Source organism: Arthrobacter sp. TJ-265 (genome assembly GCF_058269135.1).
The window spans coordinates 114,494-172,164 of sequence record NZ_JBZCND010000002.1 but is presented as its reverse complement, the minus strand read 5'-3'; the positions used below and the strand labels follow the sequence as shown (position 1 = coordinate 172,164).

General features: G+C 68.1%; 32 protein-coding genes and 1 tRNA gene (2 of these 33 running past the window's edge). 25 read left to right on the top strand and 8 right to left on the bottom strand.

Annotated elements, in window-relative coordinates:
* The 3 genes in view from AC4D2E_RS09355 to AC4D2E_RS09345 are tightly spaced (at most 48 nt apart) and all read right to left on the bottom strand, a layout consistent with a single transcriptional unit that may run on beyond the window.
* Positions 1 to 1,252 carry the 5' portion of a transglutaminase TgpA family protein gene (locus AC4D2E_RS09355; RefSeq protein WP_490952430.1) on the bottom strand. It extends 1,205 nt beyond the left edge of the window, so 1,252 of the gene's 2,457 nt are visible here — the first part of the coding sequence; the start codon lies at positions 1,250 to 1,252; the stop codon falls past the left edge of the window.
* Positions 1,249 to 2,784: a DUF58 domain-containing protein gene (locus AC4D2E_RS09350; protein WP_490952429.1), complete on the bottom strand. Its 1,536-nt coding sequence runs from the start codon at positions 2,782 to 2,784 to the stop codon at positions 1,249 to 1,251. Before AC4D2E_RS09350 ends, AC4D2E_RS09355 begins: the two co-directional genes overlap by 4 nt.
* Before the next feature lie 48 nt (positions 2,785 to 2,832).
* A complete protein-coding gene (locus AC4D2E_RS09345; protein ID WP_490952428.1) occupies positions 2,833 to 3,852 on the bottom strand; it encodes an AAA family ATPase in 1,020 nt (339 codons plus the stop codon).
* Between the two features lie 187 nt (positions 3,853 to 4,039).
* On the opposite strand from AC4D2E_RS09345, the gene AC4D2E_RS09340 reads away from it, so the two are divergent.
* The 8 genes from AC4D2E_RS09340 (at position 4,040) to AC4D2E_RS09305 (ending at position 15,448) form a co-directional block, all read left to right on the top strand.
* A complete protein-coding gene (locus tag AC4D2E_RS09340) occupies positions 4,040 to 4,999 on the top strand; it encodes a TatD family hydrolase (protein ID WP_104168407.1) in 960 nt (319 codons plus the stop codon).
* Between the two features lie 365 nt (positions 5,000 to 5,364).
* Positions 5,365 to 6,258, top strand: a complete 894-nt coding sequence (gene rsmA / locus AC4D2E_RS09335; protein WP_104168406.1) for a 16S rRNA (adenine(1518)-N(6)/adenine(1519)-N(6))-dimethyltransferase RsmA — start codon at positions 5,365 to 5,367, stop codon at positions 6,256 to 6,258.
* A gap of 104 nt (positions 6,259 to 6,362) precedes the next feature.
* A complete protein-coding gene (locus AC4D2E_RS09330) occupies positions 6,363 to 7,334 on the top strand; it encodes a 4-(cytidine 5'-diphospho)-2-C-methyl-D-erythritol kinase (RefSeq protein WP_104168405.1) in 972 nt (323 codons plus the stop codon).
* Between the two features lie 36 nt (positions 7,335 to 7,370).
* Positions 7,371 to 9,191: an ABC-F family ATP-binding cassette domain-containing protein gene (locus tag AC4D2E_RS09325; protein ID WP_490952427.1), complete on the top strand. Its 1,821-nt coding sequence runs from the start codon at positions 7,371 to 7,373 to the stop codon at positions 9,189 to 9,191.
* Between the two features lie 528 nt (positions 9,192 to 9,719).
* Positions 9,720 to 11,063, top strand: a complete 1,344-nt coding sequence (locus AC4D2E_RS09320) for a glycosyltransferase (RefSeq protein ID WP_258069958.1) — start codon at positions 9,720 to 9,722, stop codon at positions 11,061 to 11,063.
* Complete coding sequence (locus tag AC4D2E_RS09315) at positions 11,060 to 12,901, top strand: right-handed parallel beta-helix repeat-containing protein (protein WP_490952426.1); 1,842 nt, start codon at positions 11,060 to 11,062, stop codon at positions 12,899 to 12,901. Before AC4D2E_RS09320 ends, AC4D2E_RS09315 begins: the two co-directional genes overlap by 4 nt.
* Positions 12,898 to 13,983, top strand: coding sequence for a right-handed parallel beta-helix repeat-containing protein (locus AC4D2E_RS09310; protein ID WP_490952425.1), 1,086 nt, complete (start codon positions 12,898 to 12,900; stop codon positions 13,981 to 13,983). The genes AC4D2E_RS09315 and AC4D2E_RS09310 overlap by 4 nt, the downstream gene beginning before the upstream one ends.
* Positions 13,984 to 14,038: 55 nt before the next feature.
* Entirely contained in the window at positions 14,039 to 15,448 is a 1,410-nt protein-coding gene (locus AC4D2E_RS09305) for a UDP-glucose dehydrogenase family protein (RefSeq protein WP_490952424.1), read from the top strand.
* A 64-nt stretch (positions 15,449 to 15,512) separates the two neighbouring features.
* Here the strand turns inward: AC4D2E_RS09305 and AC4D2E_RS09300 are convergent, their stop codons facing one another.
* A complete protein-coding gene (locus tag AC4D2E_RS09300) occupies positions 15,513 to 16,856 on the bottom strand; it encodes a right-handed parallel beta-helix repeat-containing protein (protein WP_490952423.1) in 1,344 nt (447 codons plus the stop codon).
* A gap of 275 nt (positions 16,857 to 17,131) precedes the next feature.
* On the opposite strand from AC4D2E_RS09300, the gene AC4D2E_RS09295 reads away from it, so the two are divergent.
* The 5 genes from AC4D2E_RS09295 (at position 17,132) to AC4D2E_RS09275 (ending at position 26,302) form a co-directional block, all read left to right on the top strand.
* Positions 17,132 to 19,141, top strand: coding sequence for an Hsp70 family protein (locus AC4D2E_RS09295; RefSeq protein WP_490952422.1), 2,010 nt, complete (start codon positions 17,132 to 17,134; stop codon positions 19,139 to 19,141).
* Between the two features lie 2 nt (positions 19,142 to 19,143).
* Positions 19,144 to 21,360, top strand: coding sequence for a LuxR C-terminal-related transcriptional regulator (locus AC4D2E_RS09290; protein WP_490952421.1), 2,217 nt, complete (start codon positions 19,144 to 19,146; stop codon positions 21,358 to 21,360).
* 114 nt (positions 21,361 to 21,474) lie between these two features.
* On the top strand, positions 21,475 to 22,782 hold the full coding sequence (locus tag AC4D2E_RS09285) for an IniB N-terminal domain-containing protein (protein ID WP_490952420.1): 1,308 nt from the start codon (positions 21,475 to 21,477) through the stop codon (positions 22,780 to 22,782).
* Between the two features lie 89 nt (positions 22,783 to 22,871).
* Positions 22,872 to 24,764, top strand: coding sequence for a dynamin family protein (locus tag AC4D2E_RS09280; RefSeq protein WP_490952419.1), 1,893 nt, complete (start codon positions 22,872 to 22,874; stop codon positions 24,762 to 24,764).
* Positions 24,761 to 26,302 carry a dynamin family protein gene (locus AC4D2E_RS09275; RefSeq protein WP_490952418.1) on the top strand — a complete coding sequence of 514 codons (1,542 nt, stop codon included), beginning with the start codon at positions 24,761 to 24,763 and terminating at the stop codon, positions 26,300 to 26,302. Before AC4D2E_RS09280 ends, AC4D2E_RS09275 begins: the two co-directional genes overlap by 4 nt.
* On the opposite strand, the gene AC4D2E_RS09270 is transcribed toward AC4D2E_RS09275, so the two are convergent.
* Positions 26,277 to 26,807 carry a hypothetical protein gene (locus AC4D2E_RS09270; protein WP_490952417.1) on the bottom strand — a complete coding sequence of 177 codons (531 nt, stop codon included), beginning with the start codon at positions 26,805 to 26,807 and terminating at the stop codon, positions 26,277 to 26,279. The two genes, AC4D2E_RS09275 and AC4D2E_RS09270, sit on opposite strands and share 26 nt — an antisense overlap.
* 142 nt (positions 26,808 to 26,949) lie before the next feature.
* On the opposite strand from AC4D2E_RS09270, the gene AC4D2E_RS09265 reads away from it, so the two are divergent.
* The 7 genes from AC4D2E_RS09265 to AC4D2E_RS09235 all read left to right on the top strand — a co-directional run bounded on the left by AC4D2E_RS09265 (position 26,950) and on the right by AC4D2E_RS09235 (position 36,362).
* Positions 26,950 to 27,084, top strand: coding sequence for a hypothetical protein (locus AC4D2E_RS09265; protein ID WP_258069957.1), 135 nt, complete (start codon positions 26,950 to 26,952; stop codon positions 27,082 to 27,084).
* A gap of 129 nt (positions 27,085 to 27,213) precedes the next feature.
* Positions 27,214 to 27,285: transfer RNA gene (locus AC4D2E_RS09260), tRNA-Gln, on the top strand.
* Positions 27,286 to 27,358: 73 nt separating this feature from the next.
* Positions 27,359 to 28,885 (top strand): bifunctional UDP-N-acetylglucosamine diphosphorylase/glucosamine-1-phosphate N-acetyltransferase GlmU, encoded by a 1,527-nt coding sequence (glmU, locus tag AC4D2E_RS09255; RefSeq protein WP_490910743.1) that lies wholly within the window; start codon positions 27,359 to 27,361, stop codon positions 28,883 to 28,885.
* Positions 28,882 to 29,862: a ribose-phosphate diphosphokinase gene (locus tag AC4D2E_RS09250; protein WP_104121083.1), complete on the top strand. Its 981-nt coding sequence runs from the start codon at positions 28,882 to 28,884 to the stop codon at positions 29,860 to 29,862. Before glmU ends, AC4D2E_RS09250 begins: the two co-directional genes overlap by 4 nt.
* A gap of 196 nt (positions 29,863 to 30,058) precedes the next feature.
* Entirely contained in the window at positions 30,059 to 32,764 is a 2,706-nt protein-coding gene (locus AC4D2E_RS09245; protein WP_490952416.1) for a helix-turn-helix transcriptional regulator, read from the top strand.
* Positions 32,761 to 35,466, top strand: a complete 2,706-nt coding sequence (locus tag AC4D2E_RS09240; protein WP_490952415.1) for a helix-turn-helix transcriptional regulator — start codon at positions 32,761 to 32,763, stop codon at positions 35,464 to 35,466. The genes AC4D2E_RS09245 and AC4D2E_RS09240 overlap by 4 nt, the downstream gene beginning before the upstream one ends.
* Before the next feature lie 353 nt (positions 35,467 to 35,819).
* Entirely contained in the window at positions 35,820 to 36,362 is a 543-nt protein-coding gene (locus tag AC4D2E_RS09235) for an LPXTG cell wall anchor domain-containing protein (RefSeq protein WP_490952414.1), read from the top strand.
* Positions 36,363 to 36,667: 305 nt separating this feature from the next.
* On the opposite strand, the gene AC4D2E_RS09230 is transcribed toward AC4D2E_RS09235, so the two are convergent.
* From AC4D2E_RS09230 to AC4D2E_RS09220, 3 genes are all read right to left on the bottom strand, one after another.
* Positions 36,668 to 38,359, bottom strand: a complete 1,692-nt coding sequence (locus AC4D2E_RS09230) for a DUF4012 domain-containing protein (RefSeq protein WP_490952413.1) — start codon at positions 38,357 to 38,359, stop codon at positions 36,668 to 36,670.
* 250 nt (positions 38,360 to 38,609) lie between these two features.
* The gene (locus AC4D2E_RS09225; protein ID WP_490952412.1) at positions 38,610 to 40,022 is read right to left on the bottom strand and encodes a sugar transferase; all 1,413 of its coding nucleotides are present in this window, start codon (positions 40,020 to 40,022) and stop codon (positions 38,610 to 38,612) included.
* A 59-nt stretch (positions 40,023 to 40,081) separates the two neighbouring features.
* Positions 40,082 to 41,557 carry a tyrosine-protein kinase domain-containing protein gene (locus AC4D2E_RS09220; RefSeq protein ID WP_490952707.1) on the bottom strand — a complete coding sequence of 492 codons (1,476 nt, stop codon included), beginning with the start codon at positions 41,555 to 41,557 and terminating at the stop codon, positions 40,082 to 40,084.
* A gap of 652 nt (positions 41,558 to 42,209) precedes the next feature.
* Here AC4D2E_RS09220 and AC4D2E_RS09215 point away from each other — a divergent pair.
* From AC4D2E_RS09215 to AC4D2E_RS09195, 5 genes are all read left to right on the top strand, one after another.
* Complete coding sequence (locus AC4D2E_RS09215; RefSeq protein ID WP_490952411.1) at positions 42,210 to 43,247, top strand: hypothetical protein; 1,038 nt, start codon at positions 42,210 to 42,212, stop codon at positions 43,245 to 43,247.
* Complete coding sequence (locus AC4D2E_RS09210) at positions 43,244 to 44,299, top strand: glycosyltransferase (RefSeq protein ID WP_490952410.1); 1,056 nt, start codon at positions 43,244 to 43,246, stop codon at positions 44,297 to 44,299. The genes AC4D2E_RS09215 and AC4D2E_RS09210 overlap by 4 nt, the downstream gene beginning before the upstream one ends.
* A gap of 1 nt (position 44,300) precedes the next feature.
* Entirely contained in the window at positions 44,301 to 45,395 is a 1,095-nt protein-coding gene (locus AC4D2E_RS09205; protein WP_490952409.1) for a glycosyltransferase family 4 protein, read from the top strand.
* Between the two features lie 129 nt (positions 45,396 to 45,524).
* Positions 45,525 to 46,706: a hypothetical protein gene (locus AC4D2E_RS09200; RefSeq protein ID WP_490952408.1), complete on the top strand. Its 1,182-nt coding sequence runs from the start codon at positions 45,525 to 45,527 to the stop codon at positions 46,704 to 46,706.
* Between the two features lie 670 nt (positions 46,707 to 47,376).
* Positions 47,377 to 57,671, top strand: the 5' portion of a protein-coding gene (locus tag AC4D2E_RS09195) for a PA14 domain-containing protein (RefSeq protein WP_490952407.1). Its footprint extends 559 nt past the window's final position; the window shows 10,295 of its 10,854 coding nt (coding positions 1-10,295); it begins with the start codon at positions 47,377 to 47,379; the stop codon falls past the right edge of the window.

Here is a 57,671-nt window from a genome sequence, read left to right as displayed (position 1 = left end):
TCACGCCGAGCCCCTCGCGCGTCAGGTCCGCGGCGCGGCTCTGCACCAGGTAGTCCTGGCGTGCCGTCGATCCGCCGTCGGTGGCGAGGATGGAGAGGTTCGCCGGATCCCAGGCCCACGCCCCGGCCAGGTTCGCCACGCCCGTCGGCGCGTAGGGGGCCACGAGCCAGGGGCTCGCATAGCTCTGCGTGCTGACGCGCGTGAACACGGTGTCGCTCGCGGGTGGGTTCTCGGGCGTGCCCGCCTCCGCCCCGATCTCGGCCACGCCCGTCTCGCGGTCGTTGATCCGCTGGTCGGGCTCCCAGCGCCTGCCGCTGAAGTCCTCGAGGGTGACCGCGCGGAGGTACAGGGGGGCGTCCGAGTTGGTGGAGTAGGTGATCCGGCCGAAGCCGGTGGGGTTGCGGAGGTCGTTGCCGAGGGTCACCGCGGGGTTCAGCCCGGTGGCGGTGCCCCACACGTTGAGCCGGGAGCCCTGCGGGAAGGCCCCGGAGTTGAACCCCGGGATGGTGAGCGGCAGGGCCATCGTCACGGCGAGGGCTGCCGCGCCGATGATCGCGCTCCGGCCCGCGAAGCCGGCGGAGGCGCGCGCACCGCCGGAGGCGAGGCGGTCCTCCCGCCGCTGCGCGAGCGCCAGGAGCAGCAGGAACGCCAGGACGGTGGCCACGAAGGCGGGCATCCCCACGCCGTCGGGCTTCACGACGGCGGGGGTGATCAGGATCGCGAAGAGCCCGAGTCCGCTGGCCGCCGGCATGCAGATGGTCGTGGAGACGAGGTCGATGACGATGGCGATGAGACCCAGGGCGGCGCACAGGACCAGCACGAGGCCCGCTCCGGGCAGCACGGGCGCCACCTGCGAGACGACGGTCTCCTCCGCCTGGGCGAGGAGGCGCTGCAGTTCGAGCGGGGTTCCCGGCCCCGGGATGACGCCGAGGATGCTCTGCCGCGGGAAGAACCGCGCCGTGAGCGCCCCGACGAGCGCGAGGAGGCCGACCAGCGCGGTGAGTGCGCCGTTCAGGCGCAGGGTCCGGGTGAGCGCCATGGCGAGGAGCACGGGGACGAGCGTCTGGAGCACGGGAAGGAGCCACGTCCACGGCTCGACGACGCCGTTGAGGCTCGTGGAGGCGGCGAGCACGGCGAGCAGCACGCTCCCCGTGACGACCCAGTGCCAGGGATCGCTCGGAGGCGCCGCCGGCGCCGGTCGCGCCGCCGGGGGAGCCGGCGACGACGCCGCACGGGGGAGGGTGGAGGTCATCCCCGCCCCCCGGGCACGGGGGCGCGTGAGGAACGCCCGGACGACGTCGCCGCGGCGGCCGGGGAGGCGTGGGCGGACGTCCGGCCGACGGCGTGTTCGAGGCCGGCCCAGACGACCGGCAGCTTCGCCGCGGGCGAGGCCGCCGTGGCATGCCAGCCGGCATCCCGCAGGATGGCGAGCTGGGGCTGCGACTCGGCGGGACGGTCGGTGGCGAGGATGGCGTAGGCCGGCGACCCGTAGTCGGACGCCGAGGCCAGGGCCCGTGCGTCCTCCGTGGTGATCAGGCCGAGGACGGCGATCAGCGGCCCGCGGTGCCGGTTCGCGGCGAGCCGGTCCAGGAGGTCGTCGCCGAAGGCGGCGTGCGGGGTCCTCGCGTGCGGGGTCTTCGGGGGAGCCTCGGAGGCGGGCCGGCGTCCACGGCGCACCGCGCTGCGCGCCGCCTCACCGGCCCGCACGGCGGTGCTGCCCGAGTGTTCGACGTGGCCCTGCGTGCGGTGCCCGGCCTCGGGCGCGAGTTCGAGCGCCGCGAGCCCCTCGGCGATGCCCTCGACGGCGCCCTGCCCGTGGTGCTCCTCCTCGGCCGGGAACGCCGCCGAGGGCGAGTGCAGGAGGGCGGGCGCCCCCTGCTGGTCCAGGAACCGCAGCGCGTAGTTGCGTTCGAGCAGGTGCGCGCTGATCGACATGGCGGCCGTGACGGCCCACTCGAAGGTCGGCGACGTGGACAGCGCGCTGTCGGCGGCGTCTCCGCCGAAGACCGCGCTGAGACCGGTGCTGAAGCTGTGGTGCCGCTGGTCCAGCAGCAGGGTGGCCTGCGGCGTGGTCACCGATTCCTCCTGCCGCACCATGAGCTCGCTGTGACGTGCCGTCGCGGCCCAGTGCACGCGCCGCAGCGAATCGCCGTACCGGTACTCGCGGGTCATGACGTCGTCGTCGCTCGGGTTGGCCTGGCGCCGGGTCGCGGCCATGCCGTCGTTGCCGCGGGATCCGGCGAGCGCCGAGACGAGCAGCTCGACCGGCGCGGGGGTGACGACCAGCGGGTCCGCCGTGCCGAGGACGTGGCGCGATCTCCCGAGGCCGAACGGATCCGTGAACTCGGCGGTGACGGGCCCGATCTCGTAGACGCCTCGCGAGGTGGAGCGGATCCGGTACTCGTAGAGGGAGACGCCGTCGCGGGTGGGTCTGCGCGAGGGGTAGCTGAACCGGGGTGCCTGGCCGAATCGCGCGGGGAGCTGCTCCTCCATGGCGATGCTCGCCCCGCCCGCGACGCTGGCCGTCAGGGAGAGCGTGACGGTCGTCGTGGAGCCGATCTCCATGGTCTGCGGCTGGAACCGGCGGCCCACCGTGAACCGCGGTTTGACGAGCCGGAGGACGACGACGGAGGCCAGCGGCAGGGCGAGCAGCAGGATCCCCACGTACAGGAGGTCCCGGCGCCCGAGGACCTGCGCGAAGAGCAGGGCGACCACGGCGGTCAGGACGAACCCCCAGCCGCGCACGGTGAGGAGGCCCGAGGGGAGCTTCTCGATGAGGTTCATCAGGGGCCGCCGGACGCTAGGAGGTGGGGGTGTCGGGACGGGGGAGTGTCATCGTCGGGGCGCCTCCCGGGCCACGGGGACGCGGGAGAGCACGTCCGCCACGATGCTCGACGCCGTCTCCCCGGCGCTCGTGGCCTTGCGGTCGAGCAGCAGACGGTGGGCGAGGACGGCGTCGGCGATCGCCGCGATGTCATCGGGGAGCACGAAGTCGCGTCCCTCCAGGGCGGCGCCGGCCTTCGCTGCCCGCAGCAACTGCAGCAGCGACCGCGGGCTCGCGCCGAGCCTCAGCCGGGGGTGCTCCCGGGTGGCGCGGCCGATGGCCACCGTGTAGTCCTTCACCGCCGGCGAGACGTACACCCCGCGGACCTGCCGCATCATCCCGGCGATGTCCTCCACGCTCGCCACCGGGCGGATGGCCGCGAGCGGTGACACGGACTGGTGGGTCTCCAGCATGTCGGCCTCCGCGCGGGCGTCGGGGTAGCCCATGGAGATCCGGGCCATGAAGCGGTCGCGCTGCGCCTCGGGGAGGGGGTAGGTACCCTCCATCTCGATCGGGTTCTGCGTCGCGACCACCATGAACGGGTCGCCGAGCAGGTGCGTGTGCCCGTCCACGGTCACCTGGTGCTCCTCCATGCATTCGAGGAGGGAGGACTGCGTCTTGGCGGAGGCGCGGTTGATCTCGTCGCCGATGACGATGTTCGCGAAGACCGGGCCGGGCCGGAACTCGAACCGACGGGAGTCCTGGTTGTAGATGGACACCCCGGTGACGTCCGAGGGCAGCAGGTCCGGGGTGAACTGGATGCGGTTCACGGTGCAGTCGATCGTCCGGGCGAGGGTCTTCGCGAGCAGGGTCTTCCCGACCCCCGGCACGTCCTCGAGGAGCAGGTGGCCCTGGGCCAGGAGGACCGTGAGGGCGAGGCGCGCGGCCTCGGGCTTGCCGTCGATCACCGTCTGGATGGAGTCGAGGATGCGCGTGGCGATGGCGTAGAAGCCCGCGGCGTCCGGGTCCGGCGTCGTCACGAGCCGTGGGTCCGCAGCCACCTCGGCGATGTTGTGCTGGACGTCCATGGCTATCCTCCATGCGTGCGGCTGCCGCGCCGAGCGGCGCCGGAGGGCCGGGATCGCTCGACACGCAGGGAATGGCAGCGGCCGTTCCGGCGCTGGGCAGGACTGGCCGAGCTGAATGATTCAACAGGTTACTAGCTCAACCTGCTTCCCGGGCAAATAGTTCCGTACCACAACTAGGCTGGGCACCATGTGTACCAGCGTGCTGCCCGTCCCCCACCCCTACGCGGTGGGGCAGACGCCTCCCGCCTACCGCGAACCGGAGGAGGCCGGGACGTCCGACGGCGCCGGGGACGGCGCCGCGGCCCGACGCCGCCGCAGGGGTGAGTACCTGCCGCTGCCGGAGCCGCTGCCGGTGCCCGTGATCGACAACCACACGCACTTCGACTTCCGGGAGGGGGCGGTGGAGGTCACCATCGGCGAGGCCCTCGACGCCGCAGCGGCCGCCGGGGTGCGGGGCGCCGTCCAGGTCGGAACGGACCTGGCGTCCTCGCGCTTCACCGCCGCCGTCGTCGAGCAGGACCGGCGGCTCCTCGGGGCGGTCGCCCTGCACCCCAACGAGGCACCCCTGCTGGCCGCCGCGGGGACGCTCGACGACGCCCTCACGGAGATCGAGCAGCTCGCCGCCGGGCCCCGCATCCGCGCGCTCGGCGAGACGGGCCTCGACTACTTCCGCACCGGTGAGGACGGCCGGGGCAGCCAGCTGGCGTCCTTCCGCAGCCACCTCGACATCGCCCGACGGCTGGGCAGGGCGCTGCAGATCCACGACCGCGAGGCGCACGACGACGTCGTGGCCACGCTGCTCTCCGACACCGCGCCGGACCGCGTGGTGCTGCACTGCTTCTCGGGCGACGCCGAGCTCGCCCGGACCTGCAACGAGCACGGCTGGTACATGTCCTTCGCGGGCACCGTGACGTTCAAGAATGCCGCGAACCTGCGCGAAGCCCTCCTCGTGGCCGATCCCGCGCTCGTCCTGACGGAGACGGACGCGCCCTTCCTCACCCCGCATCCCTACCGCGGCCGGCCCAACGCCTCCTACGCCGTGCCGTACACCGTGCGCGCCATGGCGGGAATCCTCGACACCGACCTCGACGCCCTGTGCGCGCGGCTGACGGCGAACACCGAAGCCGTCTACGGCAGCTGGGACTGACCGGGAGCGGGCCGCCCCGTAGCCGAGCGCAGAAGAACGGGTGGTACCCGGACGGCACCCGAGTGTCCGCCCGGACGGCACCCGAGTGTCCGCCCGGACCACTCGGGTGGTCGGCACGCGTGCCCGGCCCCGGGCGCCTCCGTAGTGTTCAGCGGGAGGCAGAGCTGTCCGCCGTGTCGCACCGGCGCAGGTGATGCCTTCCCGCCGCCCTTCTCTTGAGACCGGAAGCCGGCGGCAAACCGGTGGTCTCCCTCCCCAGCCGGGAGATCGCCCCGCGGGTCGGCGGCGCCCGGAGCCCTTCTTGAGACCAGGGGTTCCACCAAGCGTCGCCGACTCCGGCACACCCGGACCGATACGATGGCAGGGTGACCACGTCCCCCGCCGCCGGCCCGCCGGCACCCCTCCTCGGAGCAGCGGACATCCGCCGCCTGGCAGCAGAGGTGGACATCCGGCCCACCAAGACCCTCGGGCAGAACTTCGTGATCGACGGCAACACCATCCGCAGGATCGTCGCCGCTGCGAACCTCGGCCCCGCCGAGATCGTGCTCGAGGTGGGTCCGGGCCTCGGGTCCCTCACCCTCGGCCTGCTCGACGCCGCGGAGCGCGTCGTCGCCGTCGAGATCGATCCCGTCCTCGCCGGGAAGCTGCCGGACACGATCGCCCAGTGGCGGCCCGACCGGGCGGCGGCCCTCGACGTCGTTCTCGAGGACGCCCTGCGCGTGACCTCCCTGCCGTACGCCCCGACCTCCCTCGTGGCCAATCTGCCCTACAACGTCGCCGTCCCCGTGGTCCTGAACCTGCTCGAGCGCTTCCCGTCCCTCCGCCACGGCCTCGTCATGGTGCAGGACGAGGTGGCGGACCGGCTGGCCGCGCCTCCCGGGTCGAAGACCTACGGCGTCCCGTCCGTGAAGGCCGCCTGGTACTCGAGCATGGCCAAGGCCGGGGTGATCGGCATGAACGTGTTCTGGCCGGCGCCGAAGATCGCCTCGGGCCTCGTCCGCTTCACCCGCCGGGAACCACCCGCGACGACGGCGACACGCGAGCAGGTGTTCGCCGTCATCGATGCCGCCTTCGCTCAGCGCCGCAAGACGCTGCGTGCGGCGCTCGCGGGCTGGGCCGGCAGCCCGGTCCTGGCGGAGCAGGCCCTCCGGGCGGCCGGGGTGGACCCGACCGCCCGCGGCGAGGTCCTCGACATCACGGCGTTCGCGCGCATCGCGGAGGCCCGCGCGGACGCCCCGGGCGCCGCGCCCGCGCACTGACGCCGCAGGCAGGTCACAGGCAGGCCGCGGGACACATCGCGGGACAGGTCGCAGGAGAAGTTCCAGGAGGATCCGCGGAAGACGGGTGGGTTAGGTTGGTGGGTATGGCCTCGGGCAGAACAGTCGACATGCGCTCCGGCGCCCGGTCCGTGCGCGTCAGGGCCCCGGGGAAGATCAACGTCTCCCTCGCGGTGGGCCCGCCCCGGGAGGACGGCTACCACGGGATCGCCAGCGTCTTCCTCGCGGTGTCCCTGTACGAGGAGGTCACGGCCACGGAGACGGCCGGCGACGGCATCAGCGTGAGCGTCAACAACGAGGGCACCCTGAACCTCCCCGCCGCGTCCATCCCGCTGGACCGCACCAACCTCGCGGTGCGCGCCGCGGAACTCCTCGCCGAGGTCAGCCCGGGGCGCACCGGCGTGCACCTCGACATCACCAAGCGCGTGCCCATCGCGGGCGGCATGGGCGGCGGTTCGGCGGACGCCGCCGCGGCCCTGCTCGCCTGCGACGCCCTGTGGGGCAGCGGCTTCTCCCGGGACGAGCTGGCGAAGATCGCCGTCGACCTCGGCGCCGACGTGCCGTTCGCGCTCGTCGGCGGGACCGCCGTCGGGCTCGGGGTCGGGGACCGCCTGACCCCGGCCATCTCGAAGACCCCCCTGCACTGGGTGCTCGTGACCTCCGACTACGGCCTCTCCACGCCCGAGGTGTACCGCACGCTGGACAGGATCCGCCTGCGTGAGGGCCTGGCCCCGGATCCGCAGCCGGCCATCGACCCCGCGATCCTCGGGGCCATGCGGGCCGGCGACGCCCTCCGCCTCGCCCCGCTGCTGCACAACGACCTCCAGCGTGCCTCGATCGAGCTCGCCCCGGGGCTGGGCGATATCCTTGAAACGGGGGAGGCCGCTGGTGCGCTCGCCGGGATCGTGTCCGGATCGGGTCCTACCATCGCCTTCCTCACCCAGAGTTCCGGCCACGCGGCCGAACTGGAGTCGCTCCTCGGGGCCGAGGGGCTGCAGGCGATGACCGTCCACGGTCCGGCCCACGGGGCGCGGATCGCCACAGAATCCGCGGCCTGACCGCGCACCACCGTTCCAACCGAAAGCAGTATCTCCTTGGCACACCTTCTCGGCGCCGAAAGCCTCAGCGTCGCCTTCGTCACCCGCACCATCCTGGACAACGTGTCCCTCGGCCTCGAGGCCGGCGACCGCATCGGGGTGGTGGGCCGCAACGGCGACGGCAAGTCCACCCTCATGCGGCTCCTCGCACAGCGCAGCACCCCGGATTCCGGCCGGGTGACCAAGCGGCGTGACGTCTCCGTGGGCTACCTCGACCAGTCGGACGTGCTCGACGGCGACCTCGAGGTGGGGCGCGCGATCGTCGGCGACCAGGCGGACCACGAGTGGGCGTCCAACCCGAAGATCCGCGACGTCATGGGCGGCCTCGTCTCCGAGGTGGACTGGCACGCGAAGGTGTCCTCCCTCTCCGGCGGGCAGAAGCGCCGTGTGGCCCTCGCGAAGCTGCTGATCGCCGACGACGACGTCATCATGCTCGACGAGCCCACCAACCACCTCGACGTCGAGGGTGTCGCCTGGCTGGCGCGGCATCTCCAGCAGCGCTGGCGCCCCACCGAGGGCGGCATGCTCGTGGTCACCCACGACCGCTGGTTCCTGGACGAGGTCTGCAACCACACGTGGGAGGTCCACGACGCCGTCGTGGACGACTTCGACGGCGGCTACGCGGCCTACATCCTCGCGCGCGCCGAGCGGGACCGCATGGCGTCCGTCGTCGAATCCAAGCGCGTGCAGCTCGTCAAGAAGGAACTCGCCTGGCTGCGCCGCGGCGCCCCCGCCCGCACCGCGAAGCCGAAGTTCCGCATCGAGGCCGCGAACGAGCTCATCGCCGACGTCCCCGAGCCCCGCGACTCCCTGGCCCTCAGCAAGATGGCCATGTCCCGGCTCGGCAAGGACGTCCTGGACCTCGAGGACGTCAGCCTGACGATCGACGACGGCGACGGTGCCGAGCGGACGCTGTTCGACAAGATCACGCTGCGGCTCGCGCCCGGCCAGCGGCTCGGGCTCGTGGGCGTCAACGGGTCCGGCAAGACGACGCTGCTGCGGCTCCTGAACGGCGAGCTGCAGCCCACCGCGGGGAAGCTCAAGCGGGGCAAGACGGTCCAGACCGCCGTGCTCTCGCAGGAGGTCAGGGAGCTCGACGACGTCAGCGACAGCCGCGTCATCGAGGTCATCGAGGCGGAGAAGCGCGTCTTCGCCGTCGGCGGCAAGGAGGTCTCCGCGAGCCAGCTCGTGGAGCAGCTCGGGTTCACCAACGAGAAGCAGTGGACGAGGGTCAGCGAGCTCTCCGGCGGCGAGCGCCGTCGCCTGCAGCTGCTCCGGCTGCTCGTGGGTGAGCCGAACGTACTGATGCTCGACGAGCCCACCAACGACCTCGACACCGACACCCTGTCCGCCATCGAGGACGTGCTCGACGGCTGGCCGGGCACCCTCGTGGTGGTCTCCCACGACCGCTACCTCCTCGAGCGCGTCACCGACACCCAGATGGCGCTGCTCGGTGACGGGAAGCTCCGCGACCTGCCCGGCGGCGTGGACCAGTACCTCGAGCTGCGGAATGCCGCCGGCCCGCTCACGGCCACCGGGAACGCCGCGTCCCCGGCCGTCAGCGGCGGGTCTGCCGGCAGCACGTCCGAGGCCGAGCTGCGGCAGGCCCGCAAGGACCTGACACGCATCGAGCGGCAGATCAGCAAGGTGGACGCGCAGAAGGACAAGACCCAGAAGCAGATGAACGACGCCGGCGCACGGCCCGACGCCGACTTCGAGCACATCGCGGGCCTGAACGCCCGGTTGCAGGAGCTGCAGGCGGAGATCGGGGACCTCGAAGTGCAGTGGATGGAAACCGCAGAGATCATCGGCGAATAGTCCAGTACAGGGGTCGGGTTTCATCGCGGTGATGTGCCCCACGTCGCGGAACCCCCGAGGAGCATCCTGGACGAGGCGCATAGGGGCGGCCCTCCAGAAAACAGGTAGTGGCGCGTAACGGCCACGTAACCGGGGCGACGTCGGCCTGCAACACGACGCCCCTACGGACCACGTAGGGCCGTGCGCCCTCTCCCGCCCGTTGTGGCGCCGGGAAGGGCGCACGGCCCTTTTCGATGCGCCGGAACGGCCTCCCGGAACGGCTGGCGGGTGCACCGAGGACGCCTCCGCGGCGCTCAGGTAGTCCCTCTCAGCCGAGTAGCTGTGCATCCTGTCACAGGTGGTTGCGCGGAAATAGACAGGTATCCGGCTTCCTTGCGGTCTGCCCTAGGGTCGAATCAGAAGGTGGCTGACGATCGTTCCGCTACCACCCGCGCCCGCCGCGCCGCAGCCCGCCTGCAACGCTGCCTGGCGACCCAAGCCCACTGATGTGCATCCCACCCAGTCGCTCCCGCCTGCCCAAGGACTCCTTTGCATCCTCTTCCGCTTGCCGCCACCGCCGGCACATCCCTCGATGTCGGCCTCAGCATCCTCGGCTCCCAGTGGTCGGCCTGGACCTCAGGCCTCGACTGGGCGGGCGCCGGCGCGTTCTGGGCCGAGGTCTCGCCGTACTTCCCCGTGGCCGTCGCAGGCACGATCGTCTGGGCCCTCTGGCTGTACCGGTTCATCCTGTCGCGCCGGGCGAAGCCGATCGTCACAGACCACCGCACCACCACCTCCGTGGTGGTCCCGTCCTTCCACGAGGACCCGGAGATCCTGATGAGCGCGCTCGAGTCCTGGCGAGCCCAGGGCCCGGACGAGATCATCATCGTCCTCGACGTCAAGGACCTCGACGCCTACGCCCGCATCGAGGCCCTCCAGGACCCGACGATCAAACCGATCCTCTTCCACCACGTGGGCAAGCGGTCCGCGCTCGGCGTCGGGATCCGCCTCGCGCAGTACGAGGTCCTGGTCCTCACCGACTCGGACACCTGGTGGCAGCCCGAGCTGCTGCGCAACGTCCAGATGCCCTTCATCGATCCGCTCGTCGGCGCGGTGGGGACGCACCAGACCGTCTACATGCGGGAGACGAGCGTCTGGCGGCGTGTCGCCGACTGGCTCGTCAACCTGCGCTACCTCGACTACGTGCCGGCGATGGGTGCCGCCGGTGCCGTGCCGTGCATCTCCGGCCGCACCGCGGTGTACCGCCGGTCCGCCGTCCTGCCGGTCCTCGAGCACCTCGAGAACGAGTACTTCCTCGGCAAGCGCTGCATCTCCGGCGACGACGGCCGCCTGACCTGGCTCGTCCTGGCCTCCGGGTACAAGACCGTGCACCAGTCCACGGCACGCGCCCTCTCGATGTTCCCGGCGAGCTTCAGCGCCTTCGTCAAGCAGCGCGTGCGGTGGAGCCGCAACTCCTACCGCTGCTACCTCACGGCCATCGGTACCGGCTGGCTCTGGCGTACACCCTTCATCACGAAGGTCACCGTCCTGCAGATCCTGCTCACCCCGGTGACCATGGGCCTGACCATGTTCTACCTCATCTTCAACCGGCTGGACTTCACCGTGCTCGGCATCGCCGCAGCCCTGTGCTGGCTGCTCCTGGGCCGCGGCATCCGCGGGATCTCCCACCTGCGCCGCCATCCGCGGGACATCCTCATCCTCCCGGTGCTCGCCTTCGCGGTGATCCTCGTGGCACTGCCCATCAAGCTGTACGCCTTCGCGACCATGAACAAGCAGGGCTGGCTGACCCGGCACGCGGACCAGATCGGCGGCGACGGCCAGGACGCCGTGAGCCTCGAGACCACGTCCGACACCCGGGAGGCGGTCGCATGACCGGCCGGAAACCGATCCTCCTCGGCCTCCTCGCGCTCCTGGTCGTCGCCCTCGCGGGCGCCGGCTTCCTCGCCGCGGGCAACGTCTGGGACAGATCCGAGGCGGACGCCGTCGGACGCAACGAGATCGCCGCCAACGGCAACGTCCAGGGCGAGCTGTACACGGGGGATCCCCGCAGCGAGGCCCGCATCGTGAAGAGCGAGGAGGAGCGCCTCGTCTACGTGCGCACCATCGCCTCCGCCGCCCGCTGGCGCGTCGACGGGCTCGAGGGCCCGTACCGGCTCAACACCGGGGCCACGAACACGCTCGTCCTCCCGGCACGCACCGAGCCGTACACCACGGCCGACCTCCTCGGGCTCGCCCCGGACACCTTCACCGAGCAGGCGCCGTCCACGTTCCTGCTGACCGAGAACATCGTGGTGCTGCCCGGCGCCACCCTGTCCCTCAGCGGGGACGACGGCGTGACCGTGCGCATGCGCAGCGACGAGGACGCCTTCGTCTCGATCGTCGCCCTCGGCGGCTCGCTCACCATGGCCGGGACCGAGCAGTCCGACGTCACGGTCACGAGCTGGGACGGCACCGGTGCGGACACCGACACCTCCGACGGCCGCGCCTACGTCCGCGCCATCGGCGGGCATGCCTCGTTCTCGTACGCCACGGTGTCCTCGCTGGGCTTCTGGAGCGGAAACACGGGCGGCCTCGCACTGACCGGCACCGACACGCCCGGGACGTTCCAGGAGGCCCCGGCCGCCGAAGAACCCGTGGCCCCGGCCGGCGCCCGCCTGCTGCCCGAAGCGGACCTGCAGTCGCTCGCCGACCAGACGGAGCTCGACTACAGCGTCGTCACCGCCGGCATCGACCACCTGACCGTCACGGACAACGCGTTCGGGCTCTTCATCACCAATGCCCGCGACGTCGCGATCCGCGACACCGCGATCAGCGGCAGCCTCGTGGACGGACTGGTCCTGCACCGCTCCGTCACGGACGCCACCATCACCGGGACGACGTCCTCGGACAACGCGGTGGACGGCATCGCCGTCGGACGCTCCAGCGCCCGCGTGGAACTGCAGGACATCACCGCGAGCGGCAACGGCCGCAACGGGCTCTCGCTCGACGGCCAGCCGCTCGCGGACGGCCCCAACGCCGTCGGGACCGCCGTGGTCACCTACGGCAGCAACCGCGTGGTCCGGAGCACGGTCGCGGACAACGGCCGCTACGGCATCGAACTCAGCGGCGGCCACAACCTCCGAATCACGGGCAACACCATCCGCGGCAACGAGGTCGGCATCGTCGTGAACTACGCAGCAGAAGGAGTCGGCATCATCGACAACGAGATCCGCGACCAGCGGCAGCAGGGCATCGCCGTCCGGGACACGGGCGCCCAGGCCGACATCCGCGGCAACACGATCTCCGGCACCCCCACCGGCGTATACGTCCGCGACGCCTCGGCGGCCGTCACCGGCAACATCCTGAGTTCCATCTCGAGCCACGGCGTGACCCTCGTGGGCAGCCTGCCGGACACCCGGGTCACCGGCAACGACGTCAGCGGGGACGGCACCATCCCGATCTGGGACGAGACCTCCACGGGAGCGCTGGTCGAGGAGAACGACGTCCTCAATTGGCACCCCGCCACCACCGTCCAGAGCGTCGTGAACTCCGTCTTCCAGCCGCTGACCCTCATCTGGCTGCTGCTCGGCGCCCTCCTCGTGGCCACCGCGTTCACCCGCAAGCGGCACCTGCGCGTCCGCACCATCCGCAACCCCTACGAGGAGCGGGTGCCGCTGACGGCGCTCAGCCGCGGAATCGTGCGTATCGACGACCTCCGGGACGCCCGATGACGCGCCGCGGACGAATCGTCGCACTCCTCCTCGCCGTCGTGGCCATCGCGGTGGCCGCCGTCGTCGTGGTCGTCGGCCTGAACCGGGAAGACGGCGACGGCGCGGCGCGGGATCGTGAGGACACCCAGCCCGAGACGCAACCCGAGACGAGCCAGGACGCCGCCCCCGCGCCCGCCCCGGTGGAGACGCCGGCGGAGTGCCCCGAACCGACGGTTCCCGTGGCCAACGCGACCGAGCTCGAGAACGCGCTCGACGCCGCGGAGCCGGGGGACGTCATCGCCCTCGCCCCGGGCGTCTACACGGGCAACTTCACGGCCTCGGCCACCGGGACGGCCGAGCAGCCCATCATGCTCTGCGGTTCCACGGAGAGCATCCTGGACGGCGGTACCACCGAGGACGGCTACATCCTCCACCTGGAGGACTCCGCCCACTGGGTGCTGCAGGGCTTCACGGTCCGCAACGGCCAGAAGGGGGTCATGGTGGACCAGAGCACCGACACCCTGATCACCGGCCTCACCGTCACCACCATCGGCGACGAGGCCATCCACCTGCGGAAGTTCAGCACGGACAACCGCGTCATCGGGAACACCATCAGCGACACCGGCCTGCGCAAGCCCAAGTTCGGCGAGGGCGTCTACATCGGCACGGCCGAGAGCAACTGGTGCGACATCAGCAACTGCGAGCCCGACCGTTCCGACCGCAACGAGGTCGCCGGGAACACCATCTCCGGGACCACCTCGGAGAGCGTCGACATCAAGGAGGGGACCGCCGACGGCGTCCTGCGCGCCAATACCTTCGACGGCTCCGCCCTCGTGGAGGCCGATTCCTGGGTGGACGTGAAGGGCCGCGGCTGGCTGATCGACGGCAACACCGGCGCCAACTCGCCGCAGGACGGCTTCCAGACCCACGAGATCGTGGACGGCTGGGGCACCGAGAATGTCTTCCGCGACAACGAGGCCCAGGTCAACGGACCCGGCCTCGGCTACTCGCTGAAGCCCGTGCGCGACAACGTCGTCGAATGCAGCAACACGGCCTCCGACGCCGGAGAAGGCCTGTCGAATGAACCCTGCACCTCCGGCTGACCCACCGACCGCGTTCCCCACCCCAGCTTCTCCCCACTCCAGAAAAGGACCGACCATGAGCTCTTCCCCCGAGAACCACGAGCCCGCACCGCGGGTGACCGTCATCGGCACCGGCTACCTGGGAGCAACCCACGCCGTGTGCATGGCCATCATGGGCTTCGACGTCCTCGGCGTCGACGTGGACCAGCGCAAGATCGACATGCTGACCGCCGGCAAGGTGCCGTTCTTCGAGCCGGGCCTGCCCGAGAAGCTCGAGGAGGCCCTCGCCTCTGGCCGCCTGCGCTTCAGCACGGACTTCGACGAGGCCGCCGCCTTCGGCGACGTGCACTTCATCTGCGTCGGCACCCCCCAGGCCGCCGACTCCGCCGCCGCCGACCTGCGCTACGTGGAGTCCGCGTTCACCGCCCTGGCCACGCGGATCGACCGCAAGGCCCTGCTGGTGGGGAAGTCGACCGTCCCGATCGGCACGGCCGCCCGCATCACGGAGATGGTGCAGTCCATCTCCCCGCTCGGCGCGGAACTGGAGCTCGCCTGGAACCCCGAGTTCCTCCGCGAGGGGTTCGCCGTGCAGGACACCCTGTACCCCGACCGCCTCGTCTTTGGCGTCGAATCCGCGTGGGCCGAGCAGCAGCTCCGCACCGTCTTCAAGCCGATCCTCGACCTCGACACCCCGGTGATCGTCGCCGACCTCGCGACTTCCGAGCTGGTGAAGGTCGCCGCGAACTCCTTCCTCGCCACGAAGATCTCGTTCATCAACGCCATGGCGGAGATCTGCGAGGCCACCGGGGCCGACGTCAACCACCTCGCCAAGGCGCTCAGCCTCGACGACCGCATCGGCGGCCGGTTCCTCAAGCCCGGCCTCGGCTTCGGCGGAGGCTGCCTTCCCAAGGACATCCGGGCCTTCAAGTACCGCGCCGAGGAGCTCGGCGTCGGGCAGGCGGTCAGCTTCCTCGGTGAGGTGGACTCGATCAACAACCGCCGCCGTGTGCGGACCGTGGATCTCATCCGCGAGCTGGCCGGCGGCAACCTCGACGGCGTGCGGGTCGCCGCACTGGGTGCCGCGTTCAAGCCCAACTCCGACGACGTCCGTGACGCCCCGGCGCTCGACGTCGCCCGCCTGCTCTACCTCGAGGGTGCGATCGTCAGCGTGTACGACCCGGAGGCGAACGAGAACGCCCACCGCCGTTACCCCGACCTCAACTACGTGGGCTCCATGGCAGAGGCCGTGGACCAGGCCGACGTCGTCGCCCTCCTCACGGAGTGGTCCGAGTTCCGGAACGCGGATCCTGACGCGCTCGGCGCCCTCGTGAACCACCGCCGCATCGTGGACGGGCGCCACGCCCTGGACGCCAACGACTACACGTCGAAGGGCTGGCAGTACCGCGCGCTCGGCCGTCCCGCCGAGGCCGGCACGGTCGCGCTGGCCTCGGACGTCCGCGACGAGACGCCCACGCTCGTCGGCTAGCACGCACGACGGAAGGGGCCGGGTGGGAGCGGACTCCCACCCGGCCCCTTCCGTGTCCGGCGGACTAGCGGCAGGCGATGTTGCTCAGCCCGCGGGCCGCCCCGCTCGGCTTGCACGCGATGACCGTCCTGAGGGCTGCCGACTGCACCCAGACCTCGTACCCCGGGACCCCGCCCTGCACCGTGTTGCCCGCGAAGGAGTTGCCCGTGCCCCACCCGGCGAGGACCGAGTGCACCTGGAAGGCGTCCAGTTTCGTCCCGAAGCCCGTGTTGCCCTCGATCCGGTAGCCGTTGCCCTTGACGTCCACCCAGGAGTCCGCGAAGTTGGCGCCGGATCCACCGGCATTGGTGAACGTGTTGCCGATGATCACCCCGCCCGTGGTGCCCTCCTTCACGTCGATACCCTCCGCGGACGTGTTCGTGATGCGGTTGTTCCTCACCTCGATGCGGTCGGAACGGTCGGCCACGCCCCTGGACCAGTTGCTCCTCGCACTGCCCAGGTAGATGCCTTCGCCGTACCCGGGCTGCTTGAGGCCGGTGTCGTGGATGAAGGAGTTGCGGATGGCGCCGTCGGAGCTCCCCGACCGGAAGTGCACCGCCTCGGCGCCGATGGTGCCCACGTCGACGCCGTCGATGATCGTGTTCCTCGACCCGTCCAGCACGATCCCCTTGGCCGAGGAGGCTACGGCCACCCCCGTGATGCGCCAGTGCGAACCCGTGACGTGCAGGCCGTAACCGGAGGACGTGGACCCGCTGGACAGCACGGCGCCGCGGGAGCCGCGCAGGGTGATCGGGGACGCCGCCGTGCCCGACGCCGACGCCTTGAAGGCCCCGATGTAGCGGCCGTCCCGCAGTTCGATGACCTGCCCGGGCCGTGCGTTCGCGAGGGCGGTCTTGAGCCCGGCTGCCGTCGAGACCTGCACGACGTTCGCGGGTGCGGGCGTCGAGGTCGGCTTGGGCGTCGGTTTGGGCGTCGATTTCGAGGTCGGCCTCGGCGCGGGCGCCGGCGCGGGCTTCAGTGCCGGGGTGGCGGCGGGCGCCGGGGCCGCGGGTCGGGGGGTGGCCACGGAGAAGGACACGGTGCTCTCCTGTCGACCGGCGGGCGATTCCCACCGGACCTCGAGCTTATGCGTTCCGGCCCCGACGGCCACGGGCCACGCGTAGGGAGCGGTGGTGTCCTGGCCGAGGTAGGTTCCGTCCACCTTGAACTTCACCTTGGACCCGGCGGGTGCCTCGACGGAGGCGAGGAAGGCGCCGTCGCGCTGGACGGTCCCGGCGAGAGCCTGCCCGTCGGCGCGGACGGTCGGGGGAGCGGCGGACGCGGGGGAGGCGATGAGCGAGACGGCGACGGCGGCGACGGCGGCGGCCGCCATGCGGCGGCACGCAGGCAGGCTGGAGGAGGAGAACATGTGCTGCTTTCTGGAGAGACCTTCCCGCTGATGCGGGCCAGTTCGTCAGAGGCTAGCCACACTCGCGAGCCGGTCCTAGGAGTCCCGCGCCGGCCTTGCAAGAAACAGTGGAACCTGAGGAAATGCTTGCCGATCCTTGCGTCCGATGGATGCCGGCGGCCAAGTAATGGATTCCCCAAGACGAGTAGCGGGTGCGCGAAGTTACTCTCGTCTTGCCGTGTGCCGTCCTGTTAGCTGGGCTCGAGTGGTCAAGGATGAGCACGACATGGGGAGCTATGAGTTACGGTCTCAGCGTCGACGTAGGTACCAGCTACACTGCAGCCGCCACCCTCCGGACGGACGGTGATGGTCCCGGCGTGCCGCAGATCCTCTCCCTCGGCAGCCGCGCGGCGGCCATTCCCACCGTCGTGTTCCTCGGTGCGGACGGCACCCGGCTGGTCGGCGATGCCGCCGAGCGCAGGGGCGCCGCGCAGCCCGACCGCGTCGCCCGGGAGTTCAAACGGCGCATGGGTGACGACATCCCCCTCATGGTCGGCGGCGAACAGGTCCTCCCGCAGCAGCTCGTCGCCGCCGTCGTCAGCTGGGTCGTGGGTGTCGCCACCGAGAGGGAGGGCGGAGCGCCCGACGTCGTCACCCTCACGCACCCCGTGGGCTGGGGCGAGCACCGCACCTCCCTGCTGCGGCAGGCCCTGGCCGAAGCCGGCATCGGCGACGTCGTCCTGCTGACCGAGCCCGAGGCGGCAGCGCTCTCGTACGCCGCGCGGGAGCAGGTCCCCGCAGGCAGTACCCTCGCCGTGTACGACCTGGGTGGTGGGACCTTCGATGCGACGGTGCTCCGGAAGACCGATGCCGACACGTTCGCGGTCCTCGGCACCCCCCAGGGCCTGGAGCGGCTCGGCGGAGCGGACTTCGACCAGGAGATCTTCGATCACGTCCTCGAGAGCTCGGACGTCCCGCTGGCCGGACCGGAGCACGACCCGGCGCTCCTCGCCGCGCTGACCCGCCTCCGGAAGGAGTGCACGGAGGCCAAGGAGGCCCTGTCCTCCGACTCCGAGGCCACCGTGTCCGTGATGATGCCCGGTGCGCATTCGCAGGTCCGCATCGTCCGGTCGGAATTCGAGGCGATGATCGGACCGGCGCTCGGTGACACGCTCACCACCCTCCGCTCCGCTCTCGAGAGTGCGGGGGTGAGGGGGCAGGATCTCGCCGCGATCCTGCTGATCGGCGGATCGTCGCGCATCCCGCTGGTGGCCCAGCTGCTGTCCGAGGAGTTCGACCGGCCCCTGGCCATCGACGTCGACCCCAAGGCCTCCGTCGCCCTCGGCGCGGCCTTCGCCACGTCGGCCCTGGACGATGCGCCGGGGGACGGGCCCGCCGCGGCGCCGGGTCACGTGACCGGCGTGCCCCTGGAGCGTGCGGCGGCCCCGACCGTCAACGCGGCCGGCTTCGCACGGCCCGCCCCGCACAGCGCCCCGCTGCCCACGCACGGGCCGGCAGCCCAGCTACCGACCAGGCGGTTCGGGGTACGGGTCGCGGCCATCGCCGCGGCCGTGGCGCTGCTGGGTATCGCGACGGCGTCCGCGACGAATTCCCCGAACCCGTTCTCTGCGCTCTCGGCCCTGTCCGGCGACCAGCGGGCCGAGGCCGCCGAAGGAGCCGCCCCCACGGCAGAGGCAGGGGGCGTGACCGCCACCCCGGACGGGACGGACGGGGGCATCGGGCCCCTGCTGGAGCCGGGCGACGCCGGGACCTTCCTGGACAGGACGGAGGCGATGGCGGGAACGGCGCCCGACGGTGCCGGGCAGGCAACCCCGTCGGGTACCGCCACGGAGAAGAGTGCCGGCGCCTCCTCCGATCCGACGAAGCAGGCGACCCCGACACCCGGCACCCCGACGAAGGCTGCGTCGAAGGATCCCAAGCCCGCGGGCGACACGAAGCCCACGCCGCCGCGCACCAGCACGCCGTCCCCGTCCGCACCGGAACCCGGCGCCGGCCCGGTCGGTCCGACGCCGCCTGCTCCTTCCCCCTCACCGACGCCCGCGCCTCCCGTCACCGAGGCGCCACCGGTGACCCCGCCCACCACCCCGCCGGTTCCCGATCCCGTGACGCCGCCGCCGGCCCCGGATCCTACGCAGCCACCGGCGGACCCCGCACCCACCGACCCGCCTCCCGCCGATCCGGACCCCCAGCCCACCACGCCCGAAGCGCCGGCGCCCGCGGATCCGCCTCCCACCGATCCGCCCGCCGATCCCGCCACGCCGTCGTCCCTCACGTCGGAGTCGTGACCGTGACCGCCCACGACGTGGAGACAGGGACGCCCCCGCTCCACGGCCGGCCGCTGGACGCGGCGACCTACGAGGTGGTCCTCGCGCTGTGCATCGGCTTCTCGATCCCCGGACTCGTCCCTCCGCTGCTGTACAACGAAGGTGTGCCCGCCGAGCAGCTGGCCGCCGAGGCGAGGGCCGCCGGCCTCGTGCAGCCCGACGGCCGCCCGACGCCCGAGCTCCGGGCGTCCATGCTGCGCGACGCCGACGCCTACCAGGTGCGCCGGCTGCAGCGCGCCCTCGTGGATCTCTACTGCTCCGAATCGCTCCCCCTCGGCCCGCTTGCGCGCCGGCTGGCCGCGGACGGCCTCGTCGACGACCGCGTGGCCGGGGTGCTGGCCGAGGAGGGCACTGCGCTGCTGGGCACCGATCCCGCAGCGGCCCTCGACCTGCTGGAACGCGCGGTCGCCGCCGGAGCTGACGCCACGGGCACCGGTCCGCGCCGGGCGGAGGCAGCGCTCGGTGCCGGCGACCTCGACGCCGCCTCCCGCATCCTCGACACCTACTTCGGGCACGGGGATGCCGACGCCGAACCGGTCCTTGCCGATGCCGCGCGGGCCGTGCGGGTCGCCTCCGCGCTGTGGGCCCACCGGGGCATGATGTCCCGAGCGGCCGACGTGCACCGCTGGGCGGCGGGAGCAGGATCGACCGGGGTGGATCCCCTCGGGGCGCTGGCACTGCTCGCCACGGGGGATGCGACGGGCGCCCGGGCGATGGTCTCGGGCGGGGGCCCGGCGGCGTCGCCGTCGCTGGCGGACGTCGCGCACCTCCTGCTCGCGGAGGGTGCCCTGCAGTCCCTCGGCCCCGACCCCTCCAGTGCCGTGCCCATCCTCATCCGCTCGTCCGACACCCTCAACGCCACGGGGAGGGTGTCCCCGTCGCCGGAACTGCCCGCCTGCCTCGCGGCGACCGTCGCGCTCCTCGCCGGGAACCACCAGACCGCGCTCGCCGTCATTCAGGCGGCGCTCGCGGGCGGGCAGGGCGGCCGGGTGTCGCACCCCCGGCTCTGCTTCCTGGGCGGCTGGGCCGCCATGCTTCTGGATCAGCCCGCCCTGGCACGGGACTTCTGCGACGAGGCCCGCGCACAGGATCAGCGCCTCACGCCGCGGGACCACCTCCTGCTGCAGGCGCTCGAGGTGGGACTGGCCCGGCGTGCCGGGGACAGTGCGGCACTCGTCCAGGCGTGGCAGCGTGCCCGCGAGGCGCTGCTGCACGTCTCCGTGGATCTCTTCACCCTCCTCCCGTTCACCGAACTGGTCATCGCAGCAGCCCGGCTCCGCGACTCCGACGCACTCCGGACCCACCTCGACGAGGCATGGGTGCTGCTCTCGCAGCTCGGGGATCCGCCGCTGTGGTCCGTCCCCCTGCACTGGTCCGCCGCCCAGGCTGCGCTCCTGCTCGAACGCCCCGGCGACCTCGCCCCGCATGCTGCGGCGCTGGTCCATCAGCCCTCCGCCTACCCTCTGGCGGCCACTTTCGCGCTCGCCGGCAAGGCCTGGGTCTCCGTCCTCGCCGGACGCTTCGAGACCGGCGCCGTCGAGGTGGCAGCGCAGGGCCTCGCCGCCGCGGGGTTCGCCTGGGAGGGTGCGCGCCTGGCCGGCCACGCAGCGGCACGGGCGGACGACCGCCGGGACATGACACGACTGCTCTCCTGCGCGCGCGACCTACGGCCCGCGCGTGAGCGGACCCCGCGTCCCGACGTCGGGCCCTCCCCGGCAGCCCCTGTCCCGCCGGGGGACCGGACCCCGAGGCCTGCCCGGACGGCACTCCCGCACGGATCCGCCGGCACCGGTGCCGCGACGCACGGTGCCGCGATGCACGGTGCCGCGATGCACGGTGCCGCGACGCCGGGGGTCGACGCCGGGACGCGGGGTCCCGCAGCACGGAGGGCAGGAGGGCCGGCACTCAGCGGCCGCGAACGGGAGATCGCGCAGCTGGTGCTGGAGGGACGGACCTACCGCGAGATCAGCGAGGAGATCTTCATCTCCCCGCGGACCGTGGAGCACCATGTGGCGCGCATCCGGCGCCGTTTCGGCGCTTCGTCGCGCTCTGACCTGCTGGCACGGCTCCGGGTGACGCTCGGGACCACCTCCGCGGAGACCTCCACCGCCGAGCATCCACTGCCGGGCCGGGTCCCGAACCCGGTGGGTTCCCCTAATCGGGGCCGGCGGAACCCCTAACGCGCCCCGGGGATCAGGGGTGGAACTACCGATGTCCCGCCCGCCCCCCACTCCTACGTTGGACACAAGCCAGCAGAGCCGCCGGCGGATCCGACCTCACCGAAGGAACATCTCATGACTACTCTCGCTTCAGAGCTCCTCGACTTCCTGATGAACCTCTTCAACGACGAGGAAGCGGCCCGCGAATTCATCAGCGATCCCGAAGCCGTCCTGGCCAGCGCCGGCCTCGGCGACGTGTGCAGCGACGACGTCGACGCCGTCCTGCCCGTGGTCCTGGACTACGCCCCGGTCAGCTTCGACCGCACGTACGACACCGGCGGGAACTCCTCCGGCGATGTGAGCCCGGGTGCTCCCGGCCGGGACGGCGACGACGGCAGGGACGGCTGGCCAGGCGACGACGGCAAGGACGGCTGGGACGGTGCTCCCGGACGGGACGGGAAGGACGGCGACGACGGCAAGGACGGCGACGACGGGAAGGACGGCGACGACGGGAAGGACGGCGACGACGGGAAGGACGGTGATCACGGCCACGGCCACGATCATGACCACGACCATGACCACGATCACGACGACAGCGATCACGGCCACGCGATCCAGCAGCTGTTGCACATCGTCAACAACTACTCGTACACCACGTCCGTGGATGACCGCGACACCATCACCGACCAGTCCGTGAACCAGAACATCTGGGCCGACGGCGACGTCACCCAGTGGTTCGAGAACGAGGCCATCGTCGCCTCCGGTGACCGGGCGGTCGCGGCGGACGGCGATGCCAAGGTCGATAACTCGGTCGACAACTCGGTCGACAACTCCGAAGACCACTCCACCAACGTCCACGCCGGCGGCTCCTCGAATGTCGCCATCGGCAACACCAACGACTCCTACAACGACAACTCGGACAACTCGATCGAGGACTCGTACAACGACAACTCGGACAACTCGGACCGCTCCGACAACTCGATCGAGGACTCGTACAACGACAACTCCGACAACTCGGTGGACACCGACACCGACATCGACACGGATATCGACGTCGACATCGAGGACTCCCTCAACACCGACAACTCCGACCGCTCGGACAACTCGATCGAGGACTCGTACAACGACAACTCGGACAACACCGACGTCGAGGTGGAGATCGAGGACTCGTTCACGGCGGAGGAGACGACGACGATCACGGACAACTCCCTGACGGACTCGTACAACGACAACTCGGACACCACCGAGGTCGACGTGGAGATCGAGGACTCCTTCACGACGGACGAGTCGATCAACACCGACGTCGTGATCGAGGACTCGTTCACCGCGACCGACAACTCGACGGATCAGTTCACGTCCATCGACGACTCCGCGTTCTTCGTCGACAACGAGGTGGATGTCGAGATCGAGTCCGAGATCGAGGTCGAGGATTCCTCGCTCTGATCGCAGCACGACCGGGGCAGGCCCAACGGGGAGCTGTTCCCGTTGGGCCTGCCCGTGGTCTCATAGAACAACTCACCGGGGAGTGTCACATGGATGATCTGATTCCGCTCGTGAAGAGCGGCCTGGGGCTGGTCGCCTCCGGCGACCGCGCCGACCTGCGCCGGCGGCTGGAGCAGACACTGGGACGCCTGGCCACCCCGGACATCCGTGTGATCGTGGTGGGAGAGTTCAAGCAGGGCAAGAGCAAGCTCATCAACGCTCTCGTGAACGCCCCGGTGTGCCCCGTCGATGACGACATCGCCACCTCCGTGCCCACGGTGGTGGGCTACGGCGATCCCGCCAGTGCGGCGGTGCTGATGCCCCGCGAGGACGGCGGCCCGGACCGCGGGGCCGTCGAGCGCCGCGAGATCGCCCTCGAGGACATCGCCCGTTTCGTCTCCGAACGGGGCAACCCGTCCAACCGGCAGGGCCTCGCCTCGGCGGAGGTCCGCCTCCCGCGACGGCTGCTGGCCGACGGGCTCTCGATCATCGATTCCCCGGGGGTGGGAGGCCTCGAATCCGCCCACGCCCTGACCACCCTCACCGCCCTGCCCACGGCGGACGCCATGCTCCTCGTCTCGGATGCCTCCCAGGAGTACACCGAGCCGGAGCTGCGCTTCCTCCGGCAGGCCGCCCGGATCGTCCCGAACGTCGGCTGCGTGCTCTCCAAGACGGACCTGTATCCGCAGTGGCGGGCCGTCGCGGACCTCGACCGCGGCCACCTCTCCGAGGCGGGGATCCCGGCCCCGCTGATCCCGGTGTCCTCCGACCTCCGCCTGTTCGCGTCGCAGACCAAGGACGTGGAGCTGAACCGCGAGTCGGGGTTCCCGGAACTCATCGGCTACCTCCGCAACGAGGTGGTGGGCAAGGCGCAGGTCCTGCGCCGGAAGTCGGTGGCCCAGGACCTGCTGTCCACGGCCGATCACCTGCGCCTCTCGGTGACGGCGGAACTGCAGGCACTCCGGAACCCCGAGGGCGTGCCCCTCCTCCTCGCCGACCTGGAAGAGGCCAAGGAGCGGGCGGACCAGCAGCGGAAGCGGTCCTCGCGCTGGCAGACCACCCTCAACGACGGCGCGTCGGATCTCATCAGCGACATGGAGCACGATCTCCGCGATCGGCTCCGGTCCATCCAGCGGGAAGCCGAGGCCGCCATCGACGACGGCGATCCCGGGCTCATCTGGGACCAGTTCGCCGAGTGGCTCGAGCAGCGCGTGGCCTCTGCGGTGTCGGACACCTTCGTGTGGACCAACGAGCGCTCACAGTGGCTCGCCGAGCAGGTGGCCGAGTTGTTCGCGCTCGACGAGGTACCCCTGCCGCTGCTGGAGGTCTCCAGCACGGACGGCGTCCTCGCCCCCGTGGAGGAGGTGCCGTACCTCGACCCCGGGCATGTGAGCGTCGCGGGCAAGGTCCTCATCGGCATGCGGGGGTCCTACGGCGGTGTGCTGATGTTCGGCCTGCTCACCGGCATCATCGGTATGGCCCTCATCAATCCGCTCTCGGTGGGCGCCGGGCTCCTGCTCGGCCGCAAGGCGTACCGCGAGGACAAGGACGCACGGCTCAAGCGCCGCCAGGGTGAGGCGAAGTCCCTGGTGCGGCGCCAGATGGACGACGTCGTGTTCCAGGTGGGGAAGCAGCTCAAGGACCGGCTGCGGCTCGTCCAGCGTGAGATCCGCGACCACTTCGGTGCCATCGCCGAGGAGCACCACCGCTCCCTGGCGGACTCCGTCGCGGCGGCGCAGCGGACGGCGTCGACCTTCCGGCAGGAACGCGAGGCGCGCATCACCGAGCTGGAGGCCCAGCTCGCGGCGATCGACCGCCTGCACGCGCAGGCAGGGCGCCTCCTCCCGGAGCCCGCGCAGACCGCGCGGACCACGGAACCCACGGAGCCCGCGCAGCCCGACACCGGATCCACCGGCGCCGTGGCGGCGGGAGCGCACGCGTGAGGGACAGCGGCGCCGTCGAAGCCCTCCTCGCGGACGCCCTCCAGGTCTACGACGACGATCCCGCGGTACGGGCCGAACTCGAGGGGTATGCGCGTCGGCTGCGCGAACCGCTGCGCGTCGCCGTCGCCGGCATGGTCAAGGCCGGCAAGTCCACGCTCCTCAATGCGATCATCGGCGAGGAGATCGCCCCTACCGGCACCGGGGAGTGCACCCGCATCATCACCTGGTACCGCTACGCGGCGACGCCCCGGATCACCTTGCACCCCGTGGACGGCGAGCCGCGGCTGCTGCCTCTCACCAGGGTGGACGGGCGGCTGGTGTTCGATCTCGGTGGGCAGCGGGCCGAGGACGTGGCGCGCCTCGTGGTCGACTGGCCGGCCGAGAACCTGCGCGCCATGACCCTGATCGACACCCCGGGCATCGCCTCGCTCTCCACGGACGTCTCGGAGCGCAGCACACGGTTCCTCACTCCGGAGGACGCCCCGTCCGAGGCCGACGCCGTCATCTACCTGATGCGGCACCTCCACGCTTCGGACCTGCTGTTCCTCGAGGCGTTCCACGACACCAGCGCTGCCCGGTCGGGCACCATCAACGCGCTCGCCGTCCTCTCCCGCGCGGACGAGGTGGGGGCGGGGCGGCTCGATTCGCTGATCGCCGCCTCCCGCATCGCCGACCGCTACCGGGCCGATCCGTCCCTCAGGTCCCTGGTCCTCGACGTGCTCCCCATGGCGGGACTGCTCGCCCAGAGCGCGCGGACCCTCCGGCAGGCGGAGTACCAGGGGTTCGTGGCGCTGGCGGCGCTCGGGAGGACCGACCGCGAGCGCACCCTGATCTCCGCCGACCGCTTCGTCGCGGGTAGCGCCGCTCTCGGCCTCTCGACGGAGGACGCCGCGCGCCTGCTGGACCGGTTCGGGATGTTCGGGCTCCGGCTGGGCGCCGCCCTGGTGCGCGGCGGCACCGGCAGTGCGACGGCGCTGGCCCACGAGCTGGCACGGCGCAGCGGGCTCGACCAACTGATGACGCTCATGACGCGGCAGTTCCACGCGCGGGCCACGGCCCTGCGGGTCCGGACGGCCCTGACCGGACTCGAGGTGATCCTCGCCACGCACCCCCGGGACGCCACCGCGCGGCTGCACGCGGGAGTTGAGAGGATCACCGCCACCGCCCACGAGATGAACGAGCTGAGACTGCTGTCCGCCCTGCGTGCCGGCCGTGTCCCGCTGCCCGCGCCGGCAGTGGCCGACGCCGAGCGCCTCGTCGGAGGCTCCGGCACGGCCGCCGCGGACCGGCTCGGGCTGGAGCCGGCCGCCGATCACGGGGAGGTGCGGGCCGCCGCGCTCGGACAGTTGCACCGGTGGCGTGTGCTGGCCGAGAACCCGCTGACCAGCCGGGGGGCCCAGGAGGCGTGCCAGATCGTGGTGCGCACCTGCGAGGAACTGGTGGTCCGTGCAGGCCCGGCACCCCGGGAGGGCGAGCGGGAACCGGCGGGCGAGCCGGAACCGGGCGAGGTCGTCAGCGCGGGGGGCGCGCGTCCCTGAACCACCGCGCCGCCGGCGGGAGCAGGCAGAGGAGGAAGGCGAGGGCGGCGAGGGCCAACTGGACACCCGCCAGATGCACGGTGGGCTGGAATCCCGCCGAGTCCTCACCGAGGAAGGCGACCACCAGCAGGACCGCACCCACGTTGAGCGCGAGCATCACGAGGAGTGCCCAGCGCACGCCACCGCGGCCGCGCACCAGAGGGCGCGCGAGGAGGGCTTCGGCCACCAGCACCACCGCGAACAGCGCGAGCGTGCCCCAGAACGCGATCGCCGCGACCTGGTCCAGCCGCGCCGCGTCCGCCCCGGCGTCGATGCCCGCGGCGGTCTCCCGGAGACGGGCCAGATGCGCGTCTCGGTCCAGGTAGGCGAACACGAGAGCCGCCACGCCGACGACGCCGCCCGCGAGCCACAGTGCGCCCATGTACCGGACCAGCGGGGGAGGAGCGGCCACCCTGAGCGAGGGAGGCGGAACGGCGTTGGACATCTCTGGCCGGGGAGGACGCATGGTCGTAATCTAGCCCCGCCGCGCGGGGGCTTCAACGGTCGACGGCCGGCGGGCCTGCCGGCAGGCGGGCAAGTGGTCGGTAGCGGCAGTCGAGTATCCGGCAGGATGTCGGCCCGGTGGCGCCGGCTCCTACCGTTGGTGCATGACCAATACACCGTCCCCGTCGCCGGACCATGGACGCCGTCGCGCCGGGGAGGGCACGCAGCGCAGCTGGACGGTCATCGGGACCCTCGTCGTGGTGTTCGTCGTCGCCGTCGTCCTGTTCCTGCTGCTCTGACCCGGCAGCCTGTCCCGCCCCGGCAGCGTGCCGGGGCGGTCTGCCGTGCACGTCATGGCAAAGTCCCGCGGGCATGGCAAACTAGATAACCGTGCGCACATGCCCCGGCCCACCCGGGGTGCGTCGCGGTCCGCCCTGGTGTAATGGCAGCACCCCAGCCTTTGGAGCTGTGGAGTATAGGTTCGAATCCTATGGGCGGAACGGGGGAGGCGCTGGCCAGGGATCAGCCAGTCCGCCGCACACGCCGGTCACCTACAGGTAGGAGCGCTTCTTCGTGAGCACACAGGACGAAACCACGCACCTGGAGGGCGCCGGCGTACCAGCTGCCGTCATCGTTCTCGCCGCCGGCGCAGGGACCCGCATGAAGTCGCGGACCCCCAAGATCCTGCACCGTATCGGCGGGATCTCCATGATCGGGCACGCACTGCGGGCCGCCCGCGCCATCGGGCCGCGGGAGCTCGCCGTCGTCGTCCGCCATGAGCGGGACCGCGTGGCGGAGCACGTGGGCAGCGTGGACCCGGAAGCCGTCCTGATCGACCAGGACGAGCTGCCGGGCACCGGGCGCGCCGTGCAGGTGGCGCTCGAGGGCCTCGACGCCCGCTCCGGGAGCCCCCTGAGCGGCACCGTCGTGGTGACCTACGGTGACGTCCCGCTGCTCACCACCCAGACCCTGCGGGAGCTCGTGGCCATCCACCACGGCGAGGCCAACGCCGTGTCCGTCCTCACCGCGGTCCTCGAGGACCCCACGGGCTACGGGCGCATCCAGCGCCACGAGGACGGCACCGTGCTCGCGATCGTCGAGCACAAGGACGCCTCGCCCGAGCAGCGGGCCATCCGCGAGGTCAACTCCGGCATCTATGCCTTCGACGCCGACGTCCTGCGGCGCGCCCTCACGCTGGTCGACGCATCCAACGCGCAGGGCGAGATGTACCTGACGGACGTCCTCGCCATCGCCCGCGCCGACGGCGGGCGCGTCGCCGCCGTGGTGCAGGAGGACCGCTGGCAGGTGGAGGGCGCCAATGACCGCGTACAGCTCGCCGCGCTCGGCGCCGAACTCAACCGCCGCGTCGTCGAGCAGTGGATGCTGGCGGGTGTCACGGTCGTGGACCCGTCCACCACCTGGATCGATTCCACCGTGGTCCTCGAGGAGGATGTCACCATCCTGCCCGGTACGCAGCTCCACGGGGAGACCTCCGTGGCGCGCGACGCCGTGGTGGGTCCGGACACCACGCTGACCGACGTCGTGATCGGCGAAGGCTCACACGTGGTCCGCACGCACGGCAGCGGCGCGCGCATCGGCGCCGGCGCGAGCGTGGGCCCCTTCACCTACCTGCGCCCCGGCACGGTCCTCGGTGAGGACGGCAAGATCGGGGCGTTCTACGAGACGAAGAACGTGACGATCGGCCGCGGCTCCAAGCTGTCCCACCTCGGGTACGCCGGCGACGCCGAGATCGGCGAGTACACGAACATCGGCTGCGGCAACATCACCGCCAACTACGACGGCGTGAACAAGCACCGCACGGTCATCGGCTCCCACGTCCGCACCAGTTCCAACACGGTCTTCGTGGCCCCGGTGAGCATGGGCGACGGCGCCTACACCGGCGCCGGCGCCGTGGTCCGCGCGGACGTCCCGGCAGGCTCGCTCGCCGTGACCGTCGCGGCCCAGCGGAACATCCCCGGCTGGGTGGCTGCGAAGCGGCCCGGCACCGCCTCCGCCGCCGCCGCGGGTGCCGCCGCGGACGCGCCCTCCCCCGGAACCCCCACGAGTACCCCCACCGAAGAGAAGAGCACCCAGGCATGAGCGAGATCACCGCACACGGCGAGAAGAAGCTGGTCCTGGCCTCGGGGCGCGCGCACCCGGAGCTGGCGGAGGAGATCGCCTCCTGGCTGGGCACCGAGCTGCTGCCGGTCTCCGCCTACGACTTCGCAAACGGCGAGATCTACGTGCGGTCGGGGGAGAGCGTGCGCGGAACGGACGTCTTCGTGATCCAGGCGCACCCGGCCCCGCTGAACAACTGGCTCATGGAACAGCTCATCATGATCGATTCCCTGAAGCGGGCCTCGGCCAAGCGCATCACCGTGGTCTCGCCGTTCTACCCCTACGCCCGCCAGGACAAGAAGGGCCGCGGCCGTGAGCCCATCTCGGCCCGCCTCGTCGCGGACCTCTACAAGACGGCCGGCGCCAACCGGCTCATGTCCGTGGACCTGCACACCTCGCAGATCCAGGGCTTCTTCGACGGCCCCGTGGACCACCTCATGGCCATTCCGCTGCTGGCGGACTACATCCGCTCGCGCGTCGACGCCGACAACGTCACCGTCGTCTCCCCGGACACCGGCCGCGTCCGGGTGGCCGAGCAGTGGGCCGAGCGCCTGGGCGGCGCGCCCCTCGCCTTCGTGCACAAGAGCCGTGACCTGACCGTCCCCAACCAGGCCGTCTCCAAGCAGGTGGTGGGCCAGGTGGAGGGCCGCACCTGCGTGCTGATCGACGACATGATCGACACCGGCGGCACCATCTCCGGCGCCGTGCAGGTGCTCAAGAACGCCGGCGCAAAGGACGTCATCATCGCGGCCACGCATGCGGTATTCTCGGAGCCGGCGTCACGCCGGCTCGCCGAATCCGGTGCCCGCGAGGTCGTGGTCACCAACACACTGCCCATCCCCTCGGAGAAGCGGTTCCCGCAGCTGACGGTGCTGTCCATCGCCCCGCTGATCGCCCGGGCCATCCGTGAGGTGTTCGACGACGGCTCGGTCACCAGCCTGTTCGACGGCAACTCCTGAGCCACGTCCGGGCCGGTAGGCGACTAGTTGACATTACAAGTAGTTTTTTGACCGATTTGAAGTAGTCTCGCCAGAGTCTGCGGGCGGAGAATCGAGTAGGTGGAGCGCAACTCCCGTAGGTGCTACTCGTGTAGCTCGTCGTGACTCTACTTAGGCTCGGAGGCGATCGACCCCCTCGAACCTAGGATGTGGTCTGATGGCTGCGAACGGCCAGGGCGTGTCACTTGCTCGATCCATCCCACCCGATGGTCCCGCAGCAGGCGCCGGACGGGGGTCTGCTCCGGACGATGCCCCCTCCTTCGTCGGTCGCGCGGATGTCCTCCTGGCCGTCGAGGAAGCCCTGACCGCCCCCGGGTCGGTCGGCGCCGTCCTCGTGGGCGCAGCGGGCGTCGGCAAGACCGCCGTCGTGCAGCAGGTGCTCTCATCCAGTGCGGAGAGCCTGTACGTCCTCCGTATCCGGGGGTCCAGGAGGTTCCGGGACCAGTCCTACCGACCCGTCAACTTCCTCCTCTCGGAGCTCGAGGCGGACGTAGTCGAGCGCCCCGTGATGGTGCTCCGCGCCGTCGCGAACTTCCTGAACCAGCAGGCGCGCGGGCGCCGCGTGGTCCTCGCCGTGGACAACGTCGAGTACCTGGATCCGTCCTCGGCGGCCCTCATCGGGCAGCTCGTACTCGGCGGGACCGCCAGTGTGCTGCTGACGGCCCAGGACTTCGCCGCCGCGGACCCCCAGTTCGCCGGCCTCTGGCGGGACGGCTCCCTGCGCCGCTTCGACCTCGCGCCGTTCGATGCCCTCGAGTCACGGGCCTTCGCGGCTGCCGAGCTGCAGGGAGCGGTGAGCGCCGAGGCCGCGGCGCTGCTGTACCGCATGAGCGGCGGCAACGCGCGGTTCCTGCAGGCCTCCATCCGGGCGGTCCGCGGACGCAGCGTGGTGCGGCATGGGGAGACCTGGGTCCTCCTGCCGGGCAGCACCCCCGTGCCCTCCGAGATCGCCGAAGCGGTCCAGCTCATCCTCGAGGAACTGCCACCCGGGCAGCAGGAGATCGCCCATGTCCTCGCGCTGGCCGGGCGGCTGCCCCTCCCCGTCACGCAGTCCATCACCGGCAGCGCGGACCTGGATGCCCTCCAGACCGCCGGCCTGCTCGCGGTACGCCACGGCGAGCAGGAGCGCGTGGAGTTCCAGGACCCCGTGGTCAGCGCGGGCGCCGCCGCGTCCCTGTCCGCTCAGCGCGCTGGCGAGCTGTACGAGCGGTGGGTCGGGGGCGCCACCCTCGGGGACCAGCTCGATCTGGAGCGACATGCGGAGTGGCTGCTGAAGGCCCAGCGGCCCGTCCCGGCCGAACTCTCCCTCGCCGCCGCGCGCTCGGCGAACCGTGCCGGCCGGCACTCCATCGCCGCCGCGTACACCGAACTCGGCGATGCCTACCGCTCGTCGGTCGCTGCCGCCGTCGAGCGCATCCGTGCCCTCACCTTCACCGGGCGCTTCCAGGACGCAGGCAACGCGATGCTGCTCGCCGCTCCACTGCTCGACGACGCGCCGGCCGCGGAGGCCGTGCCACTGCTGATCACCGGCGTCTTCCTGCGTCACCGCCTCGGGCTGGGCGGCGTGGAGGACGCCTTGAACGAGGCCGGGGAGCGGCTCGAGGCCGACGCCGGCGTCGAGCCGCAGGACCGCGCCCGGCTCCAGGCCGACATCGTCATCGCCCGCGCGGAGGTCGCGTCCCTGCAGGGCCGGTTCGGTGACGCGCGGGACCTGGTGCTGTCCCTGCGTTCCGGCGGCGTCCCGTTGGGCCGGGACCAGGGCATCGCCGCCGACGTCCTGCTGACCGAGGCGTGGGCCATGCTGGAGAACCAGCTGGAGGCGCTCCAGCTCGCCGATGCCCTCGCGGACCGCGTGCAGGAGCCCGAGGTCGCCTCCCGTACCCGGGAACTGGCCTATCTGCGCCTGATCGCCATCTACAGCGCGACCGGCTCCTGGGAGCAGGGCGCACGCAAGCTCCGCCTGACGAACGGTGACAGCGGTGCCGTGCTGCACAGTTCCGCCGTGCAGCTGGCCCTGGGACTCGTCCGCGGCCGGTACGGCACGCCGCAGGACGCGCTGGCGGTCCTGACGCCGGCCTTCGATCAGCTGCGGGTCGGCGACCCGCAGCGCGTGCTCCCCCTCGCGGCCACGGCCATCGCCTACTGCCATTCGGTGGGGGACAACATCAAGGCCGCGATCCCCCTTCTGGTGCACGCGGAACCCTCCGCGGGCGATCCCTGGCTGGTGCGCCGGATCGCCTCCCAGTTGCAGCTGCTCAGTGTGGGGCTGCGGGAGGCGAAGCCGGACGCCGCCCGGCAACTGCAGGCCCTGGGACGCAGCGACAGGGAACGCGGTGCATCGCTCTTCGCACTGTCCGCGTTCACGAGCGCGGTCCGGCTCGGCAGCAGCGGAGTCCTCACGGAGCTTTCCGAGGTCGCCGCCCGCGTGCAGGGCCCCTACGCCCACCTGTGCGAGACCTTCGCGAAAGGGGTGAGCAACCGCGACGCCGAAGTGCTGCTGCAGGCCATGGATCTCGCCGCAGCGGGAGGGGATCAGAATTTCGGACGGGATGCCGCCCGTTCGGCCCTCCATGCGGCGCGGGCACTGGGGGACAAGTCGATGGTGCGAGAGGTCCAGCAGCGGGCGCGCCGCGTCCTGGGCGACCCCGACGCCAACGGCCCCACCTCCCAGCTCGACTGCCTCACTCCGCGGGAGGCGGAGATCGCCCAGCTGGCGGTCGGCGGCCTGATGAACCGGGAGATCGCCGACGCCATGTGCGTGTCCGTACGGACCATCGAGGGGCACCTGTACCAGATCTACTCGAAGCTGCACGTGTCCTCCCGCTCCCAGCTCGCTGAGCTGTTCCCGGCACCCCTCGGATGAGCGTCGACGGCCGGCGAGTACCTCTCGTGGGGGTCGAGGCACCCATCGCTGCCATCGCCCAGACGCTGTCCCACCCCAATCTGCACGGGGCACTCGTGGTGGGTGGGTTCGGGACGGGCAAGAGCGCGATCGCCCGGCGCCTCGTGACCGCCGGGGACCCGCACCAGACGCGGTTCTTCCTCGTCAGGGCCGCGGAGAACCTCGCGGCGGTGCCGTACGGAGCGCTCGGCCCATACCTCTCCCACGCGACACCCGAGGCCCTCGATTCCTCCCTTTCCGCGCTCCGTGCCCTTGTCGCCTACTTCAGGGCGGCATCCGAAGGACGGAACGCGGTGGTGGTCGTCGACGATGCCCAGTACATCGATGACGACAGCAGCCACATCCTCACCCAGCTGGTGATCTCCCGCATCATCAAGGTGGTCCTCTTCGCCGACGGCCTGCCGCCGCGGGCCGGAGACCTGTTCTCCCTCTACACGGACGGTTTCATCAGCAGGGTGGACCTCCCCGGCCTCGCCGAGGCGGACGCCGTCGCGTTGTGCGAGGCGATCCAGGGCGGGCGGCTGTCCCAGGGGGCAGGCCACTACCTTTCCCGGCAGAGCGCGGGGAATCCCCTGATGCTGCGCGCGCTCCTGGACCACGCCGCCACCACCGGCGAGCTCGTGGAGCACGACGGCGTGTGGTGCCTGTCCGGCCGGTTCCATCCTCCCGCTGCACCCCTGATGGACCTCGCGAAGACCCTGCTGCAGGAACTCACGGAGCAGGAGCGGACCGCCTATGAGGTGGTGGCGCTCAGCGGTGGCGTCCCGCAGGCGCGCCTGGCGGCGATCAAGGAGGACGCAGTGGCCCAGCAGCTCGTGCGCCGCGGGCTCCTGCGCACCCTCGGCTCATCCACGAGCATGCTCAGGGTGGCCCACCCCATGATGGCGCGCGTGGTCCGGGCGCTCGTTCCCGCTGGACGTAGCGCGGACCTTCGTCGCCGCGTCTTCGACGACGAGGTGGTGCCGCCCCCCGTGGACGAGGGCATGTTCGACTACCTCGACTGGGCCCTCGACTGCGGTGTTCCCGTGCCGCCTGCCGTCCTCCTGACGGCGGCTCGCACCGCGGCGCACGTCTCCAGTCCGGAGTCCGCCCTGCGGTTCGCGAGCGCTGCGCGTACGGCGGGGGAGGAGTCCGCCGGGGTGGTGGAGGAGGCGCGGGTACGGGTCGGCCTTGGAGAGTACGCGGTGGCCGTGGAACTGCTCGAGCAGGTCCCGGTGGATGCGGCTCGGCCCGTCGTCGCTGCGGACGCCGCCGTCCTCAAGGCACTGGCCTGCGTCCAGCGCGGTGATGACCCGAGCCGCATCCATGCCATTGCCGACGCGTGCGCGGAACGGCTGGCCAGGGTGTCAGAGCAGGGGTCGACAGCGCGGGCAGCGCCGGCAGAGCAGTCGGAGCAGGCAGCGTATGCCCTGCGACTGCTCCACCTGCTCGGGTGGATTCTCGAGGGTGACTTCGCGACCGCCCGCGCGGAGGCGGACGCCCTCCCTGCCCTCGCTCCTGCGGGGGTGGAGTCCGAATCCCCCCTGGCGGTGCTCCTGCTGCTCTTCCGCGGCGAGGTCGATGCAGCGCTCGGCCACTCCGACACGGCGCTGGCAGGGATCCGCGCAGCGCTCGATGCCGTGGACCGTTCCGGTGGAGACCTCGAGCACCTGCGTCCGCGCGTCGTGGCGAGGTACGTCAGCGCACTGATCCACGCCGGTGAGTTCGCCACCGCACGAGAGTCGCTCGAGGAGTACCGGCGGCGGCCCGTGGTGAGTTTCGAGTACGTCGGTGGTCCGTTGGCGGCGCTCGAGGCCGTCCTCGAAGCGCGCCGCGGGAAGTTCCGCACCGCACTGCACCTCCTCGAGCCGGCGCTGGCGTCCCTCCGGCAGGTGGACTCCGAAATGCTGCTGCCCTACGCGCTCGGCGTCGCCGCGTGGGCTGCGCACTCTCTGGGGGAGCATGGAGCCGCGGCGGCCTTCCAGGAGGAGTTCGACGGCGTGGCGTCGCTCGGCAGCCGCCCGCTGCTCCTCCGCGGGCGGGCGTTCCTCGCTGCGGCGGGCATCGGTGGGCCCGACGGCTGGGGAGACCTCAGCGGGCTCCGGGCACTGGCGGAGACTGCGCAGGAGACGGGCTTCCGCTCGTGCGAGAAGGACATGCTGGAACTCCTCGCGGTCCTCGGCGACACCGAGAGGACCTGGCGCCTCGCGGAACTCGCCGACCAGCTCGAGGGCTCGGAGGCGCAGGTCTTCTCCCGGTACGCGCATGCGCTGGCGGACCACGACGCCAACGCCCTGCTTGCGGCGGCAGACCACGCGGAGAGATTGCAGAAGATCCCGCTCGCAGCCGAGGCGTCGGTGCGGGCCATGCACCTCTTCGAGGAGCAGGGGGATGGAAGGGCCCGGCGCATGGCGCTGCGGACCGTACGCCACCGCCAGTCCCTGCTCGAAGGTGTACTGCCCCACGAGGAGGGGGACCTGCGTGCCTCCCATGAGCTGACATCCAGGGAACGCGAGATTGCGAGGCTCGCCGCGGACGGGGCATCCAACCGCTCCATCGCGGAGGAGCTCGTCCTGTCGACCCGGACGGTGGAAGGGCACCTCTACCGCATCTACGGGAAGCTCGGCATCACCACCCGGGAGGAACTCGAGGGTGAGATGCGGGCGTACGACGACGAGCATTGACCTGCGCCACCGTGCGCAGAGGCGGACGGCTGGGTGTGAGTAGTCCGACGATGAATTTCAGGTACTCGAGCCGACAAACTGAAGTAGTGCGTACTGGTGAGCGGTTCGGTTGATCTGCGTAGGGTTGCATTTGTTGAACCGATGAAGCTTCAACGGCAGGGCTTCGGCCCTTACTCGCAGAAAGAGCGGGTCCCGGATCGGGGCCAGCGGCAAAGGAGTCTTCCTGAGACCAAGACTCCGTCCCCAGCTGCCGCTGGCCTCTTCCAAGGAGTGAACCTTAGGCATTTGGGGAACAAAGTCGGCAGTCTCGTCCGTCAGTCTTATCTCATTCTTATCTCTTATGGGGAGCCATCATGCGCAAAATCGCCTCCGTCCTGGCAATTGCCGGAACAATCACTCTCCTGGGAGCAAGTGCGGGGACGGCCGCTCCCCCGACCGACTCCTACGTCTCCGCTGCCACGGGCGCTGTCAGCGACGCCGCCATCGCGCCGGGCGGAATCGTGGTCTTCGCCGGCCCCGCCGGAGTTTTCACCGACAGCGAGCAGATCGACATCACCGTGACGTCCGCCGACGGGTCCTCGTTCCCCGGCGGTAGCACCACGGCTCGTCCGGATGGCACCTTCGCCGTCTCCGTGACCATCGCAGAGGAGGGCTCCTATACGCTGACCGCCACCGGCCGCACCTCGAAGAAGACCGTGACGGCGATGGTGAATGTCGATGACGATAACGCTGCAACCGGCACCACGGCCGGCACCACCACCGCGTCCGCAGCGGGTGGCCTGGCCATCACCGGCGTCGACTCGGCCATGCTCCTTTGGGGCGCCGCGGGCATCGGGGCGCTCGGCCTGGGTGCCGGCAGCATCGTGGTGGCTCGTCGGCGTTCCGCCGAGACGTGACCCGCGTACCGCTGAACACCTCGAGAGCCGGGCCGGAGCATATGCTTCGGCCCGGCTTTTTTGGTGTCCGTCGTTCGAAATAAAAACTGCCGGTCAATTCGAGCAGAAACTGACGCACAAATACTCGCTCACTATGGCTCCCTGCCGAATGAGTCGAACCAGCCGGAGGACTACTTGAAACGAGAGGGACTTTCTCTCGCCAATTCGCAGCGGAGCGTTCAGAGGAGAAGGGGTCCGTCCTTCTGATAGGACGATGTGACGCAGTGTCGATCTCGCGCAGCCGGTCAACTGCCTCGTCGTCCGGATCAGCCGCAGGGCTCCCGGCCCTCGGCCGGCAGGAGGACGTCGGCAGGATTCTGCACGGTGGGGGTCACATCCACCATGGGTTCGGTTTCCTGCACCACTTTGGAGAAGTCCATCTCCAGGGTGGCTGATTCTCCCGGGCCGAGTTCCGAAGTGAGGATGCCGACCGGCCGGTTGCCGTGCGCGAAGGATCCGATCGGCGCATCCTCTCCATTGATCCTCGCCTGCTGCAGGATCGCCTGTGCTGGGCCGTAACTCACAGTATTGGTCCTTACACGTCCAGGGTCGACGCCGAAAAGTCCATCGCCGGTGACGTACGCCGGCAAGCTCGTCGCCGCGTCCGCAGGGGCCATGTTGGTCAGTGTCACCTTGACGGTGTACAGGGAGTACCCGTCCCCCGGGCAGCTCTTCACGAGCTGCACGGTCCGACGCACGTAGTAGTCCATCTTCGCGCCCGTGCCGTCATTGAAATACACCCCGAACGCCGCCCCGCCGACCGTGGGGCCGACGGCTGCGCCCGCCAGGTTGGTCTGGGCGAGGACGGCCTGCTCCTCGGAGGTCGCGGACCACACGTACAGGCGGCCCTGCTCGGCGCTCATCACCACGGCGTCGATGAGCTGTGTACTGTCTCCCTGCACGTTCGTGAGGGCACTGAACACCTTGCTTGCCACGGCGGCGAAGTACTCGTCCTGCAGCGCCGGCTCCTCGATCTCGGCATACACATCCGAGAGGAGGGTGGGCACCACGTTGGTGGAATCGAGCGCCGTAGGCAGCTCGGTCTGCGAAAGCAAGGCCTCGACGGCGGGATCCTCGAACTCGCCGAGTTCCACCGGGCCCGTGGCCCGGAGGATGTTCGCCAGCACTAGGGGGTCCAGGGCTATCACTCCGTCGATCTGGGAGCCCGGGCGACGGACCTCCCACATCTGCTCCGCCGTGGATGCCGCCGTGGGGAAGTCGGGAGTCAGATTCACGCTCTGCATGAACGTACCCATGCGGTAGGAGTAGATCAGTTCCTGCTCGGGGGCTACCGGAACTGCCGGGTCGAACCGTCCCAACTCGCCGGCGCTGCCTTGGTCGGTCAGGGAGATCCGTCCGTTCTCGACGGTGAGGACAACCAACGCACCGGGGATCCCGCCGGTTGCGCGGACCTCAGCGTTGTTCTGCACCAGCACCAGGTAGTCACGGGGCTCCTCGGCGCCCAGCATGGAGGGCAGCAACTGAGCGGCGTGGGACGCCCCGTTGATGGGCCCACGCGCGTCGCCGAGTGCTTCGACAGCATCCTTCAATGGGCCGGCAATTTGTGGCAGGAGCCCGGAGCGGTCGATCCCCTCGAGCCGGTCGTAGGATAGTTCGACGGTGGTGGCTGCCGCGGAAAGGGTTGGTGCGATTTCGGCGAGGGGAGCGGTGTCGATCCGCCCGTCCACAGGGGTCAGGGCCTTCCAGTCCAGCGCAGCGAATGTGTCGGTCATGGGCACAACGGCGCGGTTCACCACGTCATCCGCGGAGACGGTCACCTCGGAGATTGCGCTGAAGTTCTGGCCGACGAACGGTAGGAACCCGGCGGCTTTCCACAGCGGGTCCGCGCTGGCCACGCGGGCCGCGGTCGTGTGCTCTCTCAGTGCCGCTGTGGTTGTGCTGGCGCGCTCGGTGTCACGCCCGACGACGGACGCCTGAAGCTCGGGCACGAGGGTCATGCTGCTTTCGAGGTTGCTGCGGATCTGCTGCGCGCGGTGCGCCAACCATGCGCCACACACGGCGACAATCAAGAGTGCGATTCCGGCGCTCAGCATGACCCGTCGAAACACTGGCCGGCCGGATCCCGGAGAGCGCTGCGTGTTGGTTTTCGGCGCATGTGTCCCTGCTGCCGTGTCGCTGCTCGGTGTCACTCACGGGTCCTATCGTGCGGCACGCCCGTCCATAGGGGTGCGGGTGAACGCTCGGGGGTCAGACCGCGCCGTGGCCCGCGAAGACCGCCCTGAAGGTCTTGAGAAGAATGACAATGTCCTGCACCAGCGACCAGTTCTCCACATAGTACAAGTCGAGCTTGATGGACTCCTCCCACGTGAGGTTGGACCGCCCGCTGACCTGCCAGAGACCGCTCATCCCTGGACTGACATAGAGTCGGCGGTGAGCGGCGTCGTCATACAACGCCACCTCGCCTGCACGCTGAGGTCGCGGACCGACGAGGCTCATACTCCCGCGGAGAACGTTGAACAGTTGGGGGAGCTCATCGAGCGAGTACTTGCGGAGAACTTTGCCGATGCTGGTGATGCGGGGATCATCCTTGACCTTGAACAGGGGTTTGTCCGCACTGCCCTGAGACGCGAGGAGCGTGGCAAGCTGCGCGTCGGCGTCCTGTTTCATCGAGCGGAACTTGAACATGTTGAAGGTGGCCCCGTCCACTCCGATGCGTTCCTGGGTGTAGAACACCGGGCCCGGGCTGTTCAGCTTTACGAGGACCGCGAGAATCAGCAGGACCGGTGACAGAACGACGAGCAGCGCTGCGCTGCCGGTCACGTCGAACAGGCGTTTGAGGACACGCGATCCGCCGGTCAGTTTCGGCGTCGACACGTGCACGAGTGGCAGCCCTGCAACCGGCTGCGTGTGGATGCGAGGCCCGGCGATATCGGTCAGCGCCGGGGCGAGAATCAGACGGGTCTCGTGCGCAGCGAGGGCCCACCCAAGTCTACGCAGGACGTCGGGATCTAGATCGGAACCAGCGGAAACGGCAACGGAGTCCGCCCTGCAGGCAGCGATGGCTTGCATGATCGACTCAACGTCCGAGCCCGATCCGACGACGGCGATGTCCGGATTCGCGCGCAACTGACCGCTACTGCCGCTTGTCACATACGCCGCGACCGGGTTGTAGCCAGCGAGGGGGTTCTTGCGCAAAGAGGTAGCCAAGTGATCGATGGCATTGGCCCCTCCGACGATCAGGATCTGGGAGGAACTCTTGCCATGCCGGCGCTCCCCGCTGAGAATCTGACGGACCATCCATCGGGCGATGAGCAGGCCAATCACTCCTGCGGGTAGGGCCAGGCCCACATATCCTCGTGCGGTGTCATACCGGAAGGCGTAGGAGAGGATAGCGATGAGGCCGAACAGCCAGAGCGAAGCCCCGAAGACCCGCTTGTATTCCTCAGCACCCGATCCTAGGACGTGGGGACTCCGCGTGTCCCAAGCGCCGAGCATCATCCACCACCCGATGCTGAGGACCACGCTGAACACCGCATAGGTCTGGAGCGGTTCGGCTCCTGTGTCATCCACCAGGCCGAACCGGATGAGGAAGGCCCCGGCAGTGGCCCAGAGGACTACGACAGCGTCGATAACGGCGAGGCGCCGCGGGTAGCGCCTCATCCAGGTGCGACCGTCTCCCGCAGTGTGCTCCTTCCCCAAAGCGGGAGCGTCACGCAGCACTAGTCGTGTGCCGGTCGGCGTAGGGCATGCGGCTTCAGGCTGACTACGTCCTCGAGGTGAACCCGTTGGGGTGCGGCTGTCGTGACCGGTGCAGCGAGCTGATCCTTTGGAGCAAGGTGAGAATCCGGATGGGAATCGTATGAGTAGTAGCTGTAGCCGTACGCGTCAGGGCCCTTGGCAGGCAGGAAGTTCATCACCACTCCGAGCAGATCCGCGTTCACCATATCCAGGCTCCCGAGCGACTTCTGCAGATCCGGAAGTCTCACTTTCGAGGACCCGATCACCAGCAATACGCCGCCCACCTGCTGAGCGAGAACTGCCGCGTCGGTCACAGGGAGTAGGGGAGGAGCATCGATGATGACGGCATCGAAGTTCTCCTCGAGCCTTGATATCAGGCGCTTCATCGCATCGGATCCCAGCAGTTCGCTCGGATTGGGCGGAATCTGTCCGGCCGTGAGGATATACAGCTCGTCTGTCCCCCAAGGCTGCAGGAGGTCTTCGACATCGGCTTGCCCGACCAGGGCTGTGGTGAGTCCCGCGTTCCGCTCGAGCCCCAGATACTCATCCACGCGAGGACGGCGAAGGTCCGCGTCGACCAGCACGACCGACTGGCCGGCCTGGGCGATGGCGATGGCCAGATTGGTGGCGGTCGTGCTCTTCCCTTCACCGGGAAGTGAAGACGTCACGAGCACGGCCTTCGACTTGTGGCTCACGTGTGCGAACTGCAGGTTCGTGCGGATCTGACGGAATGATTCCGCGCGCCGACTTTGTGGAGCTACCTGCGTGATCAAGGGTTTCTTCACTGCGTCGGGGTCGAAAGAGACACCGCCGAGCACGGGCGCTGCGGTGACCTTCCGCACGTGCCCCTCGCCCCTTACTTTCGAGTCCAGGGTGGAGCGCAAGATGGCCAACCCCATGCCGGCGAAAAGACCGACGAGGATGCCAGTAACGAGGTACAAAGGAATGTTCGGCGACGACGGAATGGTCGGAGCGGCTGCTGGGGTTATCACTGAGACTCGCACCGTACTCTCAGTGCCTTCGGCGCCGCTCTCAAGAGATTCGACTGCCGACACCAGGCTCTCCGACACCCCTTGAGCGATTGCCGCCGCCTGCATGGGTGATCGATCACTCGCGGTGATATCCAGAAGCACCGTGTTCGGGTTGGAGGAAGCAGAAACAACCTGCGCTAACTCGGCGGGGCTCAAGTCCAAGCCCAGTGAATCGATCACGGGCTGAAGGACCAGCGGCGTTGTCGCAGTTTCTGCATAGGACTGCACCCGCGCCTGGGTGAAGGAGTTCCCCTGCTGCAGTTCCGCTACTGAACCCGAGCTCTGAGTTGCCACGAACAGCCTCGTCTTGGCTTCGTAGCTAGATGGTAGAGCGAACCCGACAAGTGCAGCGAGCAGCAGTCCGACAATGGCCAGTATCGAGACGACCCTCCAGTTCCGCCTCAGCAGACGGAAGTAGTCATGCAAATTCAAGAGTCGAGACCTTCCTGGTACTAACCTGCCTAGCCGGCGTCGAACGCCAGTGTAACGCTCAATCCGAGCGTATGTACTGAATGCGTAGCAGCTGATTTTCGAGTGACGAGCAGAACAGCTGTGTCCGTTCTGCCGACAACGTGGGCGGAGACAGCAGTTGTCCACCTCTCGAGACCACGTGTCCTACTCTTGATTTCTGAACTCTCAACGTGCCACTCCACAACTACTGACTCGGGGTTTTCACATGCGCGGTATCGTCCGGCATGTGACTCACCACAGGACACTCGACTAGCTTCGACCAGCGCTCCTCATTCGGCGTCACTGCTCGGCAGGTCGCTTCCAAGATTTTCAGAACACCGGACAACCGGAAGGCGGCGAGCCCGAATGAGAATGCCAGCTCAGATGGAGACCTCGATGGACGGGCAAACTGATCTGGGACACAGATTGTGTCCTGAGCAGGGCCCCCGACGCGTTGCGCTCCGCTCGAGCGTAGTCGGTTCGCGCATGTACGCCGATACATACCAGACTCGAACGAAGACGAGATCAAAATTTGAACGCGTGTGATTCCGGAGCCGAGAAAGTGGTCCAACAAAGCAGGTCCACGAAGATCCGCGGCGTCGACGAATACGGGGTCACGTTCATCTTGATGGCTACCATCGTGGCAGGTCTGTACGTCGTTATCCTCCGGTTCGAGATCGTACCGCCCCATTTCTCCTACGACGGGTTGAAGATACAGCGACTTGCGCAGGCAGCCATAACCCATTACGAAGATCAGTCGTACGGCTTGGTGGCCGCATTCTATGCGAACATGGGACTGGCTCACTATCCAACGCTCGCCGGGATCGTCGGATACGCCCTCGGCGTCGCAGCAATCGTGCGCGCCCTGCGCGGCAGTTCTCAAACTAGATCTCTAGTACTTGCGGTCGCATTGTCGGCACTGGCAATCATGTTGAGTGCCGTCTATCTCGGCTATTACTCCAAGGACGTTTTCGTCCTGCCAATCGTTCTCATGGCTCTTTCTGAGGCCAGATCCAGCCGTGCTACGAATATTCTTGTCGTGAGCGGAATGTTCTTATACGGATACTTCTTCCGTCAATACTGGATTCTCGTCGGTATAGCTTTCGTGGTGTATATCCTGGTCCTGCCCAAGTTGCGGAACCTCGGACTGGTCGTGGCGTTTGTCCTCTCAGGCGTCTGTACGCTCAGCTTTGCGATATTCTTCGTTCTAGGGATGGCGCCTGACGGCTACCGAAACCTGGTGAACGAGGATCGCGTGGGGACTGAAGATGCCAGCACTGCTATTCTTCCGTTCACCCAAATTCCCCAGCCCCTCGGTGGCGTCGTCAACAACATCCTCACCGCAGTATCCTTCGCTGTTCCGATTCCCCTGATTGCACTGGGTGGCGCGTACTACGCGCTGGTCGCCGTCGTCTTCGTGATTATCTGGGCCTCCTTGATCAGAGGTGTGTCCTGCATGTTGACCGATCTGAAGTCGAATATTCAACCCAGCGGCGGACGTGTGCGGGCACTCTGTTTCACCCTGGCTTTCGTCACGGTGCAGGCCGTCTTCGAACCGGACTTCGGATCGGCCCTTCGTCATCTGACGCCGCTGCTACCTCTCGTCGTCCATCTTGTTGCAAGTAGTGCACGGGCGGATCGAGGTTCGAGGAAGGGTGTGTCATGAAGGTACTTCACGTTGTCGAGAGTTTCGGAGGGGGAACAGCGACTGCCATTCGAGCATATGCTGCCGCTGTTCCGGAGGTGGCCCACCACCTGCTCATGTCCGAGCGAGCGGGGTCGTCCCAATCTGAACCGACTGATTCAGCAATCTTCGATTCGATCGACAAATTCGACGGGGTTCGACCACGGAGTGTTCTCGATATTCGTCGAGTAGTCGGCAGGGTCGAGCCGGATGTGATCCACGTACACTCCAGCTTCGCCGCTTTCCTGGTCAGAGTCTCGATCATGTCCCGAACAAATCGTCCGATCATTTATACGCCTCATTGTTACTCTTTCGAGCGGACTGACCTGAACCTGATGCGGAAGGTCCCGTTCGTGCTGATTGAGGCGGCACTGAGTCTGAACACGGCAGTTGTCGCTGGATGTTCGCCGCGCGAGTTGATCCTTGCTCGGCGACTTCGCGCCCGGCAACGAATAGTCTACGTCCCAGGTATCGCGGGAAAGCGTTTTGTCGACGACGAGAAGGGAACGGGTCCGCGTCGCGCAGGAGCCAGTGACGGCCGACCGGTTGTGGTGATGGCGGGGCGGATCAGCAAGCAGAAAGATCCAGATTTCTTTGTCGACGTCGTCGCCGAGATGCGGCGAACGCGACCTGTGGACGCCCGTTGGATAGGCGGCGGCAATCCGGAGCTCCAGTCGATACTGAAGCGGAACAACATATCAGTGACGGGTTGGCTGTCCGCAGAGGAGACGTGTACTGCTCTTCGTCGGGCGGATCTGTATGTTCACTGCGCAAGCTGGGAAGGCATGCCTCTGACAATGCTCGAAGCCCACGCCGCAGATAAACCTATTGTCTATCGGAGAGTTCCGTCGCTAAACTGGCTCGATGATATTCACGGCGCAGATGACTTCAAGTCTCTTGCGGCCAAGGCCCTTGCCGTACTCGGCGGACGCAAAACGATGAGCCGCAATATCGAAGACTGGGGACGCATCTTCCACGATAACGTGGCATCGAGTCAGAGCTCGGCTCTGAGAAAAGCCTACGGTATCGACTGACATGCCTACGAAACTCCTGATCATCCATTGGGGCACGACAGGTGGGGGCCCCAAATTCACCTACGACATGGCGCGAGGCATCGAAAATGTTGGCGGAGTCGATCTTTTTGCCTCCGTCAGTCGGGATGCGGATAACTTCAGTGAGTGGGAGGCGCTACGTCTTCGACTACTGCCGGTGCGGACCTACCGCACAAGACTGTCTTTCCTCACCGGGCTGATTCGTCTTCCGTTCGAGGTTCTTCGACTGAGGCGCTTTATTCTGGCGAACGAAATTACGCACGTCTACTCAGGAATGCTTCATATCTGGCAATCGCTCACCCTCCGGGCCTGGCTTCCGAGGGATGTGGCCTACATTGCGTCGGTCCATGATGGTTCAGAACATCCTGGCGACGAACATATCCTCCGGCGACTCTGCATGCGGTCCGAAATTGCTCGTGCGTCGACGGTAGTGACTTATTCCTCGCACGTGCAGCAGATCGTCGGCAGACAACTAGCCTCCGCCTCCAAAGCGGTTCTTTTCGTGCCGATGGGCATCGATACGAACACCGGCATTCCGAGGCCGGCGGTGAGTGCTCGCACGACAGTGGTCGGCTTCTTTGGCCGGCTCGTGAAGTATAAGGGGCTCGACCTGTTCGTCGACGCTGTTCGTATTCTCCGTGAGCAGGGGTACGACGTGCGCGGGAAGGTTTACGGATCCGGAGAGGTGCGATCCCAACTGAGGCGCTCCTCGGACGGCTTCATCGATTGGAATATCGGTTGGGTGGCGAAGGAGGACGTCAGTCTTACACTCGAGGGTTTCGACATCCTCGCTCTCCCTTACGTCGAGGCAAGCCAGTCGGGAGTGGTGTCGGTCGCTGCATCCCTTGGCCTGCCGATCGTGGCGACGCCCGTGGGGGGGCTGGCCGAGCAAATTCTGCGCAGTGGGTCTGGTGTTGTCGCGCCAGACGTCACTGCAGATGGTATCGCCTCCGCTATCAGAGGCTTGATGGACGATCCCGGTCGATACGAGGCGATCTCGAGATCAGGAATAGGGGCCGTGCGCAACGGGAACGGGTGGGTCGATAGCGCTCGGGTGCTTCTGGAACTGGCTGTTTGAACGTCAGATCGTCCCGCCTGTCAACTTTCAGTATGTATTCGTGGAGAAAGCATAAAGTAGAACCACGAGCGAGGTCTGCCACTGGAGGCGGGTCTAGCTCCGCTGAAATTCTGCAGTTCAGTATTGCGGATGCACGCCAAGAAAGGTGGTTCATTGCGACACCGTTCGCAGCACGTCGTAGCACTGTCCGTCAATGCTGTTTCTGCAACAGCAGTGCAGCTACTGGCCATTCTGCACCTGACTCCGCTGGAGTATGGAAAGTTCTCGCTTGTCTACATCCTTTACGCAGCCGGCGTATCAGCGGTGCACGCGGTGGTTTGCGATACCTGGCTGAGGTCAGCGAAACGCCAGATCGTTTCTTCGTGGCGCCAGTATTCTACAGCATTGACCAGTCTCGTGACGATCATAACCATATCCGTTGCCGCGCTGCTGACCGTTCTCCAATTCGGCTCGGCAGTCATTTGGGTGTCAATCGCAATATTCTCGAATTTGTGTCGCCTCGGCGCTCGCTACCATGCAGTTGCCTTTGACCAACATCGATATGTCGCCCCGGCAGATGCCGCTGGATTCATTGCGACTGCGGCGAGTTTCTTTCCCCTGAAGGATCTTTTGGGCCCCTTTGAAGCCGTCCTCGCCTCCTGGGCTCTCGGTGGCATCGTTGCCCTGCTTGGGTCCAAGAGAATAGCAGCGGAGCCCCGGGCACTGAGGAGTTGGTTCAAGGCGAACGTCTCCTCCATCAAAACCCTCGGAGTCGACGCAATCCTCGTCGATGCAACAGCAATCGGAGTACCTCTAATGATCGCGCCGCTCCTTGGCACGATCAATTTCGGCATTTATCGGAGTATGTCGAGCACAGCCATACCTGTCAGGTTGGTACTGAACCCGCTGCGGCCGAAGGTTATGTCCCGTTCTGCCAACTATTTCTTCGAGAAGAGCCGGTTCTTCGTGGTTCTGGGTGTAGCGCTTCTGCTGGGGGCGGCTGTTTGGCTCGCGCTATGGATGGTGCACACCGGGGGTTATTTCGAAGGCGGCATCCTTGCGGCCCTAAGTGTGTTCGCCTTGCCTGCCGCCATATACGTGTCGGGTAGTTTCGTAAGCACACTGTTCTACATCAGCAATAGGTCACACCTGGCAAACAAAGTATTGGTTGCAGTCGGAATTGTCCAATTGGTTGTAGCCGTCGGACTGCCTATCGCCGGCTTCCTGCTCGGCGGGCTACCGGTGCTCGTCTGGGCTTTCGCGCTCACGTCGTGTTTGCATGCGTGCATCCACTCCTGGATTGCTTTTCACTATTCTGGCGCCGGCGAGTGACGCCGCCGCACCTACTTCTGGAAATCTGGCGTGGCAGTCTGTAGACGCTTCGGGCCGATCACCGTAGTCCGCATGAAGTAGGTGAGGTCCCGTCGGAGCTGGTGGGCGCCACCACGCGGAGGTAGGTATCTGCCTATTCGGCGACTCAATGCGTCGGCTGTGGATCGTAGTACGGCAAAGAGTACTGACCTGTTGCATCTCGATCGTGTCCGAACACGGCTTCCTGGCGGTGCTTGGGAGTTCTGCAATCGAGCGGAGAGTTGCGGACATGTAGGCGGGGTGAGATGCAGGTCAGTTGCTTTCGCCTTGCGGGCCCGCGAAGCAAGTAGTCACCGCAAAAACGTAGGTAAGTACTACCCGTGTTGGTTGCCTAGGCCATCTCTAGGTTGTGGGAAGAAGACCCATAACTGTTGGGGATCTGATTCGGGCGATACGTCTCCGACTCACGTAGTCCCTGTCCACGGTATGGCCTTCCGCCCGGGTCGGGTACCCGGGTATGTCACTCAATTCGAGGACCCCGTGCGCACTTCCAGCGCGCGCGGAAAGTCCTCAACAGGGGATAGGGCGCACAATGGCACGTCGATTCGGCACAGCAGAGAACAAATCGCGGAGGGTGATTCAGCGGTCAGCAGCATCGGCGACCGCCGGCGCCCTCATAGCTTCCTTGCTCATGGCTACTCCAGCTATCGCATTGCCCATAGCTGAGGTTCCTGCCAACACCGCGGACTGGGCGACGACGCCCTACTCGCCCCTTGAGCCCGTGGAGGTGGCGGCGCCGGGCAACGACCTACAGCTCACCTTCGACGACGATGCCGGCGGGCTGAATGCCGCGGGGGACGTGGGAACCGGGTTCACCATGGTGCAGCCCTCGTCCTCGGACCCAACCTATTACGTTCCCCAAAATATTCAGGTTGCCAACGGCAGCCTGAATATTGCTGCGACGAAGGGGATCGCCTATCTCAAGAACGGCACGGCCGCGAACGACATCGACAAGAACAAGCAGGACAACACTCTCGGAGTCGGGCTCGCCTCCAGTGACAACGTCCTGCGCTTCACCACCACGCTGAAAAGTCCGTCGAACTCCACGTCCGCAGCCCAGGCCGGTATCTGGTTCGGTCCGACCGATGACGATTACGTGAAGCTCGTCCTGGCTTCTCCCTCGGATACAGGGCGCCAGATCCAGCTGTCGCGTGAAGTCGCCGGGGTGACGAATCAGGCTGTCGGGGGCGATCAGCGCAACTTCGACATCACGAAGACTGCGCTTGGTGACCAGGACGTGCAGCTGATCCTCGACGTCAACAGCGTGACCAAGAGCGCCATCGCAAGCTACAAGATCGGCGCCGGAGCGGTAACCTCCCTCGGTACCGTGCCGTTGCCCACCAACTTCTTCGACGGAACCCTGCTTTCGGCCGACGTCCCGAATGTCGATTCCTTCGGCGGCCTTTTCGCCACCAAGCGCAACATGACGGCGGCAAGCACGGTCACGTACTCCTTCCAGGACTTCTCGGTCGCCCAGCTGGACGCTACCGCTCCCGCCGCACCCGGCGACGTGACCGCAGCGTCGGCGCCCGATTCCGTGGCGCTGACCTGGGCAGCTCCGGCAGACACCGACGTCGCCGGCTACCGCGTCTACCGCTCGGGAACCACTCCCGTGGCTACCACCGGAACTCCCGTTTCCGGCGCAGCACTGATCACTGATCCATCCTTCACGGACGAATCGGTCTTCATCGGTGGCACCTACCACTACTCGGTTGTGGCGGTGGATGCCGCCGGGAATACTTCCACGCCCACGGAAAGCGGCGAGGTTGTTCCGCCGGCTCCCTCTGGGACACTTGTGGAGAAGATCAACTTCCAGCCTTCGGCAGCGACCGCGCCCGCCGGCTACGCAGCCGACACTGGTGCTGCCTATGACGCGGCGCGTGGGTCCGGCTGGATCACGGAGGATGACCGCACCCCGTTCGATTTCTCCCTGAACACGCGGACCCGGACGGGAAACCCCGACCCGAGGCTCACCTCGATCATTCACATGCAGTACGGGGACCTCGCTTCCGCCTCGCCCGCGAACGGAGTAACCACGGAGAAGGGCGTCTGGGAATACGACGTCCCGAACGGCACCTACAACGTCGTTGCCGCCGTGGGAGACACAGGCGCCGGCGTCACCAACAACTACGACAGCAAGCACCTGGTGAGGGCCGAAGGAACCGTGGTTCTCGAGGAATTCGTCGGATCGGCTCCGCGTCAATTCGATGAAGCCGCAGGGACCGTCGAGGTGACCGACGGCAAATTGACGATCGATGCCATCGGCGGCTCGAACACCAAGCTCGCCTACGTCGACATCTATTCCGTGACCCAGGACGCACCGGTTCCTGCTGCTCCTGCCGGGCTTCAGGGTGAGGCCGGCGCGTCCGGCGTGGTGCTGGAATGGACGGCGTCCGAGGGTGCTGCCGGGTACAACGTGTACCGCGGCACCACGGCCGAGGTTGCTGTGGATGGAACCCCGTTGAACGGGGACGCGCCGGTACCGGGTGTGACGTTCACCGATGAGACCGCTGCTGCGGACACCACGTACTACTACGTGGTCGTCGCCATCAACGAGGAAGGCACCGCGTCGGATCCATCGGACGCCGTAGAGGTCCAGATACCCGCAGAAACCAGTCCGGTTCCTGCTGCTCCTGCCGGGCTTCAGGGTGAGGCCGGCGCGTCCGGCGTGGTGCTGGAATGGACGGCGTCCGAGGGTGCTGCCGGGTACAACGTGTACCGCGGCACCACGGCCGAGGTTGCTGTGGATGGAACCCCGTTGAACGGGGACGCGCCGGTACCGGGTGTGACGTTCACCGATGAGACCGCTGCTGCGGACACCACGTACTACTACGTGGTCGTCGCCATCAACGAGGAAGGCACCGCGTCGGATCCATCGGACGCCGTAGAGGTAGTTGTGCCAGCTGAGGGTGGGCCGGAGCCTGGTAGTTGTGCTGTGGGTCAGTGGGAGGCTGAGTTCTTCCTGGGTCAGGATCTCGGTGGTGCTCCGGTGAAGATCGAGTGCGTTGACGCTATCGATCAGGAGTTTGCTGATGGGGCAGGGCCGGAGGGTGTTGCTGATGGCAATTACTCGGTCCGGTGGACGAAGACCGTGACCGAAGGCGCCGGGACCTATGATTTCAAGGCGCGCACCGATGATGGTGTTCGGATCAAGGTGGACGGCGAGCTGGTCCTGGATAAGTGGTTCGGCCAGAGCGCTACCGAGACGTACACCGTTGCGGCGCTCCTGCCGGAGTCGGCAGTGGTGGAGGTGGAGTACTTCCAGGGATGGGGCAAAGCCTCCGCGGACGTCTCCTACACGAAACTGAACGACGGTTGTGCTGTGGGTCAGTGGGAGGCTGAGTTCTTCCTGGGTCAGGATCTCGGTGGTGCTCCGGTGAAGATCGAGTGCGTTGACGCTATCGATCAGGAGTTTGCTGATGGGGCAGGGCCGGAGGGTGTTGCTTCGGACGATTTCTCGGTCCGGTGGACGAAGACCGTGACCGAAGGCGCCGGGACCTATGAGTTCAAGGCGCGCACCGATGATGGTGTTCGGATCAAGGTGGACGGCGAGCTGGTCCTGGATAAGTGGTTCGGCCAGAGCGCTACCGAGACGTACACCGTTGCGGCGCTCCTGCCGGAGTCGGCAGTGGTGGAGGTGGAGTACTACGAGGGATACGGCAAAGCCTCCGCGGACGTCTCCTACACGAAACTGAACGACGGTTGTGCTGTGGGTCAGTGGGAGGCTGAGTTCTTCCTGGGTCAGGATCTCGGTGGTGCTCCGGTGAAGATCGAGTGCGTTGACGCTATCGATCAGGAGTTTGCTGATGGGGCAGGGCCGGAGGGTGTTGCTGATGGCAATTACTCGGTCCGGTGGACGAAGACCGTGACCGAAGGCGCCGGGACCTATGATTTCAAGGCGCGCACCGATGATGGTGTTCGGATCAAGGTGGACGGCGAGCTGGTCCTGGATAAGTGGTTCGGCCAGAGCGCTACCGAGACGTACACCGTTGCGGCGCTCCTGCCGGAGTCGGCAGTGGTGGAGGTGGAGTACTTCCAGGGATGGGGCAAAGCCTCCGCGGACGTCTCCTACGCCCGAGTCGGTGCCGACACCAAGGCTCCGTCAGCTCCAAGCCAGCTCGTCGCTACGGCGGACGACTCCGCCGTGGCCCTCAGCTGGGAGGTCAGCACATCCACTGACACCGTCGGCTACCGGGTCTACCGGGGAACCGACGCCGGAGTAGAGGCTTCCGAAACGCCGCTGTCGGGCTCCCCGCTGGTCGAGAATGCCACCTACCGGGATGTCAGCGCGGTCGCAGACGTGACCTACTACTACGTGGTCACGGCCGTGGACGCTGCAGGCAACGAGTCCGAGGTGTCGAACGAGGCGATGGCCATGGTGGCCACTGTCGAGGACACCGAAGCACCTGACGCACCGCTCGACCTCGCGGCCGTCGCCGGCGACGCAGCGGTGGAGCTGACCTGGAAGGCGTCGGCCTCCACCGACACCGCCGGCTACCAGGTTTACCGCTCGCTGCAGCCCGTTGTCGCCGACACCGGCGAGGACGAGGCCGTTTCCGGGGAAGCCCTCGTGAACGGGATTGCCTACACGGATGACACGGTCAGCAACGGCACCACGTACTTCTACGTGGTGACCGCGGTGGACACCGCCGGCAACGAGTCGGAGGTCTCGAACGAGGTGTTCGCCGTTCCGACGGTTCCGAACACCACTGACGTGAAGGTGGACTTCACGGCAACCAACGCCGTCCCTGCGGCGGGTTACCTCGCCGACTGGGGCCAGTCCTACGGACCTCGGACCAATCCGAACCAGGGCACCGGCCTCTCCTACGGGTGGCTCTCCGAAGACGGGACCCCCGTGAGTCTGGTCGGCAACGGCCGGGAGCGCGTCCGCACGGGCATCGATGGACGACTCAACAGCATCATCCACATGCAGTACGGCGACGTGAACGGGACCAACGGTGTCAACACCGAGGGCGTCTGGGAGCTCGCGGTGCCGAACGGCCTCTACGAGGTCGAGGTGGCGGTGGGTGACGAGCCCGGCGCATCGAACGTCTACGACTCCAATCACGTCATCAACATCGAAGCCGGGCTGGGCATCGAGAGCTTCCAGGCCACAGCCGGCGAGGAGTACCGCACCTCCACCACCACCGTCGGTGTATGGGACGGCGCACTCACGCTCACGGCGACAGGCGGAACGAACACGAAGATCGCCTATGTCGAGGTGCTCGGCCTGGAGCAGGCACCGCACGTGGATACCATGCGGCCGGACAACCGTGCCTCGGGACACGATCCCAACGACGGCGTCTCCGCGACCATCCGTGTACCGTACGCCGGCGTCGGCGTGGACCCCACGACGCTGCCGGGAAATGTCCACATCTACGAGGCAGCCTCCGGCGTGGAAGTGCCGTCGTCCACCGGGACCTCCGGCGGCAACGACGTCATCTCCACTCAGCCGGCCGCACCTTTGAAGCCGAACACCAACTACCGCTTCGTGGTGACCGACGGGGTGAAGGACAACTTCGGTGCGCCGTTCGTGCCCTTCTCCTCCATCTTCACCACGGGAGCCGGCACGGTCGAGACCCCCGAGGAGTTCACACCCCTGAGCGGCGTCGGATTCGAGAAGGTGGAACTGCCCATCGGGGCGGGAACCTACTGGTCGACCTTCGCCTTCGGTCCCGATGACAAGCTGTATGGGGCAACGATCGGCCAGGGCCTGTTCCGCTTCACCGTGAACGACGACGGGACACTCTCCAACAAGGAAAGCCTCGGCTACCAGGGCCGCGCCATGGTGGGCCTCGTCTTCGACAAGTCCTCCACGGCCACCGACTTGAAGCTGTGGATCACCTCCACCAGCGCCAATGTAGGCAACGAGCAGGGGCAATGGATCTCCGGCATCAGCCGGCTCACCGGCGCGAACCTGCAGAACGAGGCCAAGATCTTCGAAGGCCTTCCGCGCTCCCAGTCGGACCACCTGACCAACTCCATGGTCTACGGTCCGGACGGCCGCCTGTACTTCCAGCAGGGATCGAACCAGGCAGCAGGTGACCTCGACAACTCCTGGGGTCAGCGCGGGGAGAAGCTTCTCACCGCCGCAACCCTGGTCTTCGACCCCGCGAACCCGCAGGTGCAGGCCGCGGCCAGCGGTGCCGGCTCGATCAACGTACAGACAGCCGACGGCGGAACCTACAACCCCTACGCCTCGAACGCTCCGCTGAAGATCTACGCGACCGGCATCCGCAATGCCTATGACCTGGTCTGGCACTCCAACGGACACCTGTACGTCCCCACCAACGGCACGGCAGGCGGAGGCAACTCACCCGGCGTCACGGCCAACGCCAACGGCACGTTCACGCGTGTCGCGGCACCGGGCATCCCGGGTGCGTCCACCGTCAACGGCAGGGACGTCACCGCGCAGTGCCAGCGTCGCAACTACACCGGAGGATCGGTTCCGGCCATCGCCAACCACCCGACACAGCGCGACCTCCTGTTCGACGTCGTCGAGGGCGGCTACTACGGCCATCCCAACCCCGAGCGTTGCGAATGGGTGCTGAACGAGGGCAACGACCCGGCGAACCTGCCGGAGTCTCCAGGACAGGGAGGCAGCAAGTACGCCTCCGGGGTGAAGGCGGATCCGAACTACCGCGGAATCGCCTATGACTTCGAGTTCAACAAGTCCCCGAACGGGGCGCTCGAGTACCAGAGCGACACCTTCGGCGGTCAGCTGAAGGGCCGTTTGGTGGTCACGCGCTTCTCCAACAACAACGACCTCATCTTCCTGCAGCCGGACCCCGCGACCGGCAAGATCCTCGGCGCGCAGGTACCCACAGGCGTACCGGGTGTCCCCAACACCACCATCAGTGGTGCAGACGGGTTCAACGATCCGCTGGAGGTCGTCGAGGATCCGGGGACGGGCAACCTCTACGTGAATCAGTACGATCGAAGTGGTGGCGCGCAGAAGATGTTCCTCCTGCGGGTGCCTGCCGACCAGCAGGCGGCCAAGCTGGATGCCTCTACGGACGAGCTCGTCTTCTCGGCCGTGAAGAACACCACCAGCAGCACCAAGCCGCTCACGGTCACCAATACCGGCCCGGATGCCGTGACGCTCTCACGGGCGATCCAGGGTGCGCAGGCCGGCGAGTTCACCATCACCGGTGGATCAGGGACCTCGCTCGCTCCCGGAGCCAGTACCACCCTGCAGGTGGCCTTCAAGCCCGGATCCGCAGTAGGACAGCGGAGCGCGACGCTTGCGGTCACCGCCGGCGACACGACGCTCGAGATCGGTCTGTACGGGCTCTCCATGAACGGCATCGAGGGCGGGAACGAACCCACTTTCGCGGACGTCCTGGGCACGCTCGGCCACAAGGTCAACGTGGGGTGGACCAACCTCGCAGGCGGGGTGGAACCGACCGCGAAGGGTGATGAGGTACTCGAACCGCTGTTCGTGAAGTCGGGCAGCGCGCCGGTCACCATGAAGCCCCTGGCCCAGTACGCACCCCGCGAGGACCTGCCTTTCGGGTGGTACACCGGCAACGGGACGGAGACCGAACGCAACAAGGTTGGCTCCATCGATATCAGCGGCTACCAGTCACTGCTTCCGCCTGCCAGTCCAGGATCGGCGAGCAGCTTCGATCCGGGCACCGAGGAGTTCGGGTTCTACTTCTACTCGAACGTCTTCCAGCGGGTCGGCTTCACCGAGGACCGGCTCAATACCGGAATCGCCCACCGGGCGCGCATCTACCCGGCAAAGGACCGCTCCGGAGCGGCGATGGCCAACAGCTACATCGTGGCCTTCGAGGATGCCGCCAACGGTGACTACCAGGATTACGTGTTCCTGGTCCAGGGAGTGAAGCCGGCGGGCGACGTGACACCGCCGTCGACAGACGCAATCCGCGTCAACTTCTCCGACCTCGCCGGGCCCCTGCCCGCCGGATACCTCCGGGACCACGGACAGGCCTTCGGCACACGGACGGCGCCCGATCAGGGCACCGGACTGAGCTACGGCTGGAAGAGCCAGGCCACGGAGAACCCGCTGGACATCTCGACCGGCGGCACCACCCCGGGCAACGGGCGGACGCGGGTCACGGCGCAGACGGACCAGCGCCTGGAGTCACTGATGCACATGCAGTCCGGTGATGTGTCGGGGACGTTCAACGGTGTCGCGACCTACGCGTACTGGGAGGTGGCGCTGCCCGCCGGCGAGTACCGGGTCACTGTCGCCGCGGGCGATTCGACGGTCAACACTTCCGATCTCGAGGCGCACACCATCAACCTCGAGAACCAGCCCGTCATCAGCAGGTTCGTTCCGACCGGTGCGGCCGGTGCGAACAGCCGCCACGCCACGGCGACCGCTGACGTCGAGGTCACCGACGGTTTCCTGACCGTCGACGCCAATGGCGGCACCAACACCAAGATCAACTACCTGGACATCGTCCCGCTGGCCGACACCGAGGTACCGGGGGATGATCCCACCGACGGCGCCCAGGTGAAGGTGAACTTCCAGACTCCGGCGGCACCGACGCCGGCAGGATGGACCGCCGATACGGGCATGGCCTTCGATGCCGAACGCAAGTTCGGGTGGCTCGTCGACGGGGCGCCGACGGACCGCAGCAGTGCCGCGAGGTACCGCACCACGGCCACGCCTGGCATCAACTACCCCGCCGACAACCCCTTGCTGCAGACGACCACACTGATGGGGCCGGCGACCAACGTCAGCACCGGGGTGTGGGAGTACGAGCTTCCCAACGGGACGTACAAGGTCGCCCTGTCCGTCGGTGATTCCGGATTCCTGGATTCCACCCACGGGGTCGCTGTCGAAGGGCAGCCACTGGTCAACTCCTTCGTTCCGACCGGAGCAACCCCGTTCCAGACCGGAACACGGGATGTCGACGTCGCGGACGGCAAGCTGACCGTGACGTCGACGGGAACCAACAGCAAGATCAACTGGATCTCCATCAAGGGAGACGGCCTCGACGGTCCGCCGGCGGGGACCACCGAGGTGAAGTACAACTTCCAGACGGAAGCCGCTCCTACGCCGGCAGGATGGATCAAGGACTACGGGCTGGGCTACTCCGCGGCCACCGGCTTCGGCTGGCTGGTGGGCGGAGAGCCTGCAGACCGCGTGCTCGGCGGTCGGTACCGCACGGCCGCGGCATCCGGGATCACCTATCCGGCCAACGACCCGCTGCTCCAGACGCTCAATATCATGCAGAGCGGGACGGTCACCGGGTTGTCGGACGGCACCTGGGTGGCGGACGTAGCGGACGGAACGTACACCGTGAGCGTCTCCGTGGGCGATGCCGGCTTCCTCGATTCAACACATGCGATCGAGGTCGAGGGCACCCCCGTGATCGATCCCTTCGTTCCTACCGGCAGTGCCCCGTTCAAGACAGGCACGGCCCAGGTGACGGTGACCGACGGACAGTTGACGGTGGTTCCCACCGGGACCAACACCAAGATCAACTGGATCACGATCGCGGGCAAGGCACTCACCGCCCCATCGGTCGCCGTCACGGTCAACGGGACGGAGATCGGTTCCAGCTTCAGCGGCGGAACGGCCAACGTGTCCCTTGCAGCCACGGCGCCGACCGGGACGACGATCGAATCGCTCACCTACTCGGTGAACGGGGCGGACCCCGTGGCCTACACGGCACCGTTCGTCTTCGACACGGCCGGCAACTACGTGCTCGAGGTGACCGCCACCGACACCACCGGGGCGTCCACCACCAGGACCGTCCAGTTCGAGGTCCTCGACATCGGGGGGACGCTGACTCTCCGGAACGAACAGGTCACCCGCCAGGGCGGAGCTCCCATCCCCGGCCTGTCCGAGGACTGGCTGGTCATGCACCGCATCAATGGCGGCGTCTCGACCCACGAGGTGGTGGACGAGGCCACGGTGACGCTGTCCAACACCGGCAGCAAGGGTCTCCGCATCACCGAACTCGCCCTCGGCGGACCCAACGCCGGGCAGTTCACGGTGACCAACGCACCCGAACTGCCGTTCACGGTGCAGCCCAACGCATCAGTCCCGGTCACCGTGCAGTTCACGGCGGCGTCCGGCGGCAAGGGTGTCAGGGTCGCACAGCTGAACATCAGGTCGAGCGACCCATCCGCTGCGCTGAAGCCGGTGCAACTCCGGGGCGCCTACATGACGCAGCCGGAAGGCAACAGCGAGCTATCCGTCAATGAGATCGCCCAGGCCTTCGGCTGGACCACGGACCTCGGCAACCCCTCCAACGGCGACGAGATGCGCACCTCTGCCCTGAACGGGGAGGAAGTCCGGTCCCTGCAGTGGAAGCGGCTCGACTCGGCCATCCCGGTCACCGCCCGTCAGATCGCGGCCTTCCACGGTTGCTGCACGGCAACCGAGACGGTCAACATCAACGGGGCGACGGCGACACACAACGCGGCGTACGGGCAGGCAATGCTTCCCCTGAACAACGCGTTGACCGGACCCACACAGCTCACGACGAATCCCACCGGGAATGTCGGGATCGTCGTGGCAGGGCAGTCCACCAACAACGCCAACTACATGGCCGTCAAGACCTGGCCGGTCAGGGACAGGGACAGGAAGATCGTTCCAGGGGCGTGGATCGTGGGTCACGACTACATCAGTTCACCGAACCAGTGCGGTATCGCACCGACGAACTGTGACTACCAGGACAACATGTACCTCGTCACGAACATGGTCCCGGTCGCCTCGTCCGACACCACCGCGCCGGGCGTCGTCACGGGCGTCGCCGCAGCGGCTTCCGGGTCCGCGATCGACGTCACCTGGGCGGCAGGACCGGAAACGGACCTCGCCGGCTACTACGTCGAGCGGGCAACCTCTGCGGCAGGACCGTGGACCCGCATCAGCGGGAACACGCCCGTCCGCGGTCTGAAGGTGACGGACACGAACCTCCCGTTCGCTGCCCAGGCCTTCTACCG

Coding starts and splice junctions, on each gene's coding strand:
- AC4D2E_RS09350 (WP_490952429.1), bottom strand. CDS start 2,784: ATGAACCTCATCGAGAAGCTCCCCTCGGGCCTCCTCACCGTGCGCGGC.
- AC4D2E_RS09345 (WP_490952428.1), bottom strand. CDS start 3,852: ATGGACGTCCAGCACAACATCGCCGAGGTGGCTGCGGACCCACGGCTC.
- AC4D2E_RS09340 (WP_104168407.1), top strand. CDS start 4,040: ATGTGTACCAGCGTGCTGCCCGTCCCCCACCCCTACGCGGTGGGGCAG.
- AC4D2E_RS09330 (WP_104168405.1), top strand. CDS start 6,363: ATGGCCTCGGGCAGAACAGTCGACATGCGCTCCGGCGCCCGGTCCGTG.
- AC4D2E_RS09315 (WP_490952426.1), top strand. CDS start 11,060: ATGACCGGCCGGAAACCGATCCTCCTCGGCCTCCTCGCGCTCCTGGTC.
- AC4D2E_RS09310 (WP_490952425.1), top strand. CDS start 12,898: ATGACGCGCCGCGGACGAATCGTCGCACTCCTCCTCGCCGTCGTGGCC.
- AC4D2E_RS09305 (WP_490952424.1), top strand. CDS start 14,039: ATGAGCTCTTCCCCCGAGAACCACGAGCCCGCACCGCGGGTGACCGTC.
- AC4D2E_RS09300 (WP_490952423.1), bottom strand. CDS start 16,856: ATGTTCTCCTCCTCCAGCCTGCCTGCGTGCCGCCGCATGGCGGCCGCC.
- AC4D2E_RS09295 (WP_490952422.1), top strand. CDS start 17,132: ATGAGTTACGGTCTCAGCGTCGACGTAGGTACCAGCTACACTGCAGCC.
- AC4D2E_RS09285 (WP_490952420.1), top strand. CDS start 21,475: ATGACTACTCTCGCTTCAGAGCTCCTCGACTTCCTGATGAACCTCTTC.
- AC4D2E_RS09280 (WP_490952419.1), top strand. CDS start 22,872: ATGGATGATCTGATTCCGCTCGTGAAGAGCGGCCTGGGGCTGGTCGCC.
- AC4D2E_RS09270 (WP_490952417.1), bottom strand. CDS start 26,807: ATGCGTCCTCCCCGGCCAGAGATGTCCAACGCCGTTCCGCCTCCCTCG.
- AC4D2E_RS09265 (WP_258069957.1), top strand. CDS start 26,950: ATGACCAATACACCGTCCCCGTCGCCGGACCATGGACGCCGTCGCGCC.
- AC4D2E_RS09250 (WP_104121083.1), top strand. CDS start 28,882: ATGAGCGAGATCACCGCACACGGCGAGAAGAAGCTGGTCCTGGCCTCG.
- AC4D2E_RS09245 (WP_490952416.1), top strand. CDS start 30,059: ATGGCTGCGAACGGCCAGGGCGTGTCACTTGCTCGATCCATCCCACCC.
- AC4D2E_RS09240 (WP_490952415.1), top strand. CDS start 32,761: ATGAGCGTCGACGGCCGGCGAGTACCTCTCGTGGGGGTCGAGGCACCC.
- AC4D2E_RS09235 (WP_490952414.1), top strand. CDS start 35,820: ATGCGCAAAATCGCCTCCGTCCTGGCAATTGCCGGAACAATCACTCTC.
- AC4D2E_RS09230 (WP_490952413.1), bottom strand. CDS start 38,359: ATGACCCTCGTGCCCGAGCTTCAGGCGTCCGTCGTCGGGCGTGACACC.
- AC4D2E_RS09225 (WP_490952412.1), bottom strand. CDS start 40,022: ATGAGGCGCTACCCGCGGCGCCTCGCCGTTATCGACGCTGTCGTAGTC.
- AC4D2E_RS09215 (WP_490952411.1), top strand. CDS start 42,210: ATGGCTACCATCGTGGCAGGTCTGTACGTCGTTATCCTCCGGTTCGAG.
- AC4D2E_RS09210 (WP_490952410.1), top strand. CDS start 43,244: ATGAAGGTACTTCACGTTGTCGAGAGTTTCGGAGGGGGAACAGCGACT.
- AC4D2E_RS09205 (WP_490952409.1), top strand. CDS start 44,301: ATGCCTACGAAACTCCTGATCATCCATTGGGGCACGACAGGTGGGGGC.
- AC4D2E_RS09200 (WP_490952408.1), top strand. CDS start 45,525: ATGCACGCCAAGAAAGGTGGTTCATTGCGACACCGTTCGCAGCACGTC.